This is a genomic window from Cellulophaga sp. HaHaR_3_176, from assembly GCF_019021925.1.
Classification (GTDB): Bacteria; Bacteroidota; Bacteroidia; order Flavobacteriales; family Flavobacteriaceae; genus Cellulophaga.
The window spans coordinates 57,672-115,342 of record NZ_CP058990.1; the positions used below are offsets into that span (position 1 = coordinate 57,672).

At 32.5% G+C, this 57,671-nt stretch carries 50 protein-coding genes and 2 riboswitches (2 of these 52 cut by a window edge); of the genes, 32 read left to right on the forward strand and 18 right to left on the reverse strand.

From position 1 onward, the window contains the following. The 7 genes from clpX to H0I23_RS00275 form a co-directional block, all read right to left on the reverse strand. A protein-coding gene (clpX, locus tag H0I23_RS00245) for an ATP-dependent Clp protease ATP-binding subunit ClpX (RefSeq protein ID WP_216784470.1) crosses the window boundary here: on the reverse strand, window positions 1-1,131 show its 5' portion. Its footprint begins 105 nt before the window's first position; only the first 1,131 of its 1,236 coding nucleotides appear in the window; it begins with the start codon at window positions 1,129-1,131; its stop codon lies beyond the left edge, outside the window. Between the two features lie 96 nt (window positions 1,132-1,227). Then, on the reverse strand, window positions 1,228-1,908 hold the full coding sequence (gene clpP / locus H0I23_RS00250; protein WP_216784471.1) for an ATP-dependent Clp endopeptidase proteolytic subunit ClpP: 681 nt from the start codon (window positions 1,906-1,908) through the stop codon (window positions 1,228-1,230). Between the two features lie 87 nt (window positions 1,909-1,995). Then, entirely contained in the window at window positions 1,996-3,318 is a 1,323-nt protein-coding gene (gene tig, locus H0I23_RS00255) for a trigger factor (protein WP_216784472.1), read from the reverse strand. A 97-nt stretch (window positions 3,319-3,415) separates the two neighbouring features. Continuing rightward, window positions 3,416-3,766 (reverse strand): phage holin family protein, encoded by a 351-nt coding sequence (locus H0I23_RS00260; protein ID WP_216784473.1) that lies wholly within the window; start codon window positions 3,764-3,766, stop codon window positions 3,416-3,418. A gap of 78 nt (window positions 3,767-3,844) precedes the next feature. Beyond that, window positions 3,845-5,332, reverse strand: a complete 1,488-nt coding sequence (locus H0I23_RS00265; RefSeq protein ID WP_216784474.1) for a G-D-S-L family lipolytic protein — start codon at window positions 5,330-5,332, stop codon at window positions 3,845-3,847. Between the two features lie 131 nt (window positions 5,333-5,463). Further along, a complete protein-coding gene (locus H0I23_RS00270; RefSeq protein WP_216784475.1) occupies window positions 5,464-6,234 on the reverse strand; it encodes an alpha/beta fold hydrolase in 771 nt (256 codons plus the stop codon). Then, a complete protein-coding gene (locus H0I23_RS00275; RefSeq protein ID WP_216784476.1) occupies window positions 6,234-6,962 on the reverse strand; it encodes a pyridoxine 5'-phosphate synthase in 729 nt (242 codons plus the stop codon). Before H0I23_RS00275 ends, H0I23_RS00270 begins: the two co-directional genes overlap by 1 nt. Window positions 6,963-7,050: 88 nt before the next feature. Between H0I23_RS00275 and H0I23_RS00280 the strand changes: the two genes are divergently transcribed. The 8 genes from H0I23_RS00280 to murI all read left to right on the forward strand — a co-directional run bounded on the left by H0I23_RS00280 (window position 7,051) and on the right by murI (window position 15,264). Beyond that, window positions 7,051-7,707, forward strand: coding sequence for a CBS domain-containing protein (locus H0I23_RS00280; RefSeq protein WP_216784477.1), 657 nt, complete (start codon window positions 7,051-7,053; stop codon window positions 7,705-7,707). 5 nt (window positions 7,708-7,712) lie between these two features. Next, window positions 7,713-8,591, forward strand: a complete 879-nt coding sequence (locus H0I23_RS00285) for an NAD kinase (RefSeq protein ID WP_216784478.1) — start codon at window positions 7,713-7,715, stop codon at window positions 8,589-8,591. A 115-nt stretch (window positions 8,592-8,706) separates the two neighbouring features. Beyond that, the gene (locus tag H0I23_RS00290) at window positions 8,707-9,411 is read left to right on the forward strand and encodes a DUF6089 family protein (protein WP_216784479.1); all 705 of its coding nucleotides are present in this window, start codon (window positions 8,707-8,709) and stop codon (window positions 9,409-9,411) included. Window positions 9,412-9,421: 10 nt separating this feature from the next. Further along, complete coding sequence (locus H0I23_RS00295; RefSeq protein ID WP_216784480.1) at window positions 9,422-10,162, forward strand: isoprenyl transferase; 741 nt, start codon at window positions 9,422-9,424, stop codon at window positions 10,160-10,162. Next, window positions 10,134-12,764 (forward strand): outer membrane protein assembly factor BamA, encoded by a 2,631-nt coding sequence (gene bamA / locus H0I23_RS00300; RefSeq protein ID WP_216784481.1) that lies wholly within the window; start codon window positions 10,134-10,136, stop codon window positions 12,762-12,764. The genes H0I23_RS00295 and bamA overlap by 29 nt, the downstream gene beginning before the upstream one ends. Window positions 12,765-12,956: 192 nt before the next feature. After that, window positions 12,957-13,760, forward strand: coding sequence for an OmpH family outer membrane protein (locus H0I23_RS00305; RefSeq protein WP_216784482.1), 804 nt, complete (start codon window positions 12,957-12,959; stop codon window positions 13,758-13,760). 69 nt (window positions 13,761-13,829) lie between these two features. Further along, the gene (locus H0I23_RS00310) at window positions 13,830-14,339 is read left to right on the forward strand and encodes an OmpH family outer membrane protein (RefSeq protein WP_216784483.1); all 510 of its coding nucleotides are present in this window, start codon (window positions 13,830-13,832) and stop codon (window positions 14,337-14,339) included. A gap of 145 nt (window positions 14,340-14,484) precedes the next feature. Further along, window positions 14,485-15,264: a glutamate racemase gene (gene murI, locus H0I23_RS00315; RefSeq protein WP_216784484.1), complete on the forward strand. Its 780-nt coding sequence runs from the start codon at window positions 14,485-14,487 to the stop codon at window positions 15,262-15,264. Between the two features lies 1 nt (window position 15,265). On the opposite strand, the gene H0I23_RS00320 is transcribed toward murI, so the two are convergent. Further along, complete coding sequence (locus H0I23_RS00320; protein WP_216784485.1) at window positions 15,266-15,766, reverse strand: dihydrofolate reductase; 501 nt, start codon at window positions 15,764-15,766, stop codon at window positions 15,266-15,268. After that, the gene (locus tag H0I23_RS00325; protein ID WP_216784486.1) at window positions 15,763-16,152 is read right to left on the reverse strand and encodes a 2TM domain-containing protein; all 390 of its coding nucleotides are present in this window, start codon (window positions 16,150-16,152) and stop codon (window positions 15,763-15,765) included. Before H0I23_RS00325 ends, H0I23_RS00320 begins: the two co-directional genes overlap by 4 nt. A 59-nt stretch (window positions 16,153-16,211) precedes the next feature. On the opposite strand from H0I23_RS00325, the gene H0I23_RS00330 reads away from it, so the two are divergent. Both H0I23_RS00330 and H0I23_RS00335 read left to right on the forward strand, forming a co-directional pair. After that, complete coding sequence (locus H0I23_RS00330; protein WP_216784487.1) at window positions 16,212-17,297, forward strand: aminotransferase class V-fold PLP-dependent enzyme; 1,086 nt, start codon at window positions 16,212-16,214, stop codon at window positions 17,295-17,297. Window positions 17,298-17,446: 149 nt separating this feature from the next. Next, on the forward strand, window positions 17,447-17,743 hold the full coding sequence (locus H0I23_RS00335) for an isoamylase early set domain-containing protein (RefSeq protein WP_216784488.1): 297 nt from the start codon (window positions 17,447-17,449) through the stop codon (window positions 17,741-17,743). Window positions 17,744-17,797: 54 nt separating this feature from the next. On the opposite strand, the gene H0I23_RS00340 is transcribed toward H0I23_RS00335, so the two are convergent. The 5 genes from H0I23_RS00340 to H0I23_RS00360 all read right to left on the reverse strand — a co-directional run bounded on the left by H0I23_RS00340 (window position 17,798) and on the right by H0I23_RS00360 (window position 22,743). Further along, entirely contained in the window at window positions 17,798-18,622 is an 825-nt protein-coding gene (locus H0I23_RS00340; RefSeq protein ID WP_216784489.1) for a thymidylate synthase, read from the reverse strand. 137 nt (window positions 18,623-18,759) lie between these two features. After that, window positions 18,760-20,259 carry a NupC/NupG family nucleoside CNT transporter gene (locus H0I23_RS00345; RefSeq protein ID WP_216784490.1) on the reverse strand — a complete coding sequence of 500 codons (1,500 nt, stop codon included), beginning with the start codon at window positions 20,257-20,259 and terminating at the stop codon, window positions 18,760-18,762. 26 nt (window positions 20,260-20,285) lie between these two features. Then, a complete protein-coding gene (locus H0I23_RS00350; RefSeq protein WP_216784491.1) occupies window positions 20,286-20,915 on the reverse strand; it encodes a bifunctional nuclease family protein in 630 nt (209 codons plus the stop codon). 88 nt (window positions 20,916-21,003) lie between these two features. Next, the gene (locus H0I23_RS00355; protein ID WP_216784492.1) at window positions 21,004-21,972 is read right to left on the reverse strand and encodes an electron transfer flavoprotein subunit alpha/FixB family protein; all 969 of its coding nucleotides are present in this window, start codon (window positions 21,970-21,972) and stop codon (window positions 21,004-21,006) included. Between the two features lie 30 nt (window positions 21,973-22,002). Next, window positions 22,003-22,743 (reverse strand): electron transfer flavoprotein subunit beta/FixA family protein, encoded by a 741-nt coding sequence (locus H0I23_RS00360; RefSeq protein ID WP_216784493.1) that lies wholly within the window; start codon window positions 22,741-22,743, stop codon window positions 22,003-22,005. 176 nt (window positions 22,744-22,919) lie between these two features. Between H0I23_RS00360 and H0I23_RS00365 the strand changes: the two genes are divergently transcribed. The 5 genes from H0I23_RS00365 to H0I23_RS00385 all read left to right on the forward strand — a co-directional run bounded on the left by H0I23_RS00365 (window position 22,920) and on the right by H0I23_RS00385 (window position 30,687). After that, a complete protein-coding gene (locus H0I23_RS00365) occupies window positions 22,920-23,897 on the forward strand; it encodes a pyruvate dehydrogenase complex E1 component subunit beta (protein WP_216784494.1) in 978 nt (325 codons plus the stop codon). A gap of 128 nt (window positions 23,898-24,025) precedes the next feature. Beyond that, window positions 24,026-26,518 (forward strand): DUF5686 and carboxypeptidase-like regulatory domain-containing protein, encoded by a 2,493-nt coding sequence (locus H0I23_RS00370; RefSeq protein WP_216784495.1) that lies wholly within the window; start codon window positions 24,026-24,028, stop codon window positions 26,516-26,518. Window positions 26,519-26,656: 138 nt separating this feature from the next. After that, a complete protein-coding gene (locus tag H0I23_RS00375; RefSeq protein WP_216784496.1) occupies window positions 26,657-27,184 on the forward strand; it encodes an inorganic diphosphatase in 528 nt (175 codons plus the stop codon). A 118-nt stretch (window positions 27,185-27,302) separates the two neighbouring features. Then, window positions 27,303-29,615 (forward strand): sodium-translocating pyrophosphatase, encoded by a 2,313-nt coding sequence (locus H0I23_RS00380; RefSeq protein WP_254073627.1) that lies wholly within the window; start codon window positions 27,303-27,305, stop codon window positions 29,613-29,615. A 70-nt stretch (window positions 29,616-29,685) separates the two neighbouring features. Beyond that, window positions 29,686-30,687 (forward strand): App1 family protein, encoded by a 1,002-nt coding sequence (locus tag H0I23_RS00385; RefSeq protein ID WP_216784497.1) that lies wholly within the window; start codon window positions 29,686-29,688, stop codon window positions 30,685-30,687. A gap of 41 nt (window positions 30,688-30,728) precedes the next feature. Here H0I23_RS00385 and H0I23_RS00390 read toward each other — a convergent pair whose 3' ends face one another. Beyond that, a complete protein-coding gene (locus H0I23_RS00390; protein ID WP_216784498.1) occupies window positions 30,729-31,343 on the reverse strand; it encodes a deoxynucleoside kinase in 615 nt (204 codons plus the stop codon). 264 nt (window positions 31,344-31,607) lie between these two features. On the opposite strand from H0I23_RS00390, the gene H0I23_RS00395 reads away from it, so the two are divergent. The 6 genes from H0I23_RS00395 to H0I23_RS00420 all read left to right on the forward strand — a co-directional run bounded on the left by H0I23_RS00395 (window position 31,608) and on the right by H0I23_RS00420 (window position 42,958). Next, window positions 31,608-32,492: a GLPGLI family protein gene (locus tag H0I23_RS00395; RefSeq protein ID WP_216784499.1), complete on the forward strand. Its 885-nt coding sequence runs from the start codon at window positions 31,608-31,610 to the stop codon at window positions 32,490-32,492. Window positions 32,493-32,498: 6 nt separating this feature from the next. Further along, window positions 32,499-35,186 carry an outer membrane beta-barrel protein gene (locus H0I23_RS00400; protein WP_216784500.1) on the forward strand — a complete coding sequence of 896 codons (2,688 nt, stop codon included), beginning with the start codon at window positions 32,499-32,501 and terminating at the stop codon, window positions 35,184-35,186. A gap of 196 nt (window positions 35,187-35,382) precedes the next feature. Further along, window positions 35,383-36,639, forward strand: coding sequence for a methionine adenosyltransferase (gene metK, locus H0I23_RS00405; RefSeq protein ID WP_216784501.1), 1,257 nt, complete (start codon window positions 35,383-35,385; stop codon window positions 36,637-36,639). Between the two features lie 154 nt (window positions 36,640-36,793). After that, a riboswitch (SAM riboswitch) is annotated at window positions 36,794-36,920 on the forward strand. Window positions 36,921-37,056: 136 nt separating this feature from the next. Further along, window positions 37,057-38,331, forward strand: coding sequence for an O-acetylhomoserine aminocarboxypropyltransferase/cysteine synthase family protein (locus H0I23_RS00410; protein ID WP_216784502.1), 1,275 nt, complete (start codon window positions 37,057-37,059; stop codon window positions 38,329-38,331). Between the two features lie 70 nt (window positions 38,332-38,401). Continuing rightward, complete coding sequence (gene thrA, locus H0I23_RS00415) at window positions 38,402-41,785, forward strand: bifunctional aspartate kinase/homoserine dehydrogenase I (protein WP_216784503.1); 3,384 nt, start codon at window positions 38,402-38,404, stop codon at window positions 41,783-41,785. 3 nt (window positions 41,786-41,788) lie between these two features. After that, window positions 41,789-42,958, forward strand: a complete 1,170-nt coding sequence (locus H0I23_RS00420) for a PLP-dependent aspartate aminotransferase family protein (protein WP_216784504.1) — start codon at window positions 41,789-41,791, stop codon at window positions 42,956-42,958. Between the two features lie 57 nt (window positions 42,959-43,015). On the opposite strand, the gene H0I23_RS00425 is transcribed toward H0I23_RS00420, so the two are convergent. From H0I23_RS00425 to H0I23_RS00435, 3 genes are all read right to left on the reverse strand, one after another. After that, complete coding sequence (locus H0I23_RS00425; protein ID WP_216784505.1) at window positions 43,016-43,552, reverse strand: hypothetical protein; 537 nt, start codon at window positions 43,550-43,552, stop codon at window positions 43,016-43,018. Between the two features lie 77 nt (window positions 43,553-43,629). Further along, window positions 43,630-44,313 carry a hypothetical protein gene (locus tag H0I23_RS00430; protein ID WP_216784506.1) on the reverse strand — a complete coding sequence of 228 codons (684 nt, stop codon included), beginning with the start codon at window positions 44,311-44,313 and terminating at the stop codon, window positions 43,630-43,632. A gap of 228 nt (window positions 44,314-44,541) precedes the next feature. After that, window positions 44,542-44,811, reverse strand: coding sequence for a hypothetical protein (locus H0I23_RS00435; RefSeq protein ID WP_216784507.1), 270 nt, complete (start codon window positions 44,809-44,811; stop codon window positions 44,542-44,544). A 518-nt stretch (window positions 44,812-45,329) separates the two neighbouring features. Between H0I23_RS00435 and H0I23_RS00440 the strand changes: the two genes are divergently transcribed. The 11 genes from H0I23_RS00440 to H0I23_RS00490 form a co-directional block, all read left to right on the forward strand. Further along, the gene (locus H0I23_RS00440; protein ID WP_216784508.1) at window positions 45,330-45,743 is read left to right on the forward strand and encodes an Rrf2 family transcriptional regulator; all 414 of its coding nucleotides are present in this window, start codon (window positions 45,330-45,332) and stop codon (window positions 45,741-45,743) included. 192 nt (window positions 45,744-45,935) lie between these two features. Further along, window positions 45,936-46,199 (forward strand): DUF2061 domain-containing protein, encoded by a 264-nt coding sequence (locus H0I23_RS00445; protein ID WP_216784509.1) that lies wholly within the window; start codon window positions 45,936-45,938, stop codon window positions 46,197-46,199. Between the two features lie 8 nt (window positions 46,200-46,207). Then, window positions 46,208-46,831: a phosphoadenosine phosphosulfate reductase family protein gene (locus tag H0I23_RS00450; RefSeq protein ID WP_216784510.1), complete on the forward strand. Its 624-nt coding sequence runs from the start codon at window positions 46,208-46,210 to the stop codon at window positions 46,829-46,831. A gap of 73 nt (window positions 46,832-46,904) precedes the next feature. Further along, window positions 46,905-47,807 carry a sulfate adenylyltransferase subunit CysD gene (cysD, locus tag H0I23_RS00455; protein ID WP_216784511.1) on the forward strand — a complete coding sequence of 301 codons (903 nt, stop codon included), beginning with the start codon at window positions 46,905-46,907 and terminating at the stop codon, window positions 47,805-47,807. 97 nt (window positions 47,808-47,904) lie between these two features. Beyond that, the gene (locus H0I23_RS00460) at window positions 47,905-49,152 is read left to right on the forward strand and encodes a sulfate adenylyltransferase subunit 1 (protein ID WP_216784512.1); all 1,248 of its coding nucleotides are present in this window, start codon (window positions 47,905-47,907) and stop codon (window positions 49,150-49,152) included. 98 nt (window positions 49,153-49,250) lie between these two features. Next, window positions 49,251-51,344, forward strand: coding sequence for a HEPN domain-containing protein (locus tag H0I23_RS00465; protein ID WP_216784513.1), 2,094 nt, complete (start codon window positions 49,251-49,253; stop codon window positions 51,342-51,344). A 29-nt stretch (window positions 51,345-51,373) separates the two neighbouring features. Then, window positions 51,374-52,144 (forward strand): uroporphyrinogen-III C-methyltransferase, encoded by a 771-nt coding sequence (gene cobA, locus H0I23_RS00470; RefSeq protein WP_371736647.1) that lies wholly within the window; start codon window positions 51,374-51,376, stop codon window positions 52,142-52,144. Window positions 52,145-52,220: 76 nt separating this feature from the next. Next, window positions 52,221-53,282 (forward strand): NAD(P)/FAD-dependent oxidoreductase, encoded by a 1,062-nt coding sequence (locus H0I23_RS00475; protein ID WP_216784515.1) that lies wholly within the window; start codon window positions 52,221-52,223, stop codon window positions 53,280-53,282. A gap of 136 nt (window positions 53,283-53,418) precedes the next feature. Next, window positions 53,419-53,544: riboswitch (SAM riboswitch) on the forward strand. 204 nt (window positions 53,545-53,748) lie between these two features. Then, window positions 53,749-54,747, forward strand: a complete 999-nt coding sequence (locus H0I23_RS00480) for a homocysteine S-methyltransferase family protein (RefSeq protein WP_216784516.1) — start codon at window positions 53,749-53,751, stop codon at window positions 54,745-54,747. A 131-nt stretch (window positions 54,748-54,878) separates the two neighbouring features. Continuing rightward, entirely contained in the window at window positions 54,879-57,599 is a 2,721-nt protein-coding gene (gene metH, locus H0I23_RS00485) for a methionine synthase (protein WP_216784517.1), read from the forward strand. Between the two features lies 1 nt (window position 57,600). Continuing rightward, window positions 57,601-57,671 carry the beginning of a hypothetical protein gene (locus tag H0I23_RS00490; RefSeq protein ID WP_216784518.1) on the forward strand. It continues 133 nt past the right edge of the window, so the window shows 71 of its 204 coding nt (coding positions 1-71); the start codon lies at window positions 57,601-57,603; its stop codon lies beyond the right edge, outside the window.

The window sequence follows — 57,671 nt, forward strand, 5'->3', positions numbered from 1 at the left end:
CATAGCATCAGTAAAAATAGCTTCACATAATGAGCGTAATCCACGAGCACCTAATTTATACTCTATTGCTTTCTCAACTATGTAATCTAAAGCATCGTCAGTAATGGTAAAGCTTACATCATCCATTTTAAACAGTTTTTCATACTGTTTAATAATAGCATTTTTTGGCTCCGTTAAAATAGCTCTAAGCGTTTTAGTATCTAAAGGGTTCATATGAGTAAGAACAGGAAGACGGCCTATTATTTCTGGTATTAAACCAAAATCTTTTAAATCTTTAGGAATGATATATTGTAATATATTATTCTCATCTAATTGTTCTTCATCTTTAGAAGCGCTATATCCAATAGATTGCATGTTTAAACGCTTATTAATGGCTCTTTCAATACCATCAAATGCGCCACCGGCAATAAATAAAATATTTTCAGTATTAACTTCTATAAATTTTTGATCAGGGTGTTTTCTTCCTCCTTTTGGTGGAACATTTACAACCGTACCTTCTAACAATTTTAATAAACCTTGTTGAACTCCTTCGCCAGAAACATCTCTAGTAATAGAAGGGTTATCGCTTTTACGAGCAATTTTATCAATTTCATCAATAAAAACAATACCGCGTTCTGCTTTTTCTAAATTATAATCAGCAGCTTGTAAAAGTCTAGTAAGTATACTTTCAACATCTTCACCAACATAACCAGCTTCGGTAAGTACAGTAGCATCAACAATAGCTAAAGGAACGTTTAACATTTTAGCAATTGTTTTAGCCATTAATGTTTTTCCAGTTCCAGTTTGTCCAACCATTATGATATTACTCTTCTGTATCTCGACATCATCGTCTTGAGAAGAAGGTTGTAATAATCTTTTGTAATGATTGTATACAGCAACAGACATTACTTTTTTAGTTCTTTCTTGTCCGATTATAAATGTATCAAGAAAATCTTTAATTTCTAAAGGTTTCTTTAATACTAATTCAGATGAAAGATCTTCGTTTTTAGATTGATTGGACTCTTCGGTAACAATACCGTGAGCTTGTTCAATACAACGATCGCAAATATGAGCATCTAACCCAGCGATAAGCAGATTTGTTTCTGGTTTTTTTCGCCCACAAAAAGAGCACTCTAAACTTTCTTTTGCCATAATTTGGTAATCTTATTACCTATATAAACGAAAAAAATTCGTTTTAGTTTTAAAAAATAATAAATAAGCTATAGTAGCATTATAAATTAGTCGAAATTATTTCTTTTCTCTTACAAGAATTTCGTCAATCATACCGTAGTTTTTAGCTTCGTCAGCCTTCATCCAGTAATCTCTATCGCTATCCTCATTAACCTTGTCAATAGACTGGTCAGAGTGTTGTGCTATAATTTCGTATAATTCTTGCTTTAATTTCAAGATTTCTCTAGCAGTAATTTCGATATCACTAGCTTGTCCTTGAGCACCTCCCATTGGTTGATGTATCATAACTCTAGAGTGAGTAAGTCCACTACGTTTACCTTTTTCACCAGCACATAAAAGTACAGCACCCATTGATGCAGCCATTCCTGTGCAAATAGTAGCAACATCTGGTTTTATGTATTGCATAGTGTCATAAATGCCTAGACCTGCATAAACACTACCTCCTGGAGAGTTAATGTAAATTTGGATGTCTTTATTAGCATCTGCACTTTCTAAAAATAACAATTGAGCTTGAACAATATTAGCAACTTGGTCGTTTATTCCAGTTCCTAAAAATATAATTCTATCCATCATTAATCTTGAAAAAACATCCATTGCAATTGCATTCATCTGGCGCTCTTCAATAATATTAGGAGTCATATTTGTAGGATACATGCTACTCATGATTTTATCATAGTACATGCTGCTAATACCTTGGTCTTTTATAGCGTAATTCTTGAATTCTTTTCCGTAATCCATAGATTTTTTAAATATGATATTAAATAAAAAAAGGTGTTGAAAACATGTTTTCAACACCGTAAAGATACTTATTTTATCTTAGGAAAACTATCCGTAAACTTCCTTTACAAAGTTTTCGTAAGTAACTTCTTTAGATTTTAGATTTGCTTTTTCTTTATATAAATCAATTAATTTTTGACTCATTAATTGTTCAGATAAGCGTTTAACTTCATCTTGGTTTGATAAAACTCTACCAGCGATGTTGTCTAATTCATCTTCAGCAGGGTTTAATTGTCCGAATTGTGCCATCTGAGATTTGATAAAACCTTTAGCAAATTCTTTCAATTCATCAAACTGAACCTGAAGGTTGTTTTCTGTAATTATTTTACCTTCAATTAATTGGTAGCGTAAACCTTTTTCTGATTTTTCGAATTCAGCCGCAGCTTCATCGTTAGTAAGTGTTTTTTCGCCAGTATGCTGAATCCATTTTTTTAAAAACTCAGTAGGTAAATCAAATTTTGTGTTTTCAATGAAATTTTCAGTAATATCATTTAATAACCTTTGGTCTGATTGCTGAGCAAATTGTGTTTCAGAATCTTCTTTAATTTTTCCTTTAAGCTCTTCAGTAGTTTTAACTACATCTTTTCCAAAAAGTTTATCAAATAATTCTTGATCAAGAGCAGCTGGCTCTCTTTCATTAATTTCTTCAATAGTAAAGCTAATGTCAACTTTTAGTTCAGCAGCTTTTTCTGCTGGTATACCTAAAGCTGTAGCTAATTCTTGATCTTCTTTGAATAAGCCTTTAGTGTTTACCGTAACAACATCACCAACTTTTTTTCCAACAAGTGCATCAATAGCTTTTTTGCTTTTTAAAGTGCTTAGCTCTAAAGTAGCTTTGTTTTCTATTTCTTCTTCTTCGTTTTTGAAAACACCACTAACTTCATCTTTTTTGCTAGCTTCTGATTTATTTACAAGTTTTCCGTACTGTTTTTGAATACGTTCTACTTGCTCATCTATCATTTTATTGTCAGCAACTATTTGATAATGTGTGATTGCTTTCTTTGTTTTTAAATCGATATTAAAACTAGGAGCTAAACCTAATTCAAATTCAAAATCAAAATTTTCTGAATCCCAATCAAAATTATCACGTTGTTTTGGTAAAGGATTACCCAGAACATCTAATTTTTCTTCAGTAAGAAATTTATTTAGGTTGTCTTGTATTAATTTGTTTACCTCATCAACCAATACGGCTTTGCCGTATTGCTTTTTTATAAGACCCATAGGTACTTGCCCTTTTCTGAATCCAGGAATGTTAGCTTGTTTCCTGTAATCTTTTAGGATAGTTTCAACTTTGTCTTGGTAGTCATCTTTTGTAACGGCAACCTTTACAACAGCATTTAATTCGTCAATCTGTTCTTTAGTGATATTCATCTCTATATCTAATTTTACTTCAATAAAATGGGATGCAAAAGTACTACATTTTGCGAATTGAGGCAAGTTTTTAAATCACTGAATTTCAAACGATAAGTTAATTTTTTTTATCTTCTTTTAATAAGGAGAATAAAATAGATTGTAAAAAGGATAAACAAAGGCTAAATAACAAAGCCCACCAGATACCTTCAACAGCAAAACCATCGATTAAATTGCTTGCTAAAAGTATGATTATTGCATTAATAATTAAGAGAAAGAGTCCAAACGTAACAATGGTTACAGGTAGGGTTAAAATCACTAAAATTGGTTTTACAATAAAGTTAAGTAGGCTTAGTACTACTGCAACTATTATTGCAGTCATGTAGCTGTCTACATTTACGTTTGGTAGTATTTTTGATAAAATCACTACAGCGATAGCGCTTAAAAGTATTCTTAATATAAGTTTCATATAATTTTCTTTAGATTAAATAAAATAAAAAAGGCGCCTTTTAAAAGGCACCTTAAAGTTATAAATAAATACGATATATTAATTAATATAAAGTCCTTTGTAATCTAAAGGATCTACACCTGGTAAATTCGATCCGTATTTAGTATTAATTTGTTTTACAAATTCATTGGCAATTAATGAGTAGCCTCTCGGGGATGGATGTACACCATCTAAAGAGAAGGCGCCACCTGTACCGTATGTGGCAGTTACATTGCTGCCGTCAGATAATGTTACTCCTGAAATAGCAACAGAAGTTAAGAATGTATTAGCGTCTACTAGTGGTAAATCATATTGTATAGCCATATTAGCGATTACGGCGTTGTAACCTTCCGTAGCTATTGCAACATCTTCTTGTTCTTGTGGGGTTAAAACCCAGTTATCAGCTAAAGGAACGCCTATTCCATTTACGCTAGCAGGGTTGCTAGGGTCTGCTAATGTGCCAATAAAACTTCTTGCTGTTAAAACCATTAAATCACTCGCAGTAGTTTGTCTGTATTTTGGTAAACCAGGTAGTTCAATTAAAAACTCATCTACAATAACTACGGCATTTAAACCTTCTGCAAATGTTATAGTTCTTGCAGCGGCATCATCATCAGAAATAAGACCTGCAAGTCTATAATTTTCAACGCCACCGTTATATAGAGCATAACCTGAATTTACTTGGTCTGCTGTTGCAGCATCAAGTGGCACAGGGTTGAAGGGTACTGTTGTAAAATAAGGAATAGTAGTCACATCTGGAATGTTAACAAGTACGCCGCCAGCATCGTTAGCTGTTAAGGCTTCTAGTAAACCATTATAAACAGAAGCGAATACGTTTGTATTTGTAATATCGTTACTACCATATGTAGTTGGGTCAAAATTATTTGTTTCATTATGATCTTCTCCTGCTCCACCTGAAGTAGCGTAACCTAAGATATCATTGTTTCCGATCCATAAAGAGAAAAATGTTGGATTTTGACTAACCGCATCGCCAATAACCGTTGCATTAGGAGATGATGCCATTCTGATAAAGTATGGGTTTGCATTTGGTAGAGCTTGAACATTGCCGTAACCCTGAACGCCTAAGTGAAAACTTTTCGCTCCTGGTACGCCCATGTTGTTAAAAGGGCCAGATATTACATTTGTAATTTCAGTTGTTCCTTGCCCATTAACAGGTACTGGGTTAGGTGACCCTGTTATAAAAGATAAAATCAATCTATTGCCAAAACCGTCGAGTGGTTCTCCTCCAAGTGTTAAGCCTCCTAAATTATCTGACATGAGTGGAATATTAAAATCTCCACCACCAGCAAGTGCAAAGTTGCCTGCTAGCATATTTGTAAAACTAGCTGTCTGTCCATCTGTAAATAAAGCGCTATCTGAATAGCCTGCTGTTAGTGAATTACCTACCGAAACATATTTTGTGAAATCTGCAGTACCGCTTGTGTAAACTACGGGGGTTGGTTCCATTGGCTCCGTTATTGAATCTTCGTCATCAGAACAAGATGCAAGTAGAGCGCCAAAGGCGAATAATGCGATAGTCTTTTTCATTTATAATTTTTTTGAGTTATAGTTTGGATGAAATTGCACATAATGCGATACTACCAAAATTAATTAAAATTATGATACTGACAACGAAATGACTAAAAAAATTATGCATGCATAATAAAAAACACCTTTTTTTAGGAATTCATAAACAATGAAGAGAATTTGAAAAATTGTTTTGGGTTTTCAGCATGTAGCCAATGACCTGCGTTATCAATAGTTTTAATTTCTGCTAACGGAAAATGACGTTTAATTGTAGCATAATCTTCTTGAACTATATATTCCGATTTGTCACCTCTTAAAAAAAGAGTAGGGCCAGCGTAGCTTTCGGTTGCGCTAATATTTTCTCCTACCTCTTCCATTTTATTACTTAAAACACTTAAATTAAACCTGAAATCTAATTTTCCTTTTTCTTTCCAGTATAGGTTTTTAAGTAAAAATTGTCGAGTTCCGTAATCTTTAATTGCTTTTGTTAATTTTTCATCGGCTTCACCTCTAGAGGTAAGCTTGTCTATATTTAAACTATTTAATGCGTTAATAATGCCTTGGTGGTGGGGTGGGTAAAATTTAGGACCAATATCAGCAATTAATAATTTATCAGTCTTTTCAGGGTACGTGCAAGCGAACTGCATTGCTGTTTTTCCACCCATTGAATGACCTAAAACAATTGCTTTATCTATGTTGTGGTAGTCAAAATAATTTTTAAGATCTTCAGTTAGAAAATCATAATTAAAATTTTCAGATTGAAAACTTTTGCCGTGGTTGCGTTGATCGATAAGATGAACGTTATAGCCTATTTCAGCATATTTTGCACCTAGTGTTTTCCAATTGTCTGACATGCCTAAAAAACCATGTAATATAATCATTGGTTTTCCTTGACCTAGTATTTGAGAGTGTAATAATTGCATTATTTTAATTTATTCAAGTACATGTTAATTACGTTTTCTAGACCAAAGTATAACGATTCGCAAATAAGTGCGTGACCTATAGAAACTTCTAGTAAGTTAGGTGTGTTTTCTTTAAAAAATTGAATATTATCCAAACTTAAGTCGTGCCCAGCATTAATGCCTAAGTTAACTTCAGTGGCTTTTTTTGCAGCAATATTAAATAGGCGTACGGCATTTTGTTTTTCTTCTTCGGTTTTAGCAATAGCATAATCCTTAGCAAAACTTTCAGTGTAAAGTTCAATTCTGTCGGTTCCTATTTCTGCAGCTTTTTCAATTATAAGCGGATTTGGATCCACAAAAATTGAAGTTCTAATTCCGTTTTTTTTAAAAGTATCAATAACTTCTTTTAAAAAATCAAAATGTTTCTCAGTGTCCCATCCTGCGTTAGATGTAATTGCGTCTACAGCATCAGGCACAAGTGTCACTTGAGTTGGTTTTACCTCTAAGACTAAATCAATAAATTTCGGATTTGGGTTTCCTTCTATATTGTATTCTGTAGTTACAATACTTTTTAGTGCTCTAGCATCGTTATATTTAATATGTCTTTCGTCGGGCCTGGGGTGTATGGTAATACCTTGTGCTCCAAAATCTTCGATGTCTTTAGATACATTTAATAAATTAGGCATGTTTCCGCCTCTAGCATTTCTAAGAGTGGCAATCTTATTTATATTAACACTTAATTTTGTCATTTTGTAGTGTGCTTTTATTTAACAAAAATACAAATTAGGTATGCTTTTTGAAGTATTTAATTAGTAATTTGCATTATAATATATTAGTATGAATATACAATCACACATCCTTACTTCTATTCCGGTTTTTGAATTGGAAGATTCAATGTCAGAAATTTGTCGCTTTTTTGGTGAAACTACATATTCTCATGTAGCTATAACTGAAAAGGGTAAATTCTTAGGTTTAATAGCTGAGAACGATATGGAGGAAGTAGAGGTATTGAAGAAAATTGAAGATTTTAGATATAACCTAGAGGCTTTTGCTGTTAATAAGGAAACATCTTGGTTAGATGTTTTAGAAGCATTTGCTAGAAATGAAGCAAATTTACTGCCAATTGTAGATGAAGATTCTCTAGTAGTTGGTTATTATGATTTAAATGATATTGTGTCTGTTTTTATCGACACTCCTTTTTTTACAGATCCAGGTGGTGTTTTAGTAGTAGCTAAAGGTGTTAAAGATTATTCGTTTAGTGAAATAGCGCAAATTGTAGAAAGTAATAACACAAAGTTGATTGGAGGGTTTATAACTGATACGGTTAATGACGTTGTGCAGGTGACTATAAAAATAGGTTCTACAAATTTAAACGATGTTATTCAGACATTTAGACGTTATAATTATACTATTTTGTTTGGAAATAATGATGATCAATTTTTAGAAGATTTAAGACAGCGGTCTGATTATTTAAATAAATACTTAAACGTCTAATGGGTATGAAAGTTGCTATTTACGGTCAAACATATTCTGATAACGCTTTAGATTATGTTGTTGAATTGTTAGATGAATTAGAAGGGGCTTCTGAAGTGTTTTTTGAGGAAGAATTTTATGATTTACTTTCTAAATCTAAGAAAATAGATGCTTATCAGGTTTTTTCAATGAAAGAAGGTTTAGATTCTTCTTTTGATATGTTTGTGAGTTTTGGTGGCGATGGAACGGTTCTTAGAGCAATAACATATGTAAAAGATTTAGGTATTCCTATTGTAGGTGTAAATACCGGTCGATTAGGTTTCTTGTCGACATTTAAAAAAGAAGATGTTCGTAAAGTTGTAAAAGAATTTGTGGCGGGAACGTATACTATTGTGGAAAGAACATTGGTGGAGGTACATACCAACCCAGTAGCTCCTGAGCTTGAAGACTTGAATTTTGCCCTTAATGAGGTTACTGTTAGTAGAAAGGATACTACCTCTATGATAACTGTCGATACAAGTTTAAATGATGAGTATTTGACTTCATATTGGGCTGATGGTCTTATTGTTGGTACACCAACAGGTTCAACAGGGTATTCATTAAGTTGTGGTGGTCCTGTTATAGAGCCTACCGCAAAATCATTAATATTAACGCCAATAGCACCTCATAATTTAAATGCAAGGCCGTTAGTTATTTCTGATGATACTATCATAAAATTAAAAGTTTCGGGTAGAGAGGAAAATCATTTAATTTCTCTTGATTCTCGAATAGCAACGTTAGAAAACGGTACTGAAATTACAGTAAAAAAAGCATCGTTTACTATCAAAATGATAGAATATACATCTGAAAGTTTTTTGAAAACATTGCGAAACAAGCTTTTGTGGGGTGAGGATAGACGTAATTGACGCACCTAAAACAATAAAAGAGGTTAATTGTTGTTTATCAAAGAGAGAACAACAATGTAATAATTAAAGTTTTACAAACTATTGAAATTGTTATATTTGCAAACTTTTATAACTCATGAAGACATTTTTTGCGCTAATAATCACCTTGTCATTTTTTTCTTTGTCACTGAAAGGGCAAACCTATGAGGTTGGTATTATGGCTGGTGGAGTAAATAATATAGGTGATGTCGGGAGAACGAATTATATTGCGCCTTCAGGTATTGGTTTAGGGGGTATTTTTAAGTGGAATATAAGTAAAAGGTATGCTTGGAGAGCAAGTTTATTATATGGAGAATTCACAGCTGATGATACTAAATCCAATTTGTCTTCTAGGCAAGAGAGAGCGTATGTTGTAAATAATAATGTTTTAGAATTTTCTGCGGGGTTAGAATTTAACTTTGTTGAATATAATTTGCATAGATTGGGTGATGCTTTCACGCCTTATTTATATACAGGAGTAACCTATTTAAGGTATGACTATAATTATATTGATGCAAACTTTGTTATAGATGATGAAAATCAACGAGATGGTACTTTTGCAATACCTATGATTGTTGGTTTTAAATATAGAATTAGTCAATCGTTTATTCTTGGGGCCGAAATAGGAGCCAGATATACGTTTACAGATAATTTAGATTTCAGCAACCCTAAAGATCCTAATTTAGAATCTTTAGAGAACAATGTTGATTTCGGGAACATTTTTAGTAATGATTGGTATGTTTTTTCAGGGGTTACATTGACCTATACATTTAAGAGAAAACCATGTTCTGATTGTTTTTAGTAGCACATATATGAGCACTATAGATAGTATTGATAAAAATAAATTACCAAACCACATGGCAGTTATCATGGATGGTAATGGTAGATGGGCTAAACAACATGGTAAAATGCGTGTTTTTGGTCATGAAAACGGAGTTAAAACAGTTCGAGATACTGTTGAGTCTTGTGTTCAAATCGGAATTTCTTTCCTTACGTTATACACTTTTTCTACAGAAAATTGGAAAAGACCAAAGTTCGAGGTCGATACATTAATGCGATTATTAGTTTCTTCTTTAAAAAAAGAACTAGTAACATTTATGGATAATAATATTCGTTTAAATACAATTGGAAATATAGACTCATTACCTAAAAAAGCAAATAGAGAATTGCAAGAGGTGATGGCGAAAACTAGTGGGAATACGGGTATGACTTTGACTTTAGCACTAAGTTACGGGGCTAGAGAAGAGCTTAAGAATGCTGTGCAGGCCATAAGCGCCAAAGTTAAAAATAATATAATTTCTATTGAAAATATTGATGAAACCATTATTAATAACCATCTTTACACGCATAATTTGCCAGATGTAGACTTGCTTATTCGTACTAGTGGTGAGCATCGTATCAGTAATTTTTTACTTTGGCAGATAGCATATGCTGAATTATATTTTACCGATGTTTTATGGCCCGATTTTAATGAGGAGCATTTGGTCAAAGCAATTTTAAATTACCAAAATAGAGAACGAAGATTTGGAAAAACAAGCGAACAACTTACCTAGAAATGCGAAAAAGAACATTTCTTACCAATTAGTACTTACTACCCTTATTTTATTTTTAACAAGCCTTGTAGGGTCAGCCCAAAGCTCTTCTTATGAAGAGGGTAAGAAATATATTTTGGCAGGTTTAACAGTTTCAGGATTAGAGAGTTATAATGAACAGACTGTAAAAACATATACAGGTCTTCGTGATGGGCAACCAATAACTGTGCCTGGAGAAGAGATTAGTTCTATTATCAATAAGTTGTGGGGCTTAGAGCTTTTTAGTGATATTAGTATGTATATCACTAAAGTGGAGGGTGAAAATATCTATTTAGAATTAAATATTTTAGAACGTCCTACCTTATCTAATGTAACCGTTTATGGTGTTAAAAAAGGTAAAATTGCTGAAATCTTAAAAGATACTGACCTTAAAAAAGGTAAGAAAATTACTGAAAATTTAATAGCTAACACAAAAAATTACCTTCAGAATAAATATAAGAAGAAAGGTTTTTTAAATACGAAAGTAACTATATCTACAGCTAAGGATACGTCAGAAACCAATGCGCAGAGCATGGTTATGAATATCAAAAAGGGTTCAAAAGTAAAAATTGGGAGTATTAGTTTTGAAGGGAATGAGAAAATTTCTGATAAAAAATTAAAAAAAGCTCTTAAGAAGACAAAAGAAAAGTCTTTTAAAAACATCTTAAAACTTAAAAGGTCTAAATATATTCCAGAAGAATATGAGGCAGATTTAGTAAGCTTAATTGAGAGTTATGCAGAAAAGGGGTACAGAGATGCTCGTGTAATTTCTGATAGTATCATTAATGATGGTGAAGATTTAATAGATATAAATATTAAAGTAGAAGAAGGAAATAAGTATTATTTCGGTGATATTGATTTTGTTGGTAATACAGTGTATACAGATAGGCAATTAAGCTCTTTATTAGGTCTTAAAAAAGGTGATGTATATAATGGTGTATTGTTAAAAGAAAGAATAGAAGATAATACGAGGCCAGATCCTAATGATATAACGAGTGCATACCAAAACAACGGGTATATGTTTTCAAGAGTAACACCTGTTGAGATGTCAGCTTCAAATGACACTATTAATTTTGAAATACGAATAATAGAAGGTAAAGAAACATTTTTGGACCACGTTACTATTGATGGTAATGATAGAACAAATGATCATGTAGTCTTTAGAGAATTACGTACAAGACCAGGTCAAAAATATAATAAAGCAGATATTATTCGTAGTATTAGAGAGCTTGGTGCATTAGGCTTTTTTGATGCAGAAAATGTAAAGCCAGATGTAATTAATCCAGACCCTAATGCAGGAACTGTAGATTTGAATTATAGTTTAGTAGAGTCTGGTTCTAGCCAAATTGAATTACAAGGTGGTTATGGTGGTGGAGGTTTTATAGGAACTTTGGGTCTGTCATTCAGTAATTTTTCTATAAAAAACTTATTTAACGGTAAAGAGTATAAGCCAGTTCCGATGGGAGATGGACAAACATTTGCATTACGTTTACAGGCAAGTCAAACATATAGAGTTTATAGTTTAAACTTTTCAGAACCATGGTTAGGTGGTAAAAAACCAGTAAGTTTTAGTACTTCATTGTCTAGAACAAAGCAATTTGCTTTCGATACAAGTTCAGGTTTTAGTAGTTTTGAGAGAGATCCAAATCAAACATTCTCGATTACAGGAATAACATTTGGTTTAGCAAAAAGAGTACAGTGGCCTGATGATTATTTTACAATTTCACATTCTGTAGGGTATCAGTTGTATGAGTTTAATAACTATAACCTAGGTTTATTTAATTTCGGTAATGGTAATGTAAACTCTTTAGCTTATACATTAGGAATCTCAAGAAGATCAGCAGGAACTAACCCAATATTCCCAACCTCTGGTTCTAATTTTGAAATCAAAGCAAAATTTACACCACCATGGTCTTTATTTAATGGTACAGATTATGCTCAGTTAAATGAAGATGAAGCAGCACTTGAAAATACTTCAGGTACAGAAGCTCAGCGAATAGAACAAGAGCGTTTTAAATGGTTAGAGTTTTATAAAGTAAACTTTAAAGGTGATTGGTATACTACATTAGCAGGTAATAGATCTGATAAATCTTTAGTATTGCGAACAAACGCAGAATTTGGATTTTTAGGAAGTTATAATGCTGAGGTTGGCGATGTGCCTTTTGAGCGTTTTTATGTTGGTGGTGATGGTATGGGTAATTTTACTTTAGATGGCCGTGAAAATGTACAGTTAAGAGGGTATGCTAATAATAGTGTGACACCTTTTAATACAACTACAGGTCAGCAAGATGGAGCTGTAATTTATAACAAATTTTCAATGGAACTTAGGTATCCATTAACGTTAAAACCTTCAGCGTCTATTTATGGACTTGTTTTTGCAGAAGGAGGAAATTCTTTTAATAATTTTAAAGAGTTTAACCCATTCGAAATTAAAAGATCAGTAGGTGCTGGTTTGCGTATATTTATGCCGGCTTTTGGTCTTTTAGGAATTGATTTTGGTTATGGTTTTGATAGTGATTATATTTCAGGAACTAATGAGCCTAATGGGTGGGAAGTCCATTTTATTATTGGGCAACAATTTTAATAATATAAAACACGTATTGCTTTCTACTGATTAATAATTTAATAGTCTTTTAGATTGTAATACGTGTTTTTATTTTAAAAAAAGCTGTAAAATTTAAAGTTTTTAAAACTAAACTTCAGTATTCTACTCGCTTTCTTAAAATATTTATTTATTTTGGCACGATATTTTCTATACTAGATAAATGTAAACGAAATGAAAACAAAGGTTCTTTTAATAATAAGTGTTGCGTTATTTGCCTTTACTGGTTTTTCTCAACAACGTGGGGTTCGAATAGCTTATGTAGATATGGAATACATTCTAGAGAATGTTGAAGAATATCGAGAAGCTAATTTGCAGTTAGATGCTAAGGTTCAGAAATGGAAATTAGAAATCGAACAAGAACAAAGTGCTATTGATCAAATGAAAAAAGATCTGATAGCAGAAAAAGTTCTTTTAACAGCAGAGCTTATAGAAGAGCGAGAAGAGGAGATAAAAATTTTAGAGAAAGAAATGTTCGATTATCAGCAGGACAGATTTGGACCTAATGGAGATTTAGTTTTATCGAAACAAAGGTTGATACAGCCGATACAAGATCAGGTTTTTAATGAAGTGCAGAAAATAGGTCAGAATAAAAAATATGATTTAATTTTTGATAAATCTGCAGATGTTGTAATGTTGTATGCAGAAAAAAGATTGGATCTAAGTGAATTAGTCTTGAAAGCTATTTCTCGTACACGAAAGGTAAGTGCGGCCAGAGAAAGAGTGAATAAAAGAAATGCTTTGGATGATTATGAGGCTGAGCCAGTAGAAAGAGAAATGACAGATGCTCTAAAAGAGCGTTTATCTCAAGCGCAAGAAGCGCAAGAAGCTAGAGATAAAACATCTGCTGAAAAGCGTGAAGAGCAACTAAAGTTAAGAGAAGAAAGAAAAAAAGCTTACGAAGAAAGACGTAAGAAATTATTAGAAGAACGTGAGGCTAAGAAAAAAGCAACACAAGAAAGCGAAGACAATAAATAATTTAATATCAAAAAATTCCTCAACGGAATAAAACCATTAATTTAATACTCAAATTGTAATTTAAAAATCATGAAACACTTAAAAGGAATAGTAGCAGCAGTAGTTTTATTTGTAGCAACTACAGGTTTTGTAAACGCACAAAATAAAGTTGCACATATTAATGTAACAGAATTAATGTCTCAAATGCCAGAAATGAAGGCTGCTGAAGCTGAGTTAAAGAAATTAGAAGAAACTTACGGAGCAGATATACAAAGCTCAATGACTGAGTTGCAGAATAAGTATAAGCAATACCAGAGTGAAGCAGCTAGTAAGTCTGACGAGGAAAATCAAAAAAGAGGAGCTGAATTACAAGGTTTCGAAAAAACAATTCAAGAAGCTCGTCAAAAAGCATCTCAAGAATTACAAACTAAACAAATTGCATTGTTAGGTCCTATTTCAGATAAGGCTAAAGCTGCAATTGAGAAAGTAGCAGGAGTTCAAGGCATGAACTACGTTTTAGATTCTTCTCAAGGTAGTGGTGTAATTGTAGCAACAGGTACTGATTTATTACCTTTAGTAAAAAAAGAATTAGGTTTCTAGATTGAAACTCTAAAAGATATAAAAAAAGCTCACTTTAAAAGTGGGCTTTTTTTTTGACTTATTTTTAATAATATTCTTTTTTAGTAGAGACTTATTATTGGTGTAACTTTATCAAAAGATAATAAAACGTTTTATAGATACGTGTATGAATAAGCAGTCTATTGGTATTTTTGATTCAGGTATCGGAGGTACTTCTATTTGGAAAGAGATTAAGAAAGTATTGCCTTTTGAAGATACTATATACTTAGCTGATAGTAAAAATGCACCATATGGTGAAAAAAGCCCTCAAGAAATACTTGATTTAAGTATCAAAAATACAGAGTATTTATTAAGTAGAAATTGTAAAATTATAGTTGTAGCATGTAACACAGCAACAACAAATGCTATTTCTTACTTACGAAGTAAATTCGATATACCATTTATTGGCATTGAGCCGGCTATAAAGCCAGCAGTTTTAAAATCAACATCAAAAAAAATTGGTATTTTGGCAACAAAAGGAACTTTGTCAAGTGCACTTTTTAATAATACTTCTAACGCCTATTCAAAAGGTATTACTATAATAGAACAAGATGGTGAGGGTTTAGTTCCTCTTATTGAAGCTGGACTCGTTAATAGCATTGAAACTCGTCAACTACTTTTAAAATATATTACTCCGATGGTAGAGCAGGGGATTGATCATTTGGTTTTAGGGTGCACACATTACCCATATTTAATTCCTGTTTTAAAAGGGTTAATGCCGCCTCATATACAAATTATAGATTCAGGAGAGGCTGTAGCTAAACAGACTAAAAATGTTTTAGAAAAATATGATTTGTTGTTAGAAACAGGAGTATCTACTAATCAACTATATACTAATGCAGATGTTGCAATTCTGAAAACCTTTCTGAAAGGGTATACTGTAGATGTCAGCTATTTAAATTTCTGAGTTAAACCTTTTTTTTAAGATAAGTTAGATAGGTGAAATCATATTTATGCTTATCGTCTTTAGGGTGGTGTTCTTTATGAGTTAGTTCCCAGTTAGAAATATTGAATTCAGGAAAAAATGCATCTGCCTCAAAAGATTCATGAACTCTAGTGAGTTCTATTTTATTTGCTTTTTCTAGTCCTAAGGCATAAATTTCTCCTCCGCCAATAATGTAAGTTAATTCATTGTCTTTGTCAAGAGTTAAGGCTTCCTCTAGGCTATGAACAACGTAACAATCGTCAAAATTAATAGTATAGTCTTTGTCTCTTGTTATTACGATGTGTTTTCTGTTCGGTAGGGGCTTAGGGAAGCTTTCAAAAGTTTTTCTCCCCATAATGATGCTGTGCTTTGTTGTAAGCTTTTTAAAACGCTTAAAATCATCAGGTAAATGCCAGAGTAAATCATTATCTTTTCCTAATGCGTTGTTTTCAGCAGCAGCAGCTATTAAAGTGATAGTTTTCAATCTTCTTTTTTTTTATTGATTTGAGATGTGGGAAATTCAGTCTCAATTTCTTTTTGCAATTCAGATATTCTTTCTTTTTGTTTTTTAACAAGCTTCTCTCTTTGTACTCGCTCCCAATCTTTGCCCATAAATTTTTGTGTAACAAAAACATTTACACAATGCATTATAAATAAAAAAGCCCAGAAAGTTATAGCCCAAATAAACCAGTTGTAGGTGTCTCCATATTTTAATATCTTGTTTATTAAAATTAAAAAAACGCTTCCTATTAAGAAAATTACGAAATGTGTAAACAAACGTTTTTTCTGCTTAATTCTTAATTGAGCATTCTCTAACAACTCATGTTGTTGAATATTTATTTCGGACTCTTTTTTTTCTTTAGAAAACATGTCAATATGTATCTTTACTAACAAATATACTATAAATACTATTTTCAACTATTCATAATATGCAAAAGATAAGTAAAGATTTTCCGATTTTAGATCAGTATATATATGCAAATACAGCAACAACTGGTATTATGTATGATGGCTTGTTAGATTGGAGGCAAGAACATGATTTGGATTATTTAATAGGTGGAAGTAATTTCAAACTTAAAGCAACAAAACTTTTAGAAGATACAAGAACTGTCGTGGGGCGTTTTTTTAACTGCAAGGCGGAAAACGTAGCTTTAGTGCAAAATTTTTCATTAGGACTTAATATCCTTTTAGAAGGCTTAGATAAAAAGCACAAGGTTTTAATGATTGAAGAAGATTATCCATCTTTAAAATGGCCATTTTTAAGTAGAGATTTTGAAGTTTCTTGTTTGCAACTCTCAAGTAAATTAGAAGATGATATTTTAAAAACAATTAAAGAGAAAAATATTTCTGTTTTAGCATTAAGTCTTATCCAATGGATTAATGGATTTAAAATCGATTTAAGTTTTTTACAAAAACTAAAAAAAGAATTTCCTGAACTTTTAATTATTGCTGATGCAACTCAATATTGCGGTACAGAAAGTTTTGATTTTGAAACATCAGGAATAGATGTTTTGGGAGCAAGTGCTTATAAATGGCTTTTGTCAGGTGCAGGTAACGGGTTTTTGCTTTTCAAAGAGGATGTTAAGAGTAAATTTTCTTTAAGTTTTTCGGGGTTCAATTCAGCAAGTGGAAATTTAGATGGAAAAGATAAATTTCCTTTTATTAAGCATTTTGAGCCGGGCCATTTAGATACATTAGCTTTTGGGAGTTTGAAGTTTTCTCTTGAATACCTTACATCTATAGGAATGGAAAATATAACAAAACACAATAAAGAAATAAGTAATCAGGCTTTTAAAGAATTTAAAAAATTAAACGTTTTAGATGAAACTGTTATTGATAGAGATGAACATAGTACTATTTTTAATGTAAAGGGAGGTCAGAAATTATTTGACACTCTTACTAATAATGATATAATGTGCACGCAAAGAGGAGATGGTATTCGTTTGAGTTTTCATTTTTATAATTCTATGAAAAATGTAAATAAAGTTATTGATATCATAAAAAAAATGAAGTAGCATTTTATTGTTTACAAAAAAATATTGCGATAAATTGAGAATTCTAATTTTTTGTAAATTCAATTTTGTTAATTTCATAAATCGGTGATAACATGTTGGTAATCAATATTTTTATATGTTGATTTGTAATGAATAAAAAACAAAAGACTATGGCTATTACAAAACAATTTTTAAAAAGTAAGCCGGTTTGTAAGGTTACTTTTACAGTACCAGCAGAGAATGCAGGAAAAGTTTTTGTTGTTGGTGACTTTAACGATTGGAATCCAAAAAATGGATCTTTAAGAAAATTAAAGAATGGTACTTTTAAAGGTACTATTGATTTGCCTAAGGAGCAATCTTACGAATTTAAATATCTTATTGATGATATTTACGTAAACGAACCTGAAGCTGATGGTTTGAAATGGAATGATTACGCAGGTGCAGAGAATTCGATTTTAGCACTATAGTTTTAAATATAAAAAAGCCCCTCTGTTATTATTAATTGAGGGGCTTTTTATTTTTTAGATTGCTACTATTCCTTTAATATGGGGGTGTGGTTCGTAACCACTCAGCGTAAAATCTTCAAATTTGAAATCTAAAATATCTTTAATATCAGGATTTAAAGTCATTTTAGGTAAAGGTTTAGGTTCTCTACTTAATTGAAGTTCTACTTGCTCCATATGGTTATTGTAGATATGAGCATCTCCAAAAGTGTGTATAAATTCACCTGCTTCATAACCACAAACTTGTGCCATCATCATTGTAAATAAAGCGTATGATGCAATATTAAAAGGTACGCCTAAAAATATATCTGCACTTCGTTGGTATAATTGGCAAGATAATTTACCGTCGGAAACATAAAATTGAAAAAATGCATGACAAGGTGGTAATGCGGCTTTTCCATTTGCAACGTTCTCGGAAAAAGATTTAGAGGTGTCAGGTAAAACACTAGGGTTCCATGCCGATACAATCATTCTTCTGCTATTAGGATTGTTTTTTAAAGAATGAATTACCTCTTTAATTTGGTCTATATCATCACTATTCCAGTTACGCCATTGATGTCCATAAACAGGCCCCAAGTCACCATTTTCATCAGCCCATTCATTCCAGATTCGAACACCATTTTCTTGAAGATATTTTATATTAGTATCTCCTTTTAAAAACCATAAAAGTTCGTAAACAATAGATTTTAAATGTAATTTTTTAGTGGTTACCATAGGGAAACCTTCACTTAAGTCAAAACGCATTTGATAACCAAAAACACTTTTAGTTCCGGTACCGGTACGGTCGCCTTTTTGGTTGCCTGTTTCTAATACGTGTTTTAATAAATCGTGATATTGTTTCATATTGTTGAAATAGATTTATGGTGCTAAAAATAATTTGAAATCAAAAATAATAAATCAATTGACTATTTTATAATCTCAGTTATTAATGGATTAAAACAAATTTGATTTTGAAATATAATAATGATGCTTAGATGTTTTTATCCAAGTATCATTCCGGCAATTGTAGCTGATAGTAAAGAGGCAATAGAGCCTCCTAAAACAGCTTTTAGGCCAAGTTCTGATAATGTTTTTCTTTGGCTAGGGGCTAAAGATCCAATACCTCCAATTTGTATACCTATTGAAGCAAAGTTCGCAAAACCACAAAGCATGTAAGTAGCCATTAAAATTGATTTATTGTAGGTAAAATGTGTGCCTGAAGCAACATCTTTAAGTTCTGCTAATTGTTTGTAACCGATAAATTCACTTGCAGCTAATTTTACACCTAACAATTGTCCCATAAGCATAATGTCTTCCTTAGCTACACCAATTAACCACATTAATGGGGCAAAAGTATATCCTAAAAGAAACTCTAATGATAAACTATCATATTGAGTGTTGTTTGCAATTACTTCATTTAATGGTGTAAAATGCCATGAAATATTTAAAGATTCTACAGTAAGTCCATCAAAGCTTGCAGCTCCACCTAAAATACCATTAATCATTGCTATAAGAGCAACAAAAACCAAAAGCATAGCGCCAACATTTACGGCTAGTTTTAAACCTTCTGTTGTACCATTTGCAATAGCATCTAATATATTTGCTCCAATTTTATCTTGAGATACATTTACATCGGTATCTACAGCTTCAGTTTGCGGGTATAGTATTTTAGAGATAACAATTGCTCCAGGAGCAGCCATAACTGAGGCAGCTAATAGGTGTTTTGCAAATTCAAGTCTTAATATAGGGTCGTTACCACCTAAAAATCCTATGTATGCAGCTAAGACCGCACCAGCTACAGTTGCCATTCCGCCAACCATCACTAATAGTATTTCAGACTTATTCATTTTTTCTAAATATGCCTTAATCAACAAAGGTGCTTCAGTTTGGCCTAAAAAGATATTACCAGCAACTGATAAGCTCTCTGCTCCAGAAATGCCAAGTGTTTTTGTTAGTAGCCAAGCTAATGCTTTTACTACTTTTTGTATGATGCCTAAATAGAATAAAACGGAAGTTAAAGCGGAGAAAAATATGATAGTAGGTAATACTTGAAAAGCGAATATGAAACCGAATTTGTCCATATCAGTTACTAATCCTTCAAATAAAAACTTACTTCCTTTAGTTGTAAATTCAAGGATGCTAACAAAAACTTTACCTACACTGTCAAAAACCACAGCTATAAATTCAATTTTTAATACACCAATAGCGATAATTAGTTGTAAACCTAGACCGATACCTACAGTTTTCCAGTTAATTGCTTTTCGGTTTGCGCTAAAAATAAAAGCTACTAATATCAAAACAAACATTCCTAGAATTCCTCTAAAAAAGCTATTGAGACTAAAACCTTCGTTAGGTTTTATACCATTAGTGGTTTGATTTAAATCGCTAATGCTAATTGTGTTTACAGAATTAGCTATGGTATCTAATGTATTAGCATCTTGAGCAAATACTGGTAGAGCAAAAAGGCTTACAATAATAACAAACCAGAAGCTGTTTTTCATCAATTTAAATTTGAATGATATTAATATTATTGGCGTTTAGAGATTTCATCTCTTAGTTTGGCAGCCTTTTCATAGTTTTCATTGGTAACAGCGCTATCTAACTCTTTGTAAAGCTCTTCGATGGTTAATTCAGAGTATCCATCAGAAGCAGAACCAGAAATTTCTACAGTTTCTCCTTCTTGCAGAATTTCATTAACCATAATACTGTCGTCTAAACTTTCATTTTCTTTGTCTTTGCTAGAAAATTTCAAGAAAATGCCTGCTTTGTCTAATATAGTTTTGTAAGTGAAAATTGGTGCGTTAAAGCGTAGTGCAAGTGCTATAGCGTCACTTGTTCTTGCATCAATAATTTCTTCTATTTTGTCTCTTTCGCAAATTATGCTAGAGTAAAAAACACCATCAACTAATTTATGTATGATTACTTGCTTCACAATAATATCAAAACGATCAGCAAAATTTTTAAAAAGGTCATGAGTTAAAGGGCGAGGTGGTTTAATCTCTTTTTCTAAAGCTATAGCAATAGATTGCGCTTCAAATGCTCCAATTACTATTGGTAGTTTTCTGTCTCCTTCGACTTCATTTAATATAAGGGCATATGCACCATTTTGTGTTTGGCTATACGATATACCTTTAATTTTTAATCTAACTAAGCTCATAAATATTTGTAAACTATCAAGGGCTGTTTAAATAAAAGGCTCGACCTAATATTTAAACAGCCCTTTAAGTGGCACAATTTAGCAAATTTTAAGCGTTTTGGGCTTTAAATTCTTTTAATTTTTCGATTAGGCTTGGTACAACCTCGAAAGCATCACCAACTATACCGTAATCTGCAGCTTTAAAAAACGGAGCTTCGGCATCAGTATTGATAACTACTTTTACTTTTGATGAGCTAACACCGGCTAAATGCTGAATGGCTCCAGAAATTCCAATTGCTATATATAAATTACTAGCTACGGGCTTTCCTGTTTGCCCAACATGTTCGCCATGAGGTCTCCAACCTAAATCAGAGACAGGTTTAGAGCAAGCAGTTGCTGCTCCTAATACATCTGCTAATTCTTCAATCATTCCCCAGTTTTCAGGACCTTTTAAACCTCTTCCGCCAGAAACAACGATGTCTGCGTCTGCTATAGTAGCTTTTCCTACTACTTTGTCTATTTCAATCGATTTTACTGAAAAATCTGCATCACTAACATTTGGAGAAAAATCTTCAACGCTAGCGGCAACTTTATTTTCAACAATACCGAAAGAATTGTTTGAAACGCCTATAACCTTTACATCTGTTGTTATTTCAGAAAAAGCAAAACCTTTATTACTAAAAGCAGTTCTTTTTGCTACAAATGGGTTTGTGCTTTCTGGAGCAGCTACGACATTAGGCACATAACCTGCTTTTAATTTTCCAGCTAATAAAGGAGCTAAATATTTTGTATCTGTGCTTGAGCTTAAGATAATTACTTTAGCACCTTCTTTTTCTGCAGCTTGTTGAATGCTGCTTGCGTATGCTTTGGCATTAAAAGTTGCTAAGTTATCGGTAGTTATATTTAATACTTTTGAAATTCCATAATCTCCTAAGCTTTCATTATTAGACGCATTAATTGCTATAGCAGTTGCTGTTGTTCCTAATTGCTTGGCAACTTCAGCAGCATAAGAAGCTACTTCAAAAGCATTTTTTTTAAATTTCCCGTTTTCAGATTCTGTATATACTAAGACTGACATATATTTTAATTTTTTAAATTCAAGATAATATTAAATGACTTTAGCTTCATTATGTAATAATTTAACTAGCTCATCAACAGAAGTTACCAATTTAACGACTCCTTTTGCAGCAGGCTTTTCAAATTTATTGTCTTGAGTTGCTTTTACAGCATCGATAGGTTCAACAACTGTTAATTTTTTTTGACGAGCCATCATTATGCCACGCATGTTAGGTATTCTTAAGTCACTTTCTTCAACAAGTCCTTTTTGTCCACCGATTATTAAAGGTAGTGTGGTCGAAAGTTTTTCTTTACCTCCATCTATTTCTCGAACGGCCGTTGCATTAGTTCCATCAATCTCTAAATTGATACAGCTGTTTATAAAATTCATATCTAAAAGGCTAGAAAGTATGCCAGGCACCATTCCTCCATTATAATCGATAGATTCTCTACCAGCAATTACAACGTCATAAGCTCCTTCTTTAATTATATTGGCAAGTTGCTCGGCAACAAAAAAACCATCAGTAGGCTCAGCGTTTATTCTTATACCTTCATCAGCTCCAATAGCTAATGCTTTTCTCATTGTAGGTTCAACAGTTGCACTACCTACAGTAGCTATATGAACAGTGGCTCCTTGTTTTTCTTTAAACCACATTGCTCTAGTTAAACCAAATTCATCATTAGGGTTTATTACAAATTGCACACCATTTGTGTCAAACTTTGTATCTCCATCTGTAAAGTTGATTTTAGATGTAGTATCTGGTACATTACTTATACAAACTAATATTTTCATTATTTATGATTTTTATTTCTGATAACATGGCTAAGATAGCCAATATTTTTCAAATTTACTATGCGTGCATAATAAATTTTATAACTTTTTTTGATTCCAACAGTATTTATTATGACAGATTATTTGCTATTTTTGCTATCCTTTTTAGAATAAGAATTTTAAGAAACTCCGTTTAAATGAAAACAATACAATTTAGGGAAGCCATTTGTGAGGCAATGTCCGAAGAAATGAGAAAAGACGATTCTATCTATTTAATGGGTGAAGAAGTCGCAGAATACAATGGAGCATATAAAGCTTCAAAAGGAATGTTAGATGAATTTGGTGCAGAAAGAGTTATTGATACTCCTATTTCTGAACTTGGTTTTGCTGGTATCGGAGTTGGTTCTGCTATGAATGGTAATAGACCAATTATTGAGTTTATGACCTTCAACTTTGCTTTAGTAGGTATAGATCAAATAATAAATAACGCGGCGAAAATCCGTCAAATGTCAGGTGGTCAGTTCAATTGTCCAATTGTATTTAGAGGTCCAACAGGTTCTGCAGGTCAATTAGGAGCAACACATTCACAAGCTTTTGAAAGCTGGTTTGCAAACTGTCCAGGTCTAAAAGTGATTGTACCATCAAACCCAGCAGACGCAAAAGGTTTATTAAAAGCAGCTATTAGAGATAATGATCCTGTTATTTTTATGGAATCTGAGCAAATGTATGGTGATAAAGGTGAGGTTCCAGAAGGAGATTATATTATTCCTATTGGTGTTGCTGATGTTAAAAGAGTAGGTACAGATGTAACTATCGTGTCTTTCGGAAAAATTATCAAAGAAGCTTATAAAGCTGCTGATATATTAGAGAAAGAAGGTATTAGTTGTGAAATTATCGACTTACGTACTGTAAAGCCTTTAGATTATGAAGCTATTTTAACTTCAGTTAAAAAAACAAATAGAATGGTGATTTTAGAAGAAGCATGGCCCTATGGTAATGTTGCATCTGAAATAATATACCATGTTCAATCAAATGCATTTGACTTTTTAGATGCACCAATTGAAAAAATAAATACAGCAGATACTCCAGCACCATACTCTCCAGTATTATTGGCAGAATGGTTGCCTAATTTTGAAGATGTAATCAAGTCTGTAAAAAAGGTTATGTATAAATAATTATACATAAATTTTTGTAAGGTTTAATAGCTTTATTGACATATTGAGTGTCGATAGAGCTATTTTTTTTTGCTATTTTATCTTGCAACTGTTTGTACCTTTACTAATTAATTCCCTTTTCGTGTTTAATGAATAAAATATTATTTTTTCTGTTACTCTTTGCGTCTTTTGCTTTTTCTCAAACAAAAGTAAATGGAGTAGTTAAAGATGAGGCTGGGCTTCCAGTAGCTTTCGCTAATCTTTTATTTAAAGGATCGTCAGTAGGTACGATAACAAATGAGGATGGTATTTTTCATTTAGAGACAGATCAAACCTTTACAACTTTAGTTGTATCGTTTGTTGGTTTCAAAACCGAGGAAATTGTTTTAGAGAAAAAAGTTAATTATAATATGAATGTTATCTTAACTGAAGGAGGAGAGCAGTTGAGAGAAGTTGTTGTAGTTTCAGGTAAACAGTCTAAAAAAAATAACCCAGCAATTGATATACTTAAGAAAATTTGGGAAAGAAAAAGGAAAAATGGATTAAAGTATTTTAACCAATATAGTTACGATAAATACGAAAAAATAGAATTTGATCTGAATACAATTGATAGCGCTTTAATTAAAAGTAAAATATTTAAAGGCTTAGAGTTTGTATTTAAAGATTTAGATACCTCAAGAATTACAGGAAAAACATATTTACCAATCTTTTTGAACGAGACGTCATCAAAGGTATATGGTGATAATTTAAAGTCAGTAGAAAAAGAAGATATAAAAGGGATAAAAAATTCAGGATTTACAAACAACCAGGCCCTTACCGCTTTTGTTGAAGATTTATATTCTGATTATAATATTTATGATAATTATTTAAAATTCTTCGAAAAAAGCTTTACAAGTCCACTTTCTAAAACAGGAGTAGATGTTTATAATTATGCATTAACAGATAGTGCATTTATTGATAATAAGTGGTGTTATAATATTGTCTATTACCCAAGGCGAAAGAATGAATTGACTTTTAAAGGAAATTTTTGGGTAAATGATTCTACCTATGCTATTAAAAATATCAATTTAGCGGTGACAAAAAGTGCTAATATAAATTGGGTTAAAGAAATTTATATAGAGCAAGACTTTGAAGTAATAAGTGATTCTGTTTTTCTTTTAAAAAGAGATTATATGTTAAGTGATTTTAGTTTCTCTAAAAAAGAAGAAGCTAAAGGCGTTTACGGCAAAAGAACTACCATTTATGATAATTACGTTTTTGATCAACTTAAAACCGGTAAGTTTTATAAAAATTTAGCAAATCAGTTTGATTCTGGTGTGGTACAACGCGATAGTTTATTCTGGAGTAACAATAGGTTGGAAGATCTAAATAAAGATGAAAGGGGTGTTTATAAGCTTTTAGATACTTTAAAAACGGTTCCTAAATTTAAAAGTTTTTACAATATAATAAGCGTTTTGGGTTCTGGTTATATTGAAATTGACAAATGGAATTTAGATTTAGGAGATGTATATAGTATACTTGGCTACAATGAAGCGGAAGGCTTACGAACAAGAATTGGAGCTAGAACTTTTTATGGGCAAAATGATCCATGGCGAGTAGAAGGTTATTTGGCATATGGTTTTGGTGATCATAAAGTAAAACACGGTATATCAGGAAAGTGGTTGCTAGATAAAAAAAGTAGATTAATAATTTCTGGTGGGAACAGAAAAGATATAGAGCAATTAGGAATAAGCTTAACTTCTACAACTGATGTTTTGGGTAGGAGCACGGCATCATCATCAGTGTTTTCAGTAGGTGCAAATGATAAGTTATCTAATATAGACTTAAGTACTTTTGCAATTGAAATTGAACCTGTAAATAATTTAGTAATAAAAGCAGGTAGTTCTTTTCGAAAATTAAGTTCTGCATTGCCTGATAATTTTAGTTTAGATTATATAGATTTAAATTCACCAACAGGGATTTCATCAGAAATAAAACAATTTGATTTGTCAACGACATTAGTTTATACTCCGGGTAGAAGGACTATTGGTTATGGAGTTGAACGTCAAAATATAAATGATACCTATAGCACCTTGTACTTAAATTATACAAAAGGTATGAAAGGTATTTTAGATAGTGATTTTGATTATAGTAAACTTCAGTTTTCATATACACAGCCATGGCAATTAGGAGGTTTAGGAAGGTTGAGTAGTACTGTTGAGGTTGGTAAAACTTTTGGAGATGTACCCTTGGGTTTGCTAAACGTGATACCAGGAAACCAGACTTTGTTTTCTATCTATGGAACGTTTCCAAATTTAAATTTCTATGAGTTTGTTACAGATACGTATGCATCAGTTCATTTAGAACATAATTTCAATGGACGTATATTTTCAAGAATTCCTATAATCAAAAAATGGAATTTAAGAGAGTATGTCGGTTTAAGAGGTGTATGGGGAGATTTATCTGAAGGGAATAGGTTATTAAGTAGTCCTTCTAATATTCCATTAACTTCTCCTAATGAAAATATTTACTGGGAATATTCGTTAGGTATTGGTAACATATTTAAGATATTTAGAATAGATTTTAACTTTAGAGGAAATTATTTAGATAGTCCTGATGCAAGACCATTTAGTGTTACAGGCTCATATGGATTTAGTTTTTAAATTAAAAAGGCTGAATATACTACACCGTTTTCGTAAATTATTTTTTGCTGAAATAAGCTGTTTTTTATCTTATTTGGGTTCTTTGCAAGGATTGAAATAAATTTTTCAAGTATCTTTGCGTACAAATTACAATGAATTATGAGTGAAATAAAACCCATTACTTTTGATGTTTTAATAGAAATCCCAAAAGGGAGTAGAAATAAATACGAATACGACTTCACATTAAATAAGATTAGATTTGATAGAATGCTATTTTCTTCTATGATGTATCCAGGAGATTATGGTTTTATTCCAGAAACATTGGCATTGGATAGTGATCCATTGGATGTTCTAGTTTTAGGGCATGAGCCAACACACCCAATGGTAGTTATGGAGGTTAGACCTATTGGCGTATTTCATATGACTGATGAAAAAGGGCCAGATGAAAAAATCATTTGCGTACCAGTTTCTGATCCAATATGGGGTAATAATCACGATATTAGTGACCTTAACCCACATAGGTTAAAAGAGATTGAGCATTTTTTCAAAGTATATAAAGATTTAGAAAAGAAAAAAGTTGATACAGGTGGATGGGGAGATGCTGAAGAAGCTATAAAAATATATCATGAATGTGTAGAGCGTTATGATGAAAGTGGACATAAAAGTAAACGTACGTTTACGATATAACACTTTGTTTTCAATAATTTTATAAAAGTCATGCTAATTAAAAAAGCATGACTTTTTTTGTTATGTTTAATAATTATGCGTTTTTTTGAGATATTATTAATAAATAATCGACTAATTTATGAAATCAATGATTATTTACATGCCGATTTTAATGGCTGTATTAGGTTTACTTTATATGGTTTTTAAAAAATCATGGGTATTGAGGCAGGATGCAGGTGATGGGAAAATGAAAGAAATTTCAGATCATATACATGAAGGTGCAATAGCTTTTCTTAATGCGGAGTATAAACTTTTAGGGTTTTTTGTACTAATAGTTAGTGTACTATTAGCAATAGTTTCTTTTGTAGTACCCACAACGCATTGGTTAATCGTAATTGCATTTATTTTTGGAGCTATATTTTCAGCTTTTGCGGGTAATATAGGTATGAAAATCGCGACTAAAACTAATGTTAGAACAACACAGGCAGCAAGAACAAGTTTACCAAAAGCTCTAAAAATTTCTTTTGGAGGAGGCACTGTTATGGGGCTGGGAGTGGCAGGCTTAGCTGTATTAGGTTTAACAGCTTTTTTTATATTTTTCTTTCATTTTTTTATGGGAGGCGTTTGGACAAATACAATGGATATGACTATTGTACTTGAGACATTGGCAGGTTTTTCTTTAGGAGCAGAATCAATAGCACTATTTGCCCGTGTTGGTGGCGGTATTTATACCAAAGCTGCAGATGTAGGTGCAGATTTAGTAGGAAAGGTAGAGGCAGGTATTCCAGAAGATGATCCTCGTAACCCCGCTACAATTGCGGATAATGTTGGTGATAATGTTGGTGATGTTGCAGGTATGGGAGCTGATTTATTTGGGTCTTATGTTGCAACAGTATTAGCCGCAATGGTGCTTGGTAACTATGTGATTAAAGACATGGGAGGATCTATTATTGACGATTTTGGAGGTATTGGCCCTATTTTATTGCCAATGTCTATAGCAGGTGTAGGTATTATTATATCAATTATTGGTACCATGCTCGTAAAAATTAAAAATAACGATGCAAAAGAAGCACAGGTTATGGGTGCTTTAAATATTGGTAATTGGACATCTATAGTTTTAGTTGCGGTATCTTGCTTTGGTTTAGTTACATGGATGTTACCAGAAACTATGAAAATGGAATTTTTTGGAGAAGGATTGCAAGAAATATCATCAATGCGTGTATTTTACGCAACCTTAGTTGGTTTAATAGTAGGGGCAGTTATTTCTTCGGTAACAGAATATTATACAGGTTTAGGTAAAAAACCAATCTTAAAAATTGTACAACAATCGAGTACAGGGGCAGGTACAAATATTATTGCAGGTTTAGCTACAGGTATGATATCTACATTCCCTTCCGTATTATTATTTGCTGCAGCTATTTGGGCTTCTTATGCATTTGCGGGTTTTTACGGCGTGTCGTTAGCGGCATCTGCAATGATGGCCACAACAGCAATGCAATTAGCAATTGATGCTTTTGGACCTATTTCAGATAATGCAGGTGGTATTGCAGAAATGAGTGAACAAGAACCAATTGTTAGAGAACGTACCGATATATTAGATTCTGTAGGAAACACCACAGCCGCTACAGGTAAAGGGTTTGCAATCGCTTCAGCGGCATTAACTTCGTTGGCACTTTTTGCTGCATATGTTACATTTACAGGTATTGATGGAATTAATATTTTTAAAGCACCAGTTTTAGCAATGTTATTTGTTGGTGGTATGGTGCCGGTTGTTTTTTCTGCTTTGGCAATGAATGCTGTGGGTAAAGCTGCAATGGAAATGGTGCAAGAGGTACGTCGTCAGTTTAAAGAGATACCTGGTATTATGGAAGGTACAGGGAAACCAGAGTATGATAAATGTGTAGCTATTTCAACAAAAGCCTCGTTGAGAGAGATGATGCTACCTGGATTATTGACAATTGGTTTTCCTCTTGCAATCGCTTTTATTCCAATGATTTTTGGAATGAATAATTTAGCAATTGCAGAAATGTTAGGTGGTTATATGGCAGGTGTTACCGTTTCTGGTGTGCTTTGGGCAATATTTCAAAATAATGCAGGAGGAGCTTGGGATAATGCTAAAAAATCTTTTGAAGCAGGTGTAGTAATCAACGGCGAAATGACTTTTAAAGGTAGTGAGGCTCATAAAGCAGCAGTAACAGGAGATACTGTTGGTGATCCTTTTAAAGATACTTCAGGGCCATCGATGAATATTTTAATTAAGCTTACGTGTTTAATAGGTTTGGTAATTGCTCCAATTTTAGGTGGGCATATAGAAGAGGGTGTTGCGGCAACCCATAAAGGAGTATATACAGAGGTTGTTGTAAATACTCAATATTTAGCAGAAGCACAGTTGGCTGCATATAAGAAAGAAAGTTTTAGTAGCTTAAAATTAGTTGTTGAAACTGAAGAGTAGATAAAAAATAAAATGAGTTTAAAACTAAAACCTGCTAAATTCTTTTAGCAGGTTTTTATACTTTTATACCATGAGTTTATTTAAGAAAGATCCTTTGCAAATAATCACGTTTGATGCCTATGGAACAAATACGCATTTTTACTTGAGAGGAAGGGCTTTAGAAGATGAGTCTATAAATTTAGATCGCAGAAATATTTTTAGTTTACTTAAAAATATGTGGAAACGTTTAGAGACAGATGAGGTTAAGAATACTGAAATTGAAGTAAGATTGCCTAATGGGGTAATTTTAAAATCTAAAACAGATAAGCATGGTTATTTTAAGGTGAATGAAAAAGTTGAGGATTTATATAAATTAATTAATGATGAGGGTTGGGTGAATTTTGAAGTAGCTTACGCAGATACTTCTATAAAGAGAGTAATTCAACTTAAGAATAGGTTTCCAGGGAAAATATTAATTCCTTCAAATAAGGCAAATTTTGGGGTGATAACCGATATTGATGATACAATACTACAAACAGGTGTTGTATCCATATTAAAATGGAGGGTGCTCGTAAATACCGTGTTTAAAAGTGCTAAAAAACGTTTGCCGTTAAAAGGAGCGCCAAATTTATATAATTTACTACATAGAGGTATATCTGGAGAAAATACAAATCCTATTTTTTATGTAAGCCATAGTCCATGGAATTTATATCGCTACTTGGAGTTGTTTTTAAGGCAAAACGATTTTCCTAAAGGACCAGTTCTGCTGCGTACTTTTCAAACTTTTTTTATAAGAAAAACAGACGGTCATCAACCTCAAAAACAAATAGAAATATTAAATCTATTAAAAACATATCCTAAATTACCGTTTATACTTATAGGTGATAGTGGTGAACATGATGCTGATATTTATAAAGAAATTGCAGAGCTGTACCCTGATAGAATATTAGCAATTTATTTAAGAAGTGTAAATAGTCGTAAGCGTATGTTACGAGTAAAAGGAGTATACGATAATTATAAAACAACACCTGTACTTTTTGTAGAAGACAGTGATCAGGCTATAGAGCACGCAAAAAAAATGAAGTTCATTTAATTTGAACTCCATTTTTATAATATTATTTAATTTTTCGTGATTTAAAACAAGCCATTTATTTCAGCATCAATTCTATTAATAATAGTCCCCAAATCCTCAGGGTTATCTACAAAATCAAGATTGTCGACATCGATAATTAAAAGTTTTCCTTTTTCATAACTTTGGCTCCAAGCTTCGTAACGTTCGTTAAGTCGACTTAGGTAGTCGATAGAAATAGTATTTTCATAATCACGACCACGTTTGTGAATTTGACTTACTAAATTAGGAATTGAACTGCGTAGATATATTAATAAATCTGGTGGTTGAACTAATCTTTCCATCAGCTCAAATAAACTAGAGTAGTTACTAAAATCTCTGTTGGTCATCAAGCCCATCGCATGAAGGTTTGGTGCAAAAATATAAGCATCTTCGTATATGGTACGATCTTGAATGATGTTTTTACCTGTTTCTCTTATTTCTAAAATTTGGCGGTAACGGCTATTTAAAAAATAGATTTGAAGATTAAAACTCCAACGTTCCATTTGGTTATAAAAATCATCTAAATATGGGTTGTCAACAACATCTTCATAATGAGGCTCCCAGTTAAAATGTTTGGAAAGTAGTTTTGTTAAAGTGGTTTTTCCAGCACCTATATTTCCAGCAACAGCAACATGCATAGTGTATTTTATTAATTGATTCTTAAATTCTAAGGAGGACACAATATACAACGAATCTTGGGTTGTAAAAAAAATAGTTGCTCAAATACAAAAATGTTTCATAAAACTTGATTTTACACCCTGTTTAATAGTGTTTTTTTATTTTTGTAAATCATTTTATACTGGTTTGTTTATGAGAAATTCGAGATTGAACTTCTTTTTTGATGTTTTAAATTAAACCAAAAGAGTTTTTTAGAGTCAAACTACAATATATAACCTCTTATTATGAAAAAATGTATTCTTTTAATTTTTGCTTATTTGTTCGTTTTAGGAACTGGGTATTCTCAAGATTTTCAAGGTAAGGCATATTATCAATCTAAAACATCAGTAGGTGATATGAGTTTTGGAAGGCGAGATATGTCTGAAGAACAAAAGAAACGTATGATGGAGCGTATGAAAAAAATGTTTGAAAAAACGTTTATTTTAACTTTTGACAAATCAGCAGCTATTTATATAGAAGAAGAAAGGTTGGATGCGCCAACAAATGATAATGGTAGGGGGCCGAGATTTGGAGGTGTAACTCCAGGTAAATTATATAAAAACATAAAAGATCAAAGTTATACAAATGGGTCAGAAATGTTTGGTAAGTTTTTTTTAATTAAAGATGATTTACAAAAGCTTGATTGGAAGATGGGTTCAGAAACAAAGAAGATAGGAAACTATACTTGTTATAAAGCAACGGCAATGAAGGCTGTTGATTCTACTGATTTTGCAGCATTAAGAAGAAAAAGAGAAAAAGATAGAAAGAAAGAGGAGGGAAATAAGGAAGGGGAAGAAGGAACTAATTTATTATCAGTTGCTGAAGAACCTAAAGAAATGGAAATAACGGCATGGTTTACACCTGAAATCCCTGTAAGTCAAGGCCCCTCTGATTATTGGGGTTTACCAGGTCTAATTTTAGAAGTAAATGCAGGTGATACAGCTATTTTATGTACTAAAATTGTATTGAATGCAGAAGAGAAAGAAGAAATTAAAGCACCAACAAAAGGAAAAGAAGTAAATCAAGCAGAGTATAATAAAATAATGCTTGAAAAAATGGAAGAAATGTCTGAGCGTTTTAGAGGAGGTAATAGAGGTTCAGGTGGTGGCCAAGGTAGATCTCGAAACTAATTTATTATGAAAATATACAAATCATTTTTTCTAATATTATTGTTTTTAAGTATTACTGCGGTAGGTTATACTCAGAATATAACTATAACAGGTGTTGTAAAAGATAGCTTAGGGGTTGCGTTAGAAATGGCAAATGTTGTTGCCGTAAACCAAGAGAGTAAATCGCTTGATGCTTTTGGAATTACAGACCCAAATGGTCGATATAAACTAAATGTCAAAATCAATACAGCGTATAGTTTAAAATTTAGTTACATAGGTTTTCAGCCTAAAGAGCTTTTAATAAATGTTAATGAAACAGACTTACAACGTGATATAATTCTTGCTGAGCAAGCAGAAAACCTCGATGAGGTTGAGGTTGTTTATGAGATGCCTGTTGTTGTAAAAGGAGATACAATTGTATATAATACAGACTCTTTTGTGACAGGAACTGAAAAAAAATTAGAAGATGTATTAAGTAAGCTGCCAGGAGTAGAGATAAATGATGATGGAGAAATTGAAGTAGAAGGAAAGACGGTTACAAAAGTGATGGTTAATGGAAAGGATTTTTTTGATGGAGATTCTAAGCTGGCAGCAAAAAATATTCCAGCAAACGCACTCGATAAAATAGAGGTGCTTCGAAATTATAGTGAAGTATCGCAATTAAAGGGCGTTACTAATAATCAAGATAATGTAGCATTAAACATTAAATTAAAATCAGGAAAAGAGAAGTTTTGGTTTGGAGAAATTACGGCAGGTTTGGGCTTAGATAATCGTTACTTGGCACACCCTAAATTATTTTTCTATAGTCCTAAATACAGTATCAACATACTAACAGATCTTAATAATATTGGCGAATTACCTTTTACTTCTAGAGATTATCGCAATTTTACAGGTGGTTTTAGAAGTAGAACAGGAAATACTGGAACTAATTTTAGTGTTGGTGATGGAGGTTTAGGTTTATCGCAGTTGCAAAATAATCGTGCAAAAGAAATTGAAACACGATTCGGAGCTGTTAATTTTAGTTATGCTCCGACTGAAAGTTTAGATTTAAGTGGTTTTGCAATTTACTCGTATGCTAATACCGATTTACAAACTGTTGCAACGCGTACTTATATCAGTAGTAATCAACAAGAAATAACAACTACAGGAACCGAGCAAACATCTAATTTAGGCTTGTTTAAGCTGAGCGGGGCATACGCACCTAATGCAAATCTGCAAGTAGAATATGATGTGCTTGCTAAATTTTCAGATGAAAATGAAGATGTAGGTATTTTATCAGTTGCAGATGTTACAGATCAAATATTCGAAAATAAAAAGCAAACACCATCTAGTATTAATCAAAACGCAAATGTGTATTATACGGTTGATGAAAAAAATATTTTAGCTTTTGAAGCTCAATATTTAATTCAAAACGAAGACCCATTTTATAATGCAATTAGAGAAATTCAGCCATTTGAAAGTATCCTTCCTTTAGATGAAAATCAATCTAATTTTAATATCAATCAAGATCGAAAAATAAAAACAAATAAATTTGACTTTAAAGCAGATTACTATTTTATCACAGGCGCAAAAAGTAATATTAATTTTACATTAGGTACTACTCAAAGTAGTCAGCAATTCAATTCTAATATATTTCAAATTTTAGATGGTAATTCTGAATTAGATTTTACAAATGATGATTTGGTTAACGATGTGGAATTTAATTTTTCTGATGTTTTCCTAGGTTTTCATTATAAATTAGTGGCAGGTAAATTCACTTTTAACCCAGGTTTTAAGGTTCATAATTATAAGGCGAAAAACACACAGTTAGGAACATCAGTTACTGATGATTTGTTTAATATCGTTCCAGATCTTTTTGTCAATCTTCAATTAAAGCAGTCAGAAAGTATTCGTTTTAATTATAGTGTAAACCGTCAATTTTCAGATATAGATAAATTTGCAAATGCTTATATTTTTAGTAACTATAACTCAATGTATCAAGGTAATCGCGATTTAGAAAGTGCTCTGTTTCATAATGTATCGCTTAATTTTTTCAGTTTTAGTATGTTTAATATGCAAAATATTTTTGCAAATGTTAGCTATAGTAAAAGAGCAGATGCCTTTAAAAATAACAGTTCGGTTGTTGGTATAAATCAAGTAAGTTCTACTATAAATTCAAACTTAGAAGATGAGGTGCTGTCTGGTTCGGCAAATTACCAACGAACATTTGGTAAAATTAAAGCAAGTGCAAGAGGCTCTTTGTCGTACTCTAGCTTAAATAATATTATTAATAATAGCCCTGTAAAATCAGAATCATTAACGCAAAGTTATAGAGGCGGTTTAGCAACTAGCTTCAAAAACGCTCCTAATGTAGAATTTGGATATAACTATAGTGTAAATAATTATGATAACGGAGGTATTGAATCTACTTTTTATACTGAAAGTCCATTTTTAAAGTTTGATGCAGCATTTTTGAAGAACTTCATTTTTTTAGCAGATTTTGATTATTATCATTATAAAGATAGAGCCAATACTGTTGATAATGAGTACGGTAATTTAGATTCAAGTTTATCATACCAAAAGAAAGATAGTAAGTGGGAGTACAGTGTTCAGGTTACAAACTTGTTAAATAATACAGAGCTAAATCAAGATAGTTTTAATGAGTTGTTTTTTAGAACTTCGTCATACGTAATTCAGCCAAGGTATGTAATGCTAAAAGTCAAATATGATTTATAATTTACAAATTGTTGTTAAACATTTTTTTAAATAGAATCATTTCTTATACTTTTGTATCATTAATAATTTGAGGAAGGATTTGACTGATTGCAACCTCGTAAAAAATGCTAAAGCAGTTGTGACTAATTTTTTAATTAGTTGCTATCTTCTTTTTCAGTGTTTTTAGTCAGGTCTTCCTAAAAGATAAAACCATATAATGGCTTATTTATTTACATCAGAATCTGTTAGTGAAGGACACCCAGATAAAGTAGCAGACCAAATTAGTGATGCACTTTTAGATAATTTTTTAGCTTTTGATCCAGAAAGTAAAGTAGCATGCGAAACATTAGTGACTACAGGTCAGGTTGTTTTAGCGGGTGAAGTTAAGAGTGATACCTATTTAGACGTTCAGCAAATTGCTAGAGACGTTATCAATAAAATCGGATATACAAAAGGCGAATATCAATTTAGTGGAGACTCTTGTGGTGTTATTTCTTTAATACATGAGCAATCTAAAGATATTAGCCAAGGTGTAGATCGTGGTTCTAAAGAAGAGCAAGGAGCTGGTGATCAAGGTATGATGTTTGGTTATGCAACCAAAGAAACAGAGAACTACATGCCTTTGGCTTTAGATATTTCACACAAAATATTACAAGCATTAGCTGATTTAAGAAGAGAAAATTCAGAAATAAGTTATTTAAGGCCAGATGCAAAAGCACAAGTAACTATTGAGTATGATGATAACAATGTTCCGCAGCGTATTGATACGATTGTAGTTTCTACACAGCATGATGCTTTTGATGCTAACGATGAAAAAATGTTAGCTAAGATAAAAACAGATATAATTTCAATTTTAATACCGAGAGTTAAAGCACAATTACCAGAAGGTATTCAGGTTTTGTTTGATGATGCTATTACGTACCATATAAACCCAACAGGTAAGTTTGTAATTGGTGGCCCTCATGGCGATACAGGTTTAACTGGTCGTAAGATTATTGTTGATACTTACGGTGGCAAAGGTGCACATGGTGGTGGAGCATTTAGTGGTAAAGATCCAAGTAAAGTAGATAGAAGTGCAGCTTACGCAGCCCGACATGCAGCTAAAAATTTAGTGGCAGCTGGTATAGCAGATGAAATATTAGTACAGGTAAGTTATGCAATTGGCGTAGTAGAACCAACATCTATTTATGTAGATACTTATGGCACTGCAAAAGTAAATTTGAATGATGGTCAGATTGCAAGAAAAGTGGCTGAATTATTTGATATGCGTCCGTTTGCTATAGAAGAACGTTTAAAATTACGTAATCCTATTTATTTAGAAACAGCAGCTTACGGCCATATGGGTAAAGAGCCTATTACAGTAACTAAAACTTTCGAATCTCCTTACAACGGTAAAGTAGAAAAAGAAGTTGAGTTGTTTACATGGGAAAAATTAGATACAATTGAGGCTATAAAATCAGCATTCAACATATAAATTATTCAAAAAAGTTTCCTCTATTTTTTTGCTAAAAATCAGTAGAGGAAATTTTTTAACAATTAGAAGTGAATTTAAAAATATTAGTTAATTATTAGGAATTTTAAAAGTTCCATAGTTAATTTGCAGCTTACAAGTTCAAACACGTATTGAATAGTTATCAAGAAAGGTGGAGGGAATAGACCCTTTGAAACCTTAGCAACCCTTTGTTCTCATTTATGAAACAATGAAGGTGCTAAATTCTACCAAATGTGCTACACGGCATTGGCGGCAGATAACAAATAAATCAATTGCTTTTCTAGAGCATTTGAATATTTCTTCTTAATAACTTTTTGATTTTCACTTAACTCAGACAGTGGTCTGATTAATAAGTTTGACTTTTTATATTATTAATTAATTTAGAAAAACAAAAAAATCATGAGTGATCACAAATTAGCAACAAACGCATTACATGCAGGACATGACACAACACAAACTGCAGGTACAAGAGCAGTTCCAATCTACCAAACATCATCATATGTTTTTAGAGACACGGACCATGCCGCAAAATTATTCTCTTTAGGAGAGTTAGGGTTTATTTACACACGTTTAAATAACCCAACAAACGAAATTTTACAAAATAGATTAGCTGCTGTTGAGGGTGGTGTAGGTGCGGTAGTTTTTGCATCTGGTACTTCAGCAATAGCTACAGGTTTGCTAACGCTTTTAAAAGCAGGAGATCATATTGTTGCTTCAAGTAGTTTGTATGGTGGTACTTTTAATTTATTGAATGTTACTTTACCAAGATTAGGAATTACAACAACCTTTGTTGATGCATCAAACCCCGAAGATTTTGGTAAAGCAGTACAAGATAATACAAGAGCCTTTTTTGTAGAATCTCTTGGAAATCCAAAATTAGATGTGTTAGATTTAAAAGCGATTTCAAAAGAAGCTAAAGCAGCAGAAGTTCCTTTTATTGTTGATAATACAGTAGCATCACCTGTTTTATTAAATCCAATTGAGCATGGAGCAAATTTAGTTATTCATTCACTTACAAAATATATTGGTGGTCAAGGAACTTCACTTGGTGGGGCAATAATTGATGCAGGTACTTTTGATTGGACAAATGGTAAATTCCCTGAGTTTACAGAACCTTCAGCGGGTTACCATGGTTTAGTATATAGCGAAGCGTTGGGTGCTGCAGCATTTACATTTAAATTGATTTTAGAAGGTTTACGTGATTTTGGTGGTGCTTTAAGTCCATTTAATGCATTTCAAATTATTCAAGGTTTAGAAACTCTGCCTGTTCGTATAAAGCAACATAGTGCCAATGCTTTAGAATTAGCGACTTGGTTAGAGAGTAGAGAAGAAGTAGCTTGGGTAAATTATCCAGGTTTAAAAAGTAGTAAATATTACGATTTAGCAAAAGAATACTTGCCAAAAGGTCAAAGTGGTTTAGTTACTTTCGGAATAAAAGGTGGTTTTGAAGCTGCTCAAAAAGTAACAGATGCAGCCAAAATATTCTCATTGCTAGCTAATATTGGCGATACAAAATCTTTAATTATTCACCCAGCAAGTACAACACATCAACAATTAACAGCTGAACAACAAGATGCTGCAGGTGTACCACAAGACTTAGTTCGTTTGTCTGTTGGTTTAGAAGATATTGAAGATTTAAAAGCAGATTTGACTCAGGCTTTTGCATCACTTTAAAATATTTTAGTTTATAACTATTAGTGCCTGCTAATTTTTTTAAAGACTTAGTAGGTTTAAATAAAATACTATGTTACATCATTTAAAAATAAATAACTATACCAATTACGGCGGTGTATCTCAAGACATTCAATTGTCTTACCAAGTATTTGGGCCAGAGTTGCACACAGCACCAATAGTGTTGGTAAATCATGCACTTACAGGAAGTTCGGATGTTGCTGGTGAAAACGGTTGGTGGTCTGCATTAATTGGAGATGGAAAATGTATAGATACTCAAAAGTATACGATTCTATCATTTAATGTACCTGGTAATGGACATGACGGGTTTATTTTGGAAGATTATAAAGATTTTGTAGCTCAAGATATAGCGAAGATTTTTTTATTAGGACTTGAAAAACTTAAAATAGAAAAGCTTTTTGCATTAATTGGTGGCTCAATGGGTGGTGGTATAGCTTGGGAAATGGTAGCATTAACACCAAACTTAACCGAGCATTTAATACCTGTAGCATCAGATTGGAAATCTACAGATTGGTTGATCGCTAATTGCCAGATTCAAGAGCAGTTTTTATTAAACTCTAGTCAGCCAGTACATGATGCGCGTATGCATGCAATGTTATGCTATCGTACACCAGAATCTTTTAAAGAGCGATTTAAGCGTAGTACAAATGAAGAATTACAGGTTTTCAATGTAGAAAGTTGGTTGACGCATCATGGTACTAAACTGCAAGAGCGTTTTCAGTTATCAGCATATAAACTGATGAATCAATTATTAAAAACAATTGATATTACACGTAATAATAAAGATGCTTTTACGGTAATAGAAAAGAGTGCAACCAATATTCATATTATAGGTGTAGACTCCGATTTGTTTTTTACAGCAAAAGAAAACAAAGACACCTACAAGCAAATAGCACAAGTAAATAGTAATGTTACATACGGTGAAATTAGATCACTACATGGTCATGATGCTTTTTTAATTGAGTTTCAGCAAATGGAACAATTGCTAAAAGGAATTTTTGATCAGAATGGAAAAAGTCAGCGTATAAAAATATTAAAATTTGGAGGTAAATCTTTAGCAAATGGTGATGGTCTTAATCGTGTTTTAGATATCATTACTGCTAAAGTTAAAAAAGGAGAAAATATTGGAGTCGTTCTTTCTGCCAGAGGTAAAGCAACGGATCAATTAGAAAATATACTTAAAAAAGCATCTAAACGTAAAGATTATTTAAAAGATTTTGAGTCATTTAAAGACTATCAAAATGCAGATTTTAATATTGATTTGTCTAAAGAATTTAAAGAATTAGAAAAATTATTTGAAGGAGTTTCTCTTTTAGGTGATTATAGTTCGAAAGTTAAAGATCAGGTTTTAGCTTATGGAGAGTTAATTTCAGGAAAAGTAACGGCTAAATTATTAAATGATAAAGGCATTAAAGCTAGATTTATAGACTCTAGAAACTTAATAAAAACAGATGGTAATTTTGGTGATGCTCAGGTAAAAGAAGCAATATCTAAAGAAAACGTATTATTAGAAATTTCACGATTAGATACGGATTGTGTGCCAGTCATTACTGGTTTTATAGCCTCAAACGCAGATAATGAAACAACCACATTAGGTAGGAATGGTAGTAATTATTCAGCAGCATTAATTGCCAATTTTTTAGATGCAGCTGAATTGCAAAACTACACTCACGTTGATGGTATTTATACTGCTAACCCCGATTATGTTGCAGATGCAAAAAAAATAGCAGAATTATCATACGGAGAAGCAAATGAGCTAGCCAATTTTGGAGCTACGATATTACATGCAAAAACAATTATTCCATTAATTGAGAAAAATATCCCGCTTAGAATATTAAACACTTTTAATGATGATAATGAAGGTACTTTAATTAGTGCAAAAACAAATAAAGAAGGAATTAAATCTTTGTCAGTAATAGAAAACGTTGCCTTGGTAAACTTTGAAGGTCGTGGTTTATTAGGTAAGGTTGGTGTTGATGCTCGAGTATTTAAAGCACTTAGTATAAATAATATTAGTGTGAATATAATTTCTCAGGGTTCATCAGAAAGAGGTCTTGGTTTTGTAGTTGATGCAGATAAAGCAGAAAAAGCAAAAGAAGTTTTAATTGAAGAATTTAGTTCAGATTTTGAAACTAAAGATGTGAATATGATTACGGTAACAACCGATGTTTCTGTAATATCTATAGTAGGTCAAGATTTAAGTTCATTTCACAAGCCTTTCAATGAATTGATTAAAAATCAAATTAGCCCATTGCTTTTTAACAATACGGTTACAGGTAAAAACGTGAGTTTAGTTGTTAGGCGTAAAGATTTGTATAAGGCTTTAAATGTCATGCATGGGCAAGTTTTCGGAATTAGTAAAAAAGTAAACATAGCCCTTTTCGGTCATGGGAATGTTGGTGGCACTCTAATAGATCAGATTTTAAAATCTGCAAAAAATATTGAAGAGCGTAAAGGTATTCAGTTAAATGTTTTTGCAGTTGCCAATTCTAGAAAAGTGCTACTAAGTAAAAAAGGAATTACAGATAATTGGAAATCAGATTTAGAGGCAAACGGAGAATCTTTTTCTTTAGATACTATTTTTGATTTTGCAAAAGAACATCATTTAGAAAATTTAATAGCTGTTGATAATACGGCTAGTAAAACATTTGTGGAATCATATATTCTAATGATTGAAAATGGTTTTGATTTGGTGTCGTCTAATAAAATAGCAAACACATTAAGTTTTAATTTTTATCAAAATTTGAGAAATCAATTAGATAAAAGTCAGAAGCAATATTTGTACGAAACCAATGTAGGCGCAGGATTACCTTTAATAGATACTATTAAATTGTTGCATTTGTCAGGTGAGAACATTACAAGAATTAAAGGTGTTTTTTCTGGTTCATTAAGTTATATATTCAATACATTTTCAGAAGTAGATAGGCCTTTTTCATCTATTTTAAAAGAAGCAATAAGCCAAGGATATACAGAGCCTGACGCTCGTGAAGATTTATCGGGGAATGATGTTGGTCGCAAATTATTAATTTTAGCTAGAGAGTTAGATTTAAGTAATGAATTTGCAGATATTAGTATTCAAAATTTAATACCTAATGCCTTGCAAAATGTTGAGGTAGGTGAATTTAATAGGCAATTAGAATCATTAGATTCAGTTTTTGAGAAGATTAAAAAAGAACAAAAACCGAATCATGTATTACGTTATGTAGGTGATTTGTCAGGAGATTTACAAAAAGAAAAAGGTAATTTAGAGGTGAAATTAGTATCTGTACCTAAAGAAAGTGCTTTAGGCCAAGTAAAAGGTTCTGATTCAATTATTGAAATATATACAGAATCTTACGGAGAAAACCCATTAGTAATTCAAGGTGCTGGGGCAGGAGCAGCAGTTACTGCACGTGGTGTTTTTGGAGATATATTAAGAATTATAGAGAAAAATTAGATAATGGAGAGTAAAAACAAATTCGAAACAGAAGCAATAAGAACGCAAACAGAGCGCTCGCAATTTTTAGAGCATTCTACGCCAATGTATGTAACATCAAGTTTTGTATTTGATGATGCTGAAGATATGCGTGCTTCTTTTAGCGAAGAAAAAGATCGAAATATTTATTCTCGATACTCAAACCCGAATACAAATGAGTTTATTGAAAAGGTTTGTAAAATGGAAGGAGCAGAGGCTGGTTTTGCTTTTGCTTCTGGTATGGCAGCAGTTTTTTCAACTTTTGCAGCACTTTTAGATAGTGGAGATCATGTAATTTCATCTCGTAATATTTTTGGTTCTACACATAGTTTATTTACAAATTTTTTACCGAAATGGAATATCACATCTGATTATTTTGAAATAGATGATTTAGACGGTATTGAAAAGTTGATTAAACCAACTACTAAATTTATTTATGCAGAATCGCCAACAAACCCTGGCGTTGATGTTTTAGATTTAGAGGCTTTAGGTAAAATTGCAAAAAAGCATAATTTACTTTTAATTATAGATAATTGCTTTGCAACACCTTATTTGCAACAACCAATTAAGTTTGGAGCCGATTTGGTGATTCATTCAGGAACAAAACTGATGGATGGGCAAGGTCGTGTGTTAGCAGGTATTACGGTTGGTAGTGCGGAATTAATGGATAAAGTATACCGATTTTCTCGTATTACAGGTCCAGCTTTATCACCGTTTAATGCATGGGTTATTTCAAAAAGTTTAGAGACACTGGCAGTCCGCGTAGATCGTCATTGCGATAATGCTTTAAAGCTAGCTGAGTTTTTAGAAAATCATCCAAAAATAAGTTGGGTAAAGTATCCTTTTTTAAAGTCGCACCCAATGTATGAAGTTGCTAAAAAGCAAATGAAAGCAGGTGGTAGTATTGTTGCTTTTGAGGTAAAAGGAGGTTTAGAAGCTGGTAGAAAGTTTTTTGATGCTATTAAATTACTTTCTTTGTCTGCTAATTTAGGAGATTCAAGAAGTATCGTAACACACCCTGCATCAACTACACATAGTAAGTTGTCTGTAACAGAAAGAGAAGCTGTGAATATTACTGATGGAACAGTAAGAGTATCTGTCGGTTTAGAACATATAGATGATATTATTACAGATATAAAACAAGCCTTAGGGTAATTAAAAAAGCTCCTTTTAAATTTTTAAAAGGAGCTTTTTTAATATTATAGATATTGTTTATTCTTTTTCAAGCGTCATAATATACGTACCAGTGGTAGTAAAAGGTACATCATCTACATCTCTACTTAACGATAAATCATATTCTAAAACTAATGAAGTATCTGTAAGTGTTTTTATAGTATAGGCAATGGCATCTTCTGTTTCTGTAGTAGCAATTAATAAGCCTTCTTCTAAGACCCATTCTCCATCACTTAAAAAATCTTCAACAACTTCTTCTTGTGAATATGTTTCTCCTTCTGCTTCAAATTCAATTAAAACAACAAAACTACCTTCGCTAGTAAATACGTTAGGGTTTTCGGAAAAACGTAGGGAAGCATCAAAATCTTTACCAGTTATAGTTGTTGGGATTGAGAATTCTACGCCATCAATATTCGATGCTATTGTAGCATCTTCTACATCGTAACCAACAAGTTTCCAGTCTCCGACGAGTTTTGCAGAATTTTCAGCTAAATTGTTTTCCGAATTTTCTTCTTTATCGCATGATACAAATAACGTAATCAGAAATACGAATACTAGTAGATTAATCTTTTTCATGTTTGAGATTTATGTTGAGATAAAATAAAGGAATTATAAACTTTTAGGTGATGAAAGTATGTTTTTAAGATTTTATTTTAATTATTAAATACTATAGCAAGTATTAAAACTACTATTTGAGAGCCAAATACTATAAATAAAGGTTTGCTACTTGGTTCACCTAAATCAGAAACAAAATTGATAGCTTTTTCAACGATAAAGTCACTAAGTTTTGCATCAGGTTGTGTAGCATCAAAATCATCTAATTTTACTTTTTTAAGTATAAAAGAAAATATTTTTCGCTGCCATCTCGAATTTGTTTTATCATTTTGAATATCTTGAATTAATTTTATTTTTAAAGTTGCTTTATCATTAATTATAGAAGCTTTATTTTCTCCAGAAAAATATTTAGCAGAATACTCTTTAATTTTAGTTATAAACCACCCTTCTAAGTTTTTTTTCCAAAGCTTAAAAAGAGAAGCATGTACAATACTTTTATTAATTATAGAGAAGTAAAGAAAAGGGAACAATAATAAACTTGTTATACAAAGTAACATTGGCCAAAAATCTATAACAAAAAGAGATAATAGCCCTATTGCTGCTCCAGCTCCACCTGTGTGACCACTAGCAGGAACACCTGCACCGCCTTCAGTTACACCAACCATTATAATTGCTATAATAAAAAGTATTAAACTAAAGCCTATAAATAAAATATGTTTTAAAATTCCTTTACCAGCTTCTTTTCCGATAGCTATTGACGATTCTGCAATGTTTTTGATCATAATTGTTTAACGCAGTAATGATGGTTATATTTTCTGGTTTTTTTATTTATAAGTAAAATAATAGCAATTAGTTAAGCCATTAAATTTAGTTTTTTTTAAATAACATAAGAACAATAATCTATTCGAATTATAATATAAGCTATGCATTAAACAGCCATTTTTATTTATAATCTGAGGCGCGTATAGTTTTTGCCATAGATTATCATTTTTTCATCCATTTACGGGTGCTCATATCAAAAAAAAATCATTGTTACCTCTTAGGATTTCATTATATAAAGAACCATCTTCATCACTACCGGTGCTAAGTTTTCTAGTATCGTAATTGCTTAGTGTATTTTGTACAATAGTATTCAAATCTCTTTCTATAAACGAGTGGTAGTGTGGTCCGTCATCGGCTATTATAGTAGGGCTATGGGCAGTAATAGTCACTAAATTATTATCTAAATATCCTTTTGAATTTCGGACTGAGGTTACAATACCAAAAAACTCTAAAGGCACATCATTTTCTAAAGTGGTTTTTGATGTAATAGAAACAGTAATATCTTCCCCTAAATAGGTTTTTGTTTCAGAAGTAAATTCGCTTGTTTGGTTTTCAAGAGAATTGCTCTGACATTCTATCCGTAAAGTATGATGGTCATTTATGTTTTGTTGTAAAATTAAACGTTTAAAAGATTTTATCTATTTATTGCCAATATAAATAGTAGTGATAGATTGTGCTGCCATGCGTTTTTATTATGTTCTGTTAACTAGTTTTTTTCTAAACTGTGTTTAAACAAATTTATTTACGTGTAGCAATATAGAGTAATTATTGTAAGAATAATAATCAAAATAGAGCGTTTCATCGAAAATAAACGATATTTTATTTGTCGGGTGTAGTCTTATTTTATCTACTATAGATTATTTATTTACTTACAATTAAAATACAGCTAAACATTTTTAGTATTAAGCGTTTTAGTTTTACCTCGCTGAGAGATATAAAACCTATTCGAATATTAATTTTTATATCTTAGCGACTTATGCTTTCAAAGAAAACAAAATACGGGTTAAAGGCGCTTACTTTTTTGGCTAGCCAAAAAGATAAAAAGCCTGTTCAGATTGCTGAAATCGCAAATAAGGAGAATATCTCACAAAAGTTTTTAGAAACTATTTTGTTGTCTTTACGTAAAACAGGGTTTTTAGGAAGTAAAAAAGGAAAAGGTGGAGGATACTATATAATTAAAGATCCATCTGAAATAAAAATGACAGACGTAATGCGAGTACTAGAAGGGCCTATTTCTATGGTGCCTTGTGTGAGTCTTAATTTTTATGAAAAATGTGACGACTGCCCAGATGAAACCACTTGTGGTGTACATAAATTAATGTTGCAAGTACGTGATAGTAATTTAGAAGTGTACAGAAATACAATGTTGTCAGACCTTATTCCTTCATAAAACAGGTCTTTTTTTAATCTCAGTTTACATTTATTTTTTATCAAATTAATAATTTTTATTCAATTTTATTAAAAATCTACTAAAACTATAGGGTATAAGTAATTTTATATAGTTTTTAACGTCTTAGTATCAATAAAAGTTTTATTTTTGAATACTCTATTAGTTTAGTGGGGTAATAGAAAAATTAATTTCATGATTACAGAGCAATTGATTTTAGACAAACAAAATACGAAAGCAACTTATAAGGAAGACAGTAAATCTGAAGATCCTAAAAGGAGTATTGTAAAATCTATTAGTTGGAGAATTATAGGAACTATTGATACTATAATTATCTCTTGGTTGGTTACAGGAACTTTAAAATTAGCTTTTTCAATTGGTGTGGTAGAGCTTTTTACAAAAATGTTGTTGTATTTTTTCCATGAGAGATTATGGGCTAAAATTAAATGGGGTAAATAATAAAGGTTATGGCTTTTACAGAAGAAAACATACAAGAATGGAACAAAAGGTTTGCTACGGCAACACCTTCTGAAATTATAGCGTGGGCATTAGAGCAAACACCTAATGCCGTTGTAACTACTAATTTTAGACCATACGAAGTAAATATTTTACATGCAGTAACTGCAGTAAATAAAGATATTAAGGTTATATGGTGTGATACTGGTTATAATACACCAAATACATATAAACATGCCGAGGAGCTGATTGAAAAATTAGGTTTAAATATTCATTTATATGTGCCTAAGCAAACATCTTCTCATAGAGATGCCGTTATGGGAATACCGGGTATTGATGATGCAAATCATGCCATTTTTACAGAGCAAGTAAAACTAGAGCCTTTTGGTAGAGCAATGGCAGAGCATAAGCCGAGTGTTTGGTTTACAAATTTAAGAAAAGGGCAAACAGCTTTACGTAACTCTTTAGATATTTTTAGTGTTAGCAAAGATGGTGTTTTAAAGGTGAGTCCTTTTTACCATTGGGAAGATGCGCAATTAGATGCATATTTAGAAGAGTATAAGTTACCGAACGAGCATAAATATTTTGACCCAACTAAGGTTTTAGAAAACCGTGAATGTGGGTTACATACATAAAGAATAGATTACAAAATTAAATTTCACTTCTAATTTTAGATTTGAATAGTACAAAAAAGACTTAAACAAAAAGATGAAAGATACATCGCATATAAATCCATTAGAGAACGAAGCAATTTATATTATTAGAGAAGTGGCTGCTCAATTTGAAAAGCCAGTTTTGTTATTTTCTGGAGGTAAAGATTCTATTACATTAGTTCGCTTGGCTCAAAAAGCATTTTGGCCAGCAAAAATTCCTTTTCCTTTAATGCATATTGATACAGGACATAATTTTCCTGAAACTATTGAATTTAGAGACAGATTGGTAAAAGAACTTGGTTTAGAGCTTATTGTTCGTAATGTTCAAGATTCTATAGATCAAGGTAAAGTTAAGGAAGAGTCTGGAAGATATTCTAGTAGAAATTCTTTGCAAACTACAACGTTATTAGATGCTATTGAAGAGTTTAAATTTGATGCTTGTATCGGTGGTGCACGTAGAGATGAAGAAAAGGCAAGAGCAAAAGAACGTATTTTTTCTGTTCGTGACGATTTTGGTCAGTGGGATGAAAAAAGCCAGCGCCCTGAGTTGTTCGATATGTTAAATGGACAAATAGAATTAGGTCAAAATGTTCGTTGTTTCCCTATTTCTAACTGGACGGAATTAGATGTTTGGTCTTACATTCAAAAAGAAGAAATTGAAATTCCTTCTATATACTTTGCACACAAGCGTAAAACTTTCGTAAGAGACGGAATGATATGGTCTGCTGAAGATGGTATTGTTTTTCGTGATGAAGATGAAGTTGTTCAAGAGCGTTTAGTACGTTTTCGTACTGTAGGCGATATGTCTTGTACAGCAGCAGTGCTTTCTGATGCAGTTAGTATTGATAAAGTGGTAAGTGAAATTAGAGATTCGAGTATTTCTGAGCGTGGAGCGCGTATTGATGATAAGCGCTCTGAAGCAGCGATGGAAAAAAGAAAACAACAAGGATACTTTTAGTAGTTGATTTTTAAATACATATCAACCTAAATAAAAATATAGATTGCTATTATTTTGGTGAAAATCAAAAAAGCAGCAAACAACAACAAAATACAAAATGGAAGTACTAAAAATAGCAACAGCAGGTAGTGTAGATGATGGTAAGAGTACCTTAATTGGTAGAATACTGTATGATACAAAATCTTTAACTAGCGATAAGTTAGAAGCTATCGAAAAAACAAGTAAGCAAAAAGGATATGATTATTTAGATTTTTCTTTGGCTACAGATGGTTTAGTGGCTGAGCGTGAGCAAGGTATTACAATTGATGTTGCGCATATTTACTTTTCAACGGCAAAGAAAAGTTATATAATAGCAGATACTCCTGGTCATGTTGAGTATACACGTAACATGGTTACAGGTGCTTCAACATCGCAAGCAGCAATCATATTAATTGATGCTCGTAAAGGTGTAATCGAACAAACAAATCGTCACTTTTTTATCAATAACTTACTTCGTGTAAAAGATGTTATTGTAGCTATTAATAAAATGGATTTGGTTGATTTTTCTGAAGAAAGATACAACGAAATTAAGGCAGACTTCTCTGAATTAATGGCGAAAAGAGATTATCAAGATCAGAATATTACATTTATTCCTGTTAGTGCTTTAAAAGGTGATAACGTTGTAAATAAGTCCGAAAAAACACCTTGGTACTCAGGTCAAACTTTACTAGAACATTTAGAGAATTTAGATAGTAAAGATATTTTCAATGCAGGTACTCCTAGGTTCCCAGTTCAGTATGTAATTCGTCCAAAAACAGACGATTTTCATGATTTCAGAGGTTTTGCAGGTAAGGTATACGGTGGTGAGTTAAGTGTTGGCGATGAGGTTGTTGCTTTACCATCACAAACAAAATCTAAAATAAAAGAAATTTACGCTTACGATAAGAAATATCAAACTGCTTCAAGACGCTCTTCCGTAACCATCACTTTAGAAGACGAAATTAACGTGAGTAGAGGTGATATGATTGTTAGAGCTGATGATCTTCCAAAAATTGATAAGCAGTTTACTGCAAATATATCTTGGATGGATTCTGAAAAATTAGAAGCAGGTAACAAGTATGTTGTACAACATGGTGTTAATAAAGTTTTAGCTAAAGTAGCATCTATCAACCATAAAATTAATCCTGATTATTCAGGTATTGATAAAGATGTAACATCTTTAGGAATGAATGATATTGCTGAGGTAACATTTAAATTAAATAAGCCAATTTTCTTCGATGCTTTCAAAAAGCACCGTACTAATGGGTCTTTTATCTTAATTGATACTAAAACAAATAGTACTGTAGGAGCTGGTTTTATACAGTAACTAGAAAACGAATTAGAGCGAAATAAAAATGTGGTAAGTAGAAAATAGAGGAATTTAAAAACCACTATTGAATGTGAACTACTAAATACTAGAAAAGAATGCAAAGTTTTAGAACAGAAATAGAGAACCCGATTGTAGAAAAGGATATTATCGATTTAGCAAATAAAATTGATATGTTCCACAACGGTAAGATAGACGAAGAAAAGTTTCGTAGTCTACGTTTAGCTCGTGGAGTTTACGGTCAGCGTCAAGAAGGCGTGCAAATGATTCGTATAAAGTTGCCTTACGGTAAAGTTTCTTCTGAGCAATTAAGAACAATTTCTAATGTTTCTGAAGAGTATTCTAAAGGTCGTTTGCATATAACTACGCGCCAAGATATTCAAATTCACTATGTTGATTTGGATAGAACGCCAGAATTATGGGCAGAGCTTGAAAAGTCAGACATTACACTTCGTGAGGCCTGTGGTAATACGGTTCGTAACGTAACAGCTAGTGAAACTGCGGGTATCGATGTTGATGAGCCTTTTGATGTTTCACCCTATGCACATGCGTTATTTGAGTATTTTTTAAGAAACCCAATAAGTCAAGAGTTGGGAAGAAAATTTAAAGTTTCTTTCTCTTCTAGTGATGCAGATACAGGACTTTCGTACATGCATGATTTAGGCTTTATAGCTAAAATTGAAAATGGAGAAAGAGGATTTAAAGTAATGCTAGGTGGTGGTTTAGGTTCACAACCACGTCATGCAGAGTTGTTGTATGATTTTTTAGCAACTGATAAAATAATTCCACTAATGGAAGGTGTTGTTCGTGTTTTTGATAGATACGGAGAGCGTAAAAGTAGAGCAAAAGCACGTTTAAAATTCTTAATGAAAGATTTAGGATTAGATGGTTTTAAAGCTTTATTAGAAGAAGAGCAGACTGCTGTTCCGATGAAATCTTTTCCAATTGATGCAGATTCATATCCAAAGCCGCAAATTGCACAAGTAGATGTGCCTAATGTGGTAATTGAAGATCAGAAAGAATTTGATGCTTGGAAAACAACAAACATTATCCCTCAAAAGCAAGAAGGATATGTAGCTATCGGTATAAAAGTTCTTTTAGGAGATTTTTATTTGAAAGAAGCTCGTGCTTTGGCTGATTTAGTGGAGAAGTATGCAGCTGATGAAATTAGACTTAGTTTACGTCAAAACATCGTAGTACCTTATGTAAAAGAAGAATTAGTTCCTTTTTTCTATACAGAATTAAAGAAATTAGGTTTTACAGAAATTGGTTACGATAAGGCTATAGATATTACAGCTTGCCCAGGTACTGATACTTGTAATTTAGGTATTGCAAGTAGTACAGGTATTGCTGAAGAGCTAGAAAGAATAATGAAAATAGAATATCCTGACTATATTAATAATCCAGACGTGGTTATAAAAATTAGTGGGTGTATGAATGCTTGTGGGCAGCACAATATGGCAAACATTGGTTTTCAAGGAATGTCTGTTCGTACAAAAAATAAATTAGTAGCACCAGCGCTTCAAGTATTGTTAGGTGGTGGTAATATGGGTAATGGAGAAGGTAGATTTGCAGATAAAGTAGTTAAAATACCAAGTAAAAGAGGGCCAGAGGCCTTGCGTTTAATTTTAAACGATTATGATGCTAACGGTAACGGACTGTCATTCCCGGATTACTATGCTGAAAAAGAGCAAATGTATTTTTATGATTTCTTGAAAGATTTAACTAATGTAGATAATTTAACTGCAGATGATTTTATCGATTGGGGTAATTCAGAAGAATATATAAAAGCAATTGGTGTAGGTGAGTGTGCAGGTGTAGTAATCGATTTGATTGCAACACTTTTATTTGAAAGTGAAGAGAAAATACAAACAGCAGAAACTACTCTTCAAGAAGGTAAGTGGGCAGCGAGTATTTATCATTCGTATTCATCAATGGTAAATACAGCGAAAGCGATACTTACTGCTGAGAATGAAAAAACAAATACGCATGCAGGCATTATCAAAGATTTTGATGAGAAGTTTATCGCAAATAATAGAATAGCATTGGGTAGAGGTTTTGAAGAATTTATTCTTCAAATCAACAAAAATGAGCCAACTGAAGAATTTGCTACAAACTATTTGAATGATACAAAAAACTTTTTGCAAAAAGTACAAGAGTTTAGAACGGCAGAATTAGCAAAGGCTAACTAATAATGAGTAACAATACAAAACATATAAATATGAGTAATAGCAAAGGTTTGCTTACTGTAATTGGTGCGGGTCCTGGTGATCCAGATTTAATTACATTAAAAGCAATCAAAGCATTACAAACTGCTGATGTTGTTTTGTATGATGCATTAGTAAATCCAGAATTATTACAATATGCAGAGCAAGCAGAACTTATTTTTGTTGGGAAACGGAAAGGGTGCTATGCATATCAGCAAGAACAAATAAATGAGCTAATTGTGCAACGTGGTCAATCGCAACACGTAGTTCGTTTAAAAGGTGGAGATCCTTTTATCTTTGGTCGTGGTGCAGAAGAAATGGAATTTGCGGCAAAACATGGTTTAAATGTAGCTATGGTTCCAGGTATTTCATCATCAGTAGCTGTTCCTGCATCTCAAAATATACCAGTAACTAAAAGAGGTGCTGCTGAAAGTTTTTGGGTAATTACAGGTACTACGAAAGAGCATAAACTTTCTTCGGATGTTGCTTTAGCGGCAAAATCAAACGCTACGGTCGTTATTTTAATGGGTATGTCAAAACTATCTGCAATTGTAGCTTTGTTTGAAAAAGAAGGAAAATCAGAAACCCCTATTGCTATTATTCAAAATGGTACAAGAGAAGACGAAAAGATAGGAATAGCAACTATTTCGACTATTAAAAAAGAAGTAGAAAAACAACAATTAACAAACCCAGCAATTATAATAATTGGAGAGGTTGTTAAGCATAGAGAAGCACTTAGCAGTGCAATAAATACGTATAAACAAGTAGATGAGGTAAATGGTTAATTTATTTTACTGTTGTAAGTTTACAGTAATAATTTAAGCATTATTTCAAACAAGAATTTTTTGAATTAGTAAAGAGATGATAAAAACAGATATCTTAATTATTGGAGCAGGACCAACAGGTTTGTTTACCGTTTTTGAAGCAGGATTATTAAAATTAAAATGTCATTTGATTGATGCATTACCACAAACTGGTGGTCAGTGTTCTGAAATATATCCAAAGAAACCTATTTACGATATTCCAGCTTTTCCAGAAATTTTAGCAGGTACATTGGTAGATAATTTAATGGAACAAATCAAACCCTTTGAGGCTGGTTATACATTGGGTGAGCGTGCTGAAACGTTAGATAAGCAAGAAGATGGTACTTTTATTGTTACGACAAATAAAGGCACACAACATCATGCGCCAGTAGTTGTTATTGCTGGTGGTTTGGGTTCTTTTGAGCCAAGAAAACCATTAATTCCTAATATTGTTGATTTTGAAGATAAAGGAGTTAATTACTTTATTAAAGATCCAGAAGTATATCGCGATAAAAAAGTAGTGATTGCAGGTGGTGGAGATTCTGCTTTGGACTGGGCTATTTTCTTAGCAGATGTTGCCTCAGAAGTTTCTTTAGTACACCGTAGAAATGAATTTAGAGGTGCATTAGATTCTGTAGAGAAAGCATCAGAATTAGCAAAGCTTGGTAAAATTAAATTATTTACTGAAGCAGAGGTTATTGGTGTTGCAGGAGATGGTAAGATTGAATCTGTGGTAATCAAGCATAACGATAAGGAAAAAGAAGATACTATTTTAGAAGTAAATAACTTTATTCCTTTATTTGGTCTTTCTCCAAAACTAGGTCCAATTGGCGATTGGGGATTAGATATTCATAAAAATGCAATAAAAGTAAACAACGCTAAAGATTATCAAACAAACATACCAGGTGTTTTCGCTATTGGCGATGTAAACACGTATGAGGGTAAATTAAAATTAATCCTTTCAGGTTTTCATGAGGCTGCTGTCATGTGTCAGTATGCATATCAAATTGTTAACCCAGGTAAACGTTATGTAATGAAATATACTACCGTAGGTGGTGTCGAAGGATTTGACGGAACTAAAAAAGAAGCTAAAAAAGAAGTGGTGCAAAGTATCTCTTAAGTTTTAAACTTATTTATATTTTAAAAGCCTTCATTCCTTATCGTTTGAAGGCTTTTATTGTATAGTTTATTTGGTTTTAATTGTGCTGTGGTGTTTCTTTGCAGTCAGTACTAACAGTTCATTGCAACATTGAAAATAGTTATCAAGAAAGGTGGAGGGATTAGACCCGATGAAGCCTTGGCAACCCTTTTAAAAGTAGATTACTTAAAAAGAAGGTGCTAAGTTCTATTCAAAACCATACTTGTTTTGAAATAGATAACAAAAGCGAAACATTTCGTCTTAGTTTTTACTTTACTTGATATTTTAATATTAGAGCGTTTCATTTGCAATAAAAGCGAATGTCTAGGCTATTCGATACTCCTTAATTTGTATTATCAAGCAAATTATAAGTGTAGCTATTATTTTAAATATAGCAAAGTCGAAAAAGTATAACGCAAAGCATTTTTTTGAACATGAAGGCATTATAATGAAAAACATAAAAGACATACTTAAAGAACGAATCTTGGTACTAGACGGAGCTATGGGAACAATGCTTCAACGTCATAAATTTACCGAAGAAGATTTCAGGGGAGAACGTTTTAAAGACTGGGAACACCCTTTGCAAGGTAATAATGATTTACTTTCATTAACACAGCCAGAAGCAATAGCAGATGTTCATCGTCAATATTTTGCAGCAGGAGCAGATATTGTAGAAACAAATACCTTTTCAAGTACAACAATAGCCATGGCAGATTACTTCATGGAAGATTTAGTGTATGAGCTAAATTACGAATCAGCAAAGATTGCAAAGCAAGTAGCTGATGAGTTTACGGCAAAAGAGCCACATAAGCCTCGTTTTGTAGTAGGTAGTATTGGGCCAACAAACAAAACGGCAAGCATGTCTCCAGATGTAAATGACCCTGGGTATAGAGCTGTTTCTTTTGATGAATTGAGAATAGCGTACAAACAGCAAGTTGAAGCTTTGATTGATGGTGGTTCTGATTTACTAATGGTAGAAACCATTTTTGATACGTTAAATGCAAAAGCAGCATTATTTGCTATTGAAGAGGTAAAAGATGAGCGTGGTATTGATATTCCAATCATGGTGAGTGGTACTATTACAGATGCATCAGGTAGAACTTTATCAGGGCAAACAGCAGAGGCTTTTTTGATTTCCATATCGCATATTCCAATTTTATCTGTAGGTTTTAACTGTGCTTTAGGGGCAAGTCAGCTTGTACCTCATTTAGAGGTTTTGTCTGCTAAAACAGGTTTTGCGATATCTGCACACCCAAATGCAGGTTTGCCTAATGCTTTTGGAGAATATGATGAAACACCAGCGGAAATGGCTGCGCAAATAAAAGAATACGTAGAAAAGAACTTAGTAAATATAGTAGGTGGTTGTTGTGGTACCACGCCAGAACATATTTCTGCTATTGCTGATGTTGTGAAAAATATAAAACCTAGAATCGTTGCTGGTCAATAATTAATTATTGTGTCTTTAGCGCTGGATTGACTATATATAGAAGAAGATAATTTTAAAATAATAATGAATCAGATTCTTAGCTGCAAATAGCTACTAAACAGATTTATAAAATAGTACAAAGGGTTGTAATTATGATAGAAGAGAGCAAACAACCATCAACTAACAACCGACAACCAAAGCGGTATCTGAAACTTTCAGGCCTAGAGCCTTTAGTGCTTTCGGAAAATACAAACTTTGTAAATGTTGGTGAGCGTACAAACGTAGCAGGTTCAAAAAAATTCCTTCGATTAATAAAAGAAGAGAAATTTGAAGAAGCTCTGAGCGTTGCTCGTGATCAAGTAGATGGTGGTGCGCAGATCATTGATATTAATATGGATGATGGACTTATCGATGGTAAAGAAGCCATGGTTAAGTTTTTGAATTTGGTGATTGCAGAACCAGATATTTCTAGAGTACCTATCATGATCGATAGTTCTAAATGGGATATTATTGAAGCTGGTTTGCAAGTAGTGCAAGGTAAATGTGTGGTGAACTCGATTAGCCTAAAAGAGGGAGAAGAGCAGTTTAAACATCATGCAAAATTAATTAAGCGCTACGGTGCTGCAGTTATTGTTATGGCTTTCGATGAAACGGGCCAAGCAGATAATTATGACCGTAGATTAGAAATTTCAAAACGCTCTTATGATATTCTGGTAAATGAAGTAAACTTTGCACCAGAAGATATCATTTTCGATTTAAATATATTTCCTGTAGCGACAGGGATGGATGAGCATAAACTGAATGCTATTGATTTTATTGAAGCAACCAGGTGGGTGCGAGAAAATCTGCCACATTGTAGTGTAAGTGGTGGGGTGAGTAATGTATCTTTTAGTTTTAGAGGTAACGACCCTGTTCGTGAAGCCATGCACTCTGTGTTTTTATACCACGCCATTCAGGCAGGGATGAATATGGGAATTGTAAACCCTAGTTTATTGGGGGTTTATGATGATATTCCTAAAGATTTATTAGAACGTGTAGAAGATGTTATTCTTAATAAAAGAGATGATGCTACAGAACGACTTTTAGATTTTGCAGAAACAGTAGTAGGTACGGCTAAAGAAAGTAAAGTAGATTTATCTTGGAGAGAAGAGCCTTTACAAAATAGAATCACTCGTGCCTTAGTGAAAGGTATTGATCAATACATTCTTGAAGATATTGAAGAAGCGCGTGTAGCAGCGCATAAACCTATTGAAGTTATTGAAGGTAACCTGATGACGGGGATGAATGTTGTTGGGGATTTATTTGGTAGCGGAAAAATGTTTTTACCACAAGTGGTAAAATCTGCCCGAGTAATGAAAAAAGCAGTAGCTTATTTGTTGCCATATATAGAAGAAGAAAAACTATTGAATCCGCAAGAAGGAGACGATAAAGGAGCGGGGAAAATATTAATGGCTACTGTAAAAGGTGATGTTCATGATATTGGAAAAAATATTGTGAGTGTTGTACTCGCATGTAATAATTATGAGATTGTAGATCTTGGAGTAATGGTTCCGCCAGAAAAAATTATTAATGCAGCTATAGAACATGATGTAGATATTATTGGTTTAAGCGGATTGATAACACCGTCATTAGATGAGATGGTGTTTTTAGCAAAAGAGATGGAACGCCAGAACTTTAAAGTGCCCTTGTTAATTGGTGGGGCTACGACAAGTAAAGCACATACTGCTGTAAAAATAGATACTCAATACAGCCAAGCGGTGGTACATGTAAATGATGCCTCTAGAGCAGTAACGGTGGTAGGAGATTTATTAAAGAAAGAAACGGCAAGTAATTATAAGCAAGATATTAAACTTGATTATGAGTCTTTTAGAGATAAGTTTTTAAGCAGAACAAAAAAGAAAGAATATAAAACCATTGCAGAAGCTCGCGAAAATAAGTTTCAAATAGCGTGGGAAGAATCTAAAATAGTAAAACCAAACCAGTTAGGGATTCAGGTTTTTGAAGAAGTTGAGCTAGAGAAATTAGAGGAATTTATTGATTGGTCTCCATTTTTTAGAGGATGGGAATTGCATGGTAAATTTCCTGATATTTTAACGGATGATGTGGTAGGGGAGCAAGCCGTAGAGCTTTTTGCTGATGCTCAGAAGATGTTGAAAAAGATATTCTCAGAGAAAAGATTGACGGCAAAAGGTATTTTTGGCTTATTCCCAGCGAATGCCATTAGTGATGATGATATTGAGCTAGATGCAGCAGGTAAAAAATATACTTTTAGAACCCTTCGTCAGCAATTAAAAAGGCGTGAAGGTGTTGCAGATTATGCTTTAGCAGATTTTATAGCACCTAAATCATCTGGGAAACAAGATTATATAGGATGTTTTTGTGTAAGTACTGGTTTTGGTGCCGATGAAATGGCAGATGCTTATAAAGATAATCTAGATGATTATAATTCTATTTTGGTAAAAGCACTAGCCGATCGTTTGGCAGAGGCTTATGCGGAATACTTGCATAAAGAGGTGCGAATAAAGCACTGGGGATATTCGGCAGACGAAACTTTAAGTAATGAAGATTTGATTAATGAAACGTACAAAGGTATTCGCCCTGCGCCAGGCTACCCTGCTTGCCCTGATCATTTAGAAAAATTAACCATTTGGGAGTTATTAGGTGTGGAGGATAAAATAGGAGTGACCTTAACGGAGAGTTTGGCAATGTGGCCAGCATCAAGCGTTAGTGGGTATTATTTTGCAAATCCAGAGGCACGCTATTTTGGCCTTGGAAAAATAAAAGAAGATCAAGTTGAAGATTTTGCAAATAGAAAAGATATTCCTTTAGAAGAAGCCACACGCTGGTTGGCAACGAATATAGCTGACGATTAGTATGAAAAACTTTATAGAACTTAGCTTAGGTAGTTTTATGATTACTCATGGTTATGATGAAAATAATAAAGA

Bases quoted from the DNA above. Each gene is read 5' to 3' on its own strand.
- clpP (WP_216784471.1), bottom strand. From the start codon at position 1,908: ATGGATTACGGAAAAGAATTCAAGAATTACGCTATAAAAGACCAAGGT.
- tig (WP_216784472.1), bottom strand. From the start codon at position 3,318: ATGAATATCACTAAAGAACAGATTGACGAATTAAATGCTGTTGTAAAG.
- H0I23_RS00260 (WP_216784473.1), bottom strand. From the start codon at position 3,766: ATGAAACTTATATTAAGAATACTTTTAAGCGCTATCGCTGTAGTGATT.
- H0I23_RS00265 (WP_216784474.1), bottom strand. From the start codon at position 5,332: ATGAAAAAGACTATCGCATTATTCGCCTTTGGCGCTCTACTTGCATCT.
- H0I23_RS00270 (WP_216784475.1), bottom strand. From the start codon at position 6,234: ATGCAATTATTACACTCTCAAATACTAGGTCAAGGAAAACCAATGATT.
- H0I23_RS00275 (WP_216784476.1), bottom strand. From the start codon at position 6,962: ATGACAAAATTAAGTGTTAATATAAATAAGATTGCCACTCTTAGAAAT.
- H0I23_RS00280 (WP_216784477.1), top strand. From the start codon at position 7,051: ATGAATATACAATCACACATCCTTACTTCTATTCCGGTTTTTGAATTG.
- H0I23_RS00285 (WP_216784478.1), top strand. From the start codon at position 7,713: ATGAAAGTTGCTATTTACGGTCAAACATATTCTGATAACGCTTTAGAT.
- H0I23_RS00290 (WP_216784479.1), top strand. From the start codon at position 8,707: ATGAAGACATTTTTTGCGCTAATAATCACCTTGTCATTTTTTTCTTTG.
- H0I23_RS00295 (WP_216784480.1), top strand. From the start codon at position 9,422: ATGAGCACTATAGATAGTATTGATAAAAATAAATTACCAAACCACATG.
- H0I23_RS00305 (WP_216784482.1), top strand. From the start codon at position 12,957: ATGAAAACAAAGGTTCTTTTAATAATAAGTGTTGCGTTATTTGCCTTT.
- H0I23_RS00310 (WP_216784483.1), top strand. From the start codon at position 13,830: ATGAAACACTTAAAAGGAATAGTAGCAGCAGTAGTTTTATTTGTAGCA.
- murI (WP_216784484.1), top strand. From the start codon at position 14,485: ATGAATAAGCAGTCTATTGGTATTTTTGATTCAGGTATCGGAGGTACT.
- H0I23_RS00325 (WP_216784486.1), bottom strand. From the start codon at position 16,152: ATGTTTTCTAAAGAAAAAAAAGAGTCCGAAATAAATATTCAACAACAT.
- H0I23_RS00330 (WP_216784487.1), top strand. From the start codon at position 16,212: ATGCAAAAGATAAGTAAAGATTTTCCGATTTTAGATCAGTATATATAT.
- H0I23_RS00335 (WP_216784488.1), top strand. From the start codon at position 17,447: ATGGCTATTACAAAACAATTTTTAAAAAGTAAGCCGGTTTGTAAGGTT.
- H0I23_RS00340 (WP_216784489.1), bottom strand. From the start codon at position 18,622: ATGAAACAATATCACGATTTATTAAAACACGTATTAGAAACAGGCAAC.
- H0I23_RS00345 (WP_216784490.1), bottom strand. From the start codon at position 20,259: ATGAAAAACAGCTTCTGGTTTGTTATTATTGTAAGCCTTTTTGCTCTA.
- H0I23_RS00350 (WP_216784491.1), bottom strand. From the start codon at position 20,915: ATGAGCTTAGTTAGATTAAAAATTAAAGGTATATCGTATAGCCAAACA.
- H0I23_RS00355 (WP_216784492.1), bottom strand. From the start codon at position 21,972: ATGTCAGTCTTAGTATATACAGAATCTGAAAACGGGAAATTTAAAAAA.
- H0I23_RS00360 (WP_216784493.1), bottom strand. From the start codon at position 22,743: ATGAAAATATTAGTTTGTATAAGTAATGTACCAGATACTACATCTAAA.
- H0I23_RS00365 (WP_216784494.1), top strand. From the start codon at position 22,920: ATGAAAACAATACAATTTAGGGAAGCCATTTGTGAGGCAATGTCCGAA.
- H0I23_RS00370 (WP_216784495.1), top strand. From the start codon at position 24,026: ATGAATAAAATATTATTTTTTCTGTTACTCTTTGCGTCTTTTGCTTTT.
- H0I23_RS00375 (WP_216784496.1), top strand. From the start codon at position 26,657: ATGAGTGAAATAAAACCCATTACTTTTGATGTTTTAATAGAAATCCCA.
- H0I23_RS00380 (WP_254073627.1), top strand. From the start codon at position 27,303: ATGAAATCAATGATTATTTACATGCCGATTTTAATGGCTGTATTAGGT.
- H0I23_RS00385 (WP_216784497.1), top strand. From the start codon at position 29,686: ATGAGTTTATTTAAGAAAGATCCTTTGCAAATAATCACGTTTGATGCC.
- H0I23_RS00390 (WP_216784498.1), bottom strand. From the start codon at position 31,343: ATGCATGTTGCTGTTGCTGGAAATATAGGTGCTGGAAAAACCACTTTA.
- H0I23_RS00395 (WP_216784499.1), top strand. From the start codon at position 31,608: ATGAAAAAATGTATTCTTTTAATTTTTGCTTATTTGTTCGTTTTAGGA.
- H0I23_RS00400 (WP_216784500.1), top strand. From the start codon at position 32,499: ATGAAAATATACAAATCATTTTTTCTAATATTATTGTTTTTAAGTATT.
- metK (WP_216784501.1), top strand. From the start codon at position 35,383: ATGGCTTATTTATTTACATCAGAATCTGTTAGTGAAGGACACCCAGAT.
- H0I23_RS00410 (WP_216784502.1), top strand. From the start codon at position 37,057: ATGAGTGATCACAAATTAGCAACAAACGCATTACATGCAGGACATGAC.
- thrA (WP_216784503.1), top strand. From the start codon at position 38,402: ATGTTACATCATTTAAAAATAAATAACTATACCAATTACGGCGGTGTA.
- H0I23_RS00420 (WP_216784504.1), top strand. From the start codon at position 41,789: ATGGAGAGTAAAAACAAATTCGAAACAGAAGCAATAAGAACGCAAACA.
- H0I23_RS00425 (WP_216784505.1), bottom strand. From the start codon at position 43,552: ATGAAAAAGATTAATCTACTAGTATTCGTATTTCTGATTACGTTATTT.
- H0I23_RS00430 (WP_216784506.1), bottom strand. From the start codon at position 44,313: ATGATCAAAAACATTGCAGAATCGTCAATAGCTATCGGAAAAGAAGCT.
- H0I23_RS00440 (WP_216784508.1), top strand. From the start codon at position 45,330: ATGCTTTCAAAGAAAACAAAATACGGGTTAAAGGCGCTTACTTTTTTG.
- H0I23_RS00445 (WP_216784509.1), top strand. From the start codon at position 45,936: ATGATTACAGAGCAATTGATTTTAGACAAACAAAATACGAAAGCAACT.
- H0I23_RS00450 (WP_216784510.1), top strand. From the start codon at position 46,208: ATGGCTTTTACAGAAGAAAACATACAAGAATGGAACAAAAGGTTTGCT.
- cysD (WP_216784511.1), top strand. From the start codon at position 46,905: ATGAAAGATACATCGCATATAAATCCATTAGAGAACGAAGCAATTTAT.
- H0I23_RS00460 (WP_216784512.1), top strand. From the start codon at position 47,905: ATGGAAGTACTAAAAATAGCAACAGCAGGTAGTGTAGATGATGGTAAG.
- H0I23_RS00465 (WP_216784513.1), top strand. From the start codon at position 49,251: ATGCAAAGTTTTAGAACAGAAATAGAGAACCCGATTGTAGAAAAGGAT.
- cobA (WP_371736647.1), top strand. From the start codon at position 51,374: ATGAGTAATAGCAAAGGTTTGCTTACTGTAATTGGTGCGGGTCCTGGT.
- H0I23_RS00475 (WP_216784515.1), top strand. From the start codon at position 52,221: ATGATAAAAACAGATATCTTAATTATTGGAGCAGGACCAACAGGTTTG.
- H0I23_RS00480 (WP_216784516.1), top strand. From the start codon at position 53,749: ATGAAAAACATAAAAGACATACTTAAAGAACGAATCTTGGTACTAGAC.
- metH (WP_216784517.1), top strand. From the start codon at position 54,879: ATGATAGAAGAGAGCAAACAACCATCAACTAACAACCGACAACCAAAG.